At 64.1% G+C, this 57,671-nt stretch carries 39 protein-coding genes, 1 tRNA gene and 4 pseudogenes (1 of these 44 running past the window's edge); 22 read left to right on the forward strand and 22 right to left on the reverse strand.

Features of this window, described 5'->3' with window-relative positions; translation table 11 throughout:
* Nucleotides 1–597 (reverse strand): annotated as a pseudogene (locus tag FJQ54_RS08110) (transposase); the annotation flags it as partial.
* A 182-nt stretch (nucleotides 598–779) separates the two neighbouring features.
* Entirely contained in the window at nucleotides 780–2,321 is a 1,542-nt protein-coding gene (locus tag FJQ54_RS08115) for an MFS transporter (protein ID WP_140927920.1), read from the reverse strand.
* A gap of 317 nt (nucleotides 2,322–2,638) precedes the next feature.
* Between FJQ54_RS08115 and FJQ54_RS08120 the strand changes: the two genes are divergently transcribed.
* The 6 genes and pseudogenes from FJQ54_RS08120 (at nucleotide 2,639) to FJQ54_RS08145 (ending at nucleotide 9,062) form a co-directional block, all read left to right on the forward strand.
* A complete protein-coding gene (locus FJQ54_RS08120) occupies nucleotides 2,639–3,448 on the forward strand; it encodes a FadR/GntR family transcriptional regulator (RefSeq protein ID WP_140927921.1) in 810 nt (269 codons plus the stop codon).
* Between the two features lie 98 nt (nucleotides 3,449–3,546).
* Nucleotides 3,547–4,848 (forward strand): amidohydrolase family protein, encoded by a 1,302-nt coding sequence (locus FJQ54_RS08125; protein ID WP_140927922.1) that lies wholly within the window; start codon nucleotides 3,547–3,549, stop codon nucleotides 4,846–4,848.
* A gap of 250 nt (nucleotides 4,849–5,098) precedes the next feature.
* Nucleotides 5,099–5,420: pseudogene (locus FJQ54_RS08130) on the forward strand (IS3 family transposase); the annotation flags it as partial.
* Between the two features lie 386 nt (nucleotides 5,421–5,806).
* Nucleotides 5,807–6,649, forward strand: coding sequence for a phosphonoacetaldehyde hydrolase (gene phnX / locus FJQ54_RS08135; protein ID WP_140927923.1), 843 nt, complete (start codon nucleotides 5,807–5,809; stop codon nucleotides 6,647–6,649).
* Complete coding sequence (gene psrA, locus FJQ54_RS08140; protein WP_140927924.1) at nucleotides 6,646–7,770, forward strand: iron-containing alcohol dehydrogenase PsrA; 1,125 nt, start codon at nucleotides 6,646–6,648, stop codon at nucleotides 7,768–7,770. Before phnX ends, psrA begins: the two co-directional genes overlap by 4 nt.
* A 62-nt stretch (nucleotides 7,771–7,832) precedes the next feature.
* A complete protein-coding gene (locus tag FJQ54_RS08145) occupies nucleotides 7,833–9,062 on the forward strand; it encodes an MFS transporter (RefSeq protein ID WP_140927925.1) in 1,230 nt (409 codons plus the stop codon).
* Between the two features lie 17 nt (nucleotides 9,063–9,079).
* Here the strand turns inward: FJQ54_RS08145 and FJQ54_RS08150 are convergent, their stop codons facing one another.
* On the reverse strand, nucleotides 9,080–10,030 hold the full coding sequence (locus tag FJQ54_RS08150) for a LysR substrate-binding domain-containing protein (RefSeq protein WP_140927926.1): 951 nt from the start codon (nucleotides 10,028–10,030) through the stop codon (nucleotides 9,080–9,082).
* A gap of 184 nt (nucleotides 10,031–10,214) precedes the next feature.
* On the opposite strand from FJQ54_RS08150, the gene FJQ54_RS08155 reads away from it, so the two are divergent.
* The 5 genes from FJQ54_RS08155 to FJQ54_RS08175 all read left to right on the forward strand — a co-directional run bounded on the left by FJQ54_RS08155 (nucleotide 10,215) and on the right by FJQ54_RS08175 (nucleotide 17,510).
* Complete coding sequence (locus FJQ54_RS08155; RefSeq protein WP_235890369.1) at nucleotides 10,215–11,843, forward strand: alkaline phosphatase D family protein; 1,629 nt, start codon at nucleotides 10,215–10,217, stop codon at nucleotides 11,841–11,843.
* 90 nt (nucleotides 11,844–11,933) lie between these two features.
* Nucleotides 11,934–14,678, forward strand: a complete 2,745-nt coding sequence (locus FJQ54_RS08160) for a TonB-dependent receptor (protein ID WP_181160049.1) — start codon at nucleotides 11,934–11,936, stop codon at nucleotides 14,676–14,678.
* Nucleotides 14,679–14,779: 101 nt separating this feature from the next.
* Nucleotides 14,780–15,784 carry a glycerophosphodiester phosphodiesterase gene (locus tag FJQ54_RS08165; protein WP_140927928.1) on the forward strand — a complete coding sequence of 335 codons (1,005 nt, stop codon included), beginning with the start codon at nucleotides 14,780–14,782 and terminating at the stop codon, nucleotides 15,782–15,784.
* A gap of 155 nt (nucleotides 15,785–15,939) precedes the next feature.
* Nucleotides 15,940–16,974 (forward strand): CehA/McbA family metallohydrolase, encoded by a 1,035-nt coding sequence (locus tag FJQ54_RS08170; protein ID WP_140927929.1) that lies wholly within the window; start codon nucleotides 15,940–15,942, stop codon nucleotides 16,972–16,974.
* Nucleotides 16,975–17,189: 215 nt separating this feature from the next.
* Nucleotides 17,190–17,510: a site-specific integrase gene (locus FJQ54_RS08175; protein ID WP_140927930.1), complete on the forward strand. Its 321-nt coding sequence runs from the start codon at nucleotides 17,190–17,192 to the stop codon at nucleotides 17,508–17,510.
* Nucleotides 17,511–17,546: 36 nt separating this feature from the next.
* Here the strand turns inward: FJQ54_RS08175 and FJQ54_RS08180 are convergent.
* The 6 genes from FJQ54_RS08180 to FJQ54_RS08205 all read right to left on the reverse strand — a co-directional run bounded on the left by FJQ54_RS08180 (nucleotide 17,547) and on the right by FJQ54_RS08205 (nucleotide 23,915).
* Nucleotides 17,547–17,622 (reverse strand) — tRNA-Glu (locus FJQ54_RS08180).
* Nucleotides 17,623–17,738: 116 nt separating this feature from the next.
* On the reverse strand, nucleotides 17,739–19,517 hold the full coding sequence (gene recJ / locus FJQ54_RS08185) for a single-stranded-DNA-specific exonuclease RecJ (RefSeq protein ID WP_140927931.1): 1,779 nt from the start codon (nucleotides 19,515–19,517) through the stop codon (nucleotides 17,739–17,741).
* A gap of 71 nt (nucleotides 19,518–19,588) precedes the next feature.
* Nucleotides 19,589–20,266: an ABC transporter ATP-binding protein gene (locus FJQ54_RS08190; RefSeq protein ID WP_140927932.1), complete on the reverse strand. Its 678-nt coding sequence runs from the start codon at nucleotides 20,264–20,266 to the stop codon at nucleotides 19,589–19,591.
* Entirely contained in the window at nucleotides 20,253–20,921 is a 669-nt protein-coding gene (modB, locus tag FJQ54_RS08195; protein ID WP_140927933.1) for a molybdate ABC transporter permease subunit, read from the reverse strand. The genes FJQ54_RS08190 and modB overlap by 14 nt, the downstream gene beginning before the upstream one ends.
* 16 nt (nucleotides 20,922–20,937) lie before the next feature.
* Nucleotides 20,938–21,621: a molybdate ABC transporter substrate-binding protein gene (gene modA / locus FJQ54_RS08200; protein ID WP_181160055.1), complete on the reverse strand. Its 684-nt coding sequence runs from the start codon at nucleotides 21,619–21,621 to the stop codon at nucleotides 20,938–20,940.
* Nucleotides 21,622–21,677: 56 nt separating this feature from the next.
* Complete coding sequence (locus tag FJQ54_RS08205; RefSeq protein WP_140927935.1) at nucleotides 21,678–23,915, reverse strand: patatin-like phospholipase family protein; 2,238 nt, start codon at nucleotides 23,913–23,915, stop codon at nucleotides 21,678–21,680.
* Nucleotides 23,916–24,032: 117 nt separating this feature from the next.
* Here FJQ54_RS08205 and FJQ54_RS08210 point away from each other — a divergent pair, with 117 nt between their 5' ends.
* Nucleotides 24,033–24,320 carry a cytochrome C gene (locus tag FJQ54_RS08210; RefSeq protein WP_140927936.1) on the forward strand — a complete coding sequence of 96 codons (288 nt, stop codon included), beginning with the start codon at nucleotides 24,033–24,035 and terminating at the stop codon, nucleotides 24,318–24,320.
* 666 nt (nucleotides 24,321–24,986) lie between these two features.
* Here the strand turns inward: FJQ54_RS08210 and FJQ54_RS08215 are convergent.
* Nucleotides 24,987–28,130: a DUF748 domain-containing protein gene (locus FJQ54_RS08215; RefSeq protein WP_140927937.1), complete on the reverse strand. Its 3,144-nt coding sequence runs from the start codon at nucleotides 28,128–28,130 to the stop codon at nucleotides 24,987–24,989.
* 152 nt (nucleotides 28,131–28,282) lie between these two features.
* On the opposite strand from FJQ54_RS08215, the gene FJQ54_RS08220 reads away from it, so the two are divergent.
* Complete coding sequence (locus FJQ54_RS08220; RefSeq protein ID WP_140927938.1) at nucleotides 28,283–28,870, forward strand: DUF4136 domain-containing protein; 588 nt, start codon at nucleotides 28,283–28,285, stop codon at nucleotides 28,868–28,870.
* A gap of 486 nt (nucleotides 28,871–29,356) precedes the next feature.
* Here FJQ54_RS08220 and FJQ54_RS18090 read toward each other — a convergent pair.
* From FJQ54_RS18090 to FJQ54_RS08240, 5 genes and pseudogenes are all read right to left on the reverse strand, one after another.
* Nucleotides 29,357–29,461: pseudogene (locus tag FJQ54_RS18090) on the reverse strand (PEPxxWA-CTERM sorting domain-containing protein); the annotation flags it as partial.
* Nucleotides 29,462–29,926: 465 nt separating this feature from the next.
* Nucleotides 29,927–30,589: pseudogene (locus tag FJQ54_RS18095) on the reverse strand (NF038132 family protein); the annotation flags it as partial.
* A 144-nt stretch (nucleotides 30,590–30,733) separates the two neighbouring features.
* Nucleotides 30,734–31,129: a cupin domain-containing protein gene (locus tag FJQ54_RS08230; RefSeq protein WP_140927940.1), complete on the reverse strand. Its 396-nt coding sequence runs from the start codon at nucleotides 31,127–31,129 to the stop codon at nucleotides 30,734–30,736.
* Nucleotides 31,130–31,205: 76 nt separating this feature from the next.
* A complete protein-coding gene (locus FJQ54_RS08235) occupies nucleotides 31,206–34,058 on the reverse strand; it encodes a TIM-barrel domain-containing protein (protein WP_140927941.1) in 2,853 nt (950 codons plus the stop codon).
* A complete protein-coding gene (locus FJQ54_RS08240; RefSeq protein WP_181160050.1) occupies nucleotides 34,055–35,725 on the reverse strand; it encodes a DUF5597 domain-containing protein in 1,671 nt (556 codons plus the stop codon). Before FJQ54_RS08240 ends, FJQ54_RS08235 begins: the two co-directional genes overlap by 4 nt.
* Before the next feature lie 51 nt (nucleotides 35,726–35,776).
* On the opposite strand from FJQ54_RS08240, the gene FJQ54_RS08245 reads away from it, so the two are divergent.
* From FJQ54_RS08245 to FJQ54_RS08255, 3 genes are read left to right on the forward strand one after another with little or no spacing between them, the layout of a single operon-like run.
* The gene (locus tag FJQ54_RS08245) at nucleotides 35,777–36,667 is read left to right on the forward strand and encodes a 2-dehydro-3-deoxygalactonokinase (RefSeq protein WP_140927942.1); all 891 of its coding nucleotides are present in this window, start codon (nucleotides 35,777–35,779) and stop codon (nucleotides 36,665–36,667) included.
* On the forward strand, nucleotides 36,664–37,287 hold the full coding sequence (locus tag FJQ54_RS08250; protein WP_140927943.1) for a 2-dehydro-3-deoxy-6-phosphogalactonate aldolase: 624 nt from the start codon (nucleotides 36,664–36,666) through the stop codon (nucleotides 37,285–37,287). The genes FJQ54_RS08245 and FJQ54_RS08250 overlap by 4 nt, the downstream gene beginning before the upstream one ends.
* Nucleotides 37,284–38,207: a Gfo/Idh/MocA family protein gene (locus FJQ54_RS08255; protein WP_140927944.1), complete on the forward strand. Its 924-nt coding sequence runs from the start codon at nucleotides 37,284–37,286 to the stop codon at nucleotides 38,205–38,207. Before FJQ54_RS08250 ends, FJQ54_RS08255 begins: the two co-directional genes overlap by 4 nt.
* A gap of 430 nt (nucleotides 38,208–38,637) precedes the next feature.
* On the opposite strand, the gene FJQ54_RS08260 is transcribed toward FJQ54_RS08255, so the two are convergent.
* Nucleotides 38,638–39,927, reverse strand: a complete 1,290-nt coding sequence (locus FJQ54_RS08260) for a sugar MFS transporter (RefSeq protein ID WP_181160051.1) — start codon at nucleotides 39,925–39,927, stop codon at nucleotides 38,638–38,640.
* Between the two features lie 123 nt (nucleotides 39,928–40,050).
* On the opposite strand from FJQ54_RS08260, the gene FJQ54_RS08265 reads away from it, so the two are divergent.
* Nucleotides 40,051–41,844 (forward strand): IlvD/Edd family dehydratase, encoded by a 1,794-nt coding sequence (locus tag FJQ54_RS08265; protein ID WP_140927945.1) that lies wholly within the window; start codon nucleotides 40,051–40,053, stop codon nucleotides 41,842–41,844.
* A gap of 363 nt (nucleotides 41,845–42,207) precedes the next feature.
* Here FJQ54_RS08265 and FJQ54_RS08270 read toward each other — a convergent pair whose 3' ends face one another.
* Nucleotides 42,208–42,672 (reverse strand): hypothetical protein, encoded by a 465-nt coding sequence (locus tag FJQ54_RS08270; protein ID WP_140927946.1) that lies wholly within the window; start codon nucleotides 42,670–42,672, stop codon nucleotides 42,208–42,210.
* A gap of 346 nt (nucleotides 42,673–43,018) precedes the next feature.
* Between FJQ54_RS08270 and FJQ54_RS08275 the strand changes: the two genes are divergently transcribed.
* Nucleotides 43,019–43,657: a TetR/AcrR family transcriptional regulator gene (locus FJQ54_RS08275; RefSeq protein WP_140927947.1), complete on the forward strand. Its 639-nt coding sequence runs from the start codon at nucleotides 43,019–43,021 to the stop codon at nucleotides 43,655–43,657.
* 384 nt (nucleotides 43,658–44,041) lie between these two features.
* Here the strand turns inward: FJQ54_RS08275 and FJQ54_RS08280 are convergent, their stop codons facing one another.
* A complete protein-coding gene (locus tag FJQ54_RS08280; RefSeq protein ID WP_235890370.1) occupies nucleotides 44,042–45,355 on the reverse strand; it encodes a Xaa-Pro dipeptidase in 1,314 nt (437 codons plus the stop codon).
* Between the two features lie 96 nt (nucleotides 45,356–45,451).
* Here FJQ54_RS08280 and FJQ54_RS08285 point away from each other — a divergent pair, with 96 nt between their 5' ends.
* Nucleotides 45,452–46,633: an aromatic ring-hydroxylating oxygenase subunit alpha gene (locus tag FJQ54_RS08285; RefSeq protein WP_235890371.1), complete on the forward strand. Its 1,182-nt coding sequence runs from the start codon at nucleotides 45,452–45,454 to the stop codon at nucleotides 46,631–46,633.
* Nucleotides 46,634–46,652: 19 nt separating this feature from the next.
* Nucleotides 46,653–48,260 carry a phytoene desaturase family protein gene (locus FJQ54_RS08290; RefSeq protein ID WP_140927948.1) on the forward strand — a complete coding sequence of 536 codons (1,608 nt, stop codon included), beginning with the start codon at nucleotides 46,653–46,655 and terminating at the stop codon, nucleotides 48,258–48,260.
* Between the two features lie 21 nt (nucleotides 48,261–48,281).
* Here the strand turns inward: FJQ54_RS08290 and FJQ54_RS08295 are convergent, their stop codons facing one another.
* The 4 genes from FJQ54_RS08295 to FJQ54_RS17935 form a co-directional block, all read right to left on the reverse strand.
* On the reverse strand, nucleotides 48,282–49,487 hold the full coding sequence (locus FJQ54_RS08295; RefSeq protein WP_140927949.1) for an alpha/beta hydrolase family protein: 1,206 nt from the start codon (nucleotides 49,485–49,487) through the stop codon (nucleotides 48,282–48,284).
* Between the two features lie 17 nt (nucleotides 49,488–49,504).
* Nucleotides 49,505–53,758 (reverse strand): autotransporter outer membrane beta-barrel domain-containing protein, encoded by a 4,254-nt coding sequence (locus tag FJQ54_RS08300; RefSeq protein ID WP_140927950.1) that lies wholly within the window; start codon nucleotides 53,756–53,758, stop codon nucleotides 49,505–49,507.
* A 315-nt stretch (nucleotides 53,759–54,073) separates the two neighbouring features.
* Nucleotides 54,074–55,252, reverse strand: coding sequence for an MFS transporter (locus tag FJQ54_RS08305; RefSeq protein WP_140927951.1), 1,179 nt, complete (start codon nucleotides 55,250–55,252; stop codon nucleotides 54,074–54,076).
* Nucleotides 55,253–55,283: 31 nt separating this feature from the next.
* Nucleotides 55,284–55,949, reverse strand: a complete 666-nt coding sequence (locus tag FJQ54_RS17935) for a TetR/AcrR family transcriptional regulator (RefSeq protein ID WP_328592167.1) — start codon at nucleotides 55,947–55,949, stop codon at nucleotides 55,284–55,286.
* A 135-nt stretch (nucleotides 55,950–56,084) separates the two neighbouring features.
* On the opposite strand from FJQ54_RS17935, the gene FJQ54_RS08315 reads away from it, so the two are divergent.
* Both FJQ54_RS08315 and ampH read left to right on the forward strand, forming a co-directional pair.
* Nucleotides 56,085–56,546 (forward strand): MAPEG family protein, encoded by a 462-nt coding sequence (locus tag FJQ54_RS08315; RefSeq protein WP_140927952.1) that lies wholly within the window; start codon nucleotides 56,085–56,087, stop codon nucleotides 56,544–56,546.
* A 134-nt stretch (nucleotides 56,547–56,680) separates the two neighbouring features.
* A protein-coding gene (gene ampH / locus FJQ54_RS08320; protein ID WP_207790392.1) for a D-alanyl-D-alanine-carboxypeptidase/endopeptidase AmpH crosses the window boundary here: on the forward strand, nucleotides 56,681–57,671 show its 5' portion. Its footprint extends 134 nt past the window's final position; 991 of the gene's 1,125 nt are visible here — the first part of the coding sequence; its start codon is at nucleotides 56,681–56,683; its stop codon lies off the right edge, out of view.

Here is a 57,671-nt window from a genome sequence, read left to right on the forward strand (position 1 = left end):
GGTCTTGGATGTCGCCGCCGATGCGGTTCCACACCCTGCCTGGAGCCGATGGCCGATCTTCCAGCGCCTCCGGCCCACCTTCAAGGTAGCGGTCATACCAGCGATAGAACGTCCGGCGGGCGATACCGAGCTTGTCCAGCGTGCGTTTGGCGGGCAGGTGCGACTGCTCGACGATCCGGATGATCTCGAGTTTTTCGGATGCGGGATACCTCATTCGTCGTCGCCCCCATCCGCGATCATGCTTTTTTTCAGCAGACGGTTTTCGAGTGTCAGGTCGGCCACGCATTCCTTCAAGGCGCGGGCCTCGCGGCGCAGGTCCTGCACCTCGCCGGTGGTCGCGGCACGAGCGGTGTCGCCGGCCAGGCGGCGCTTGCCAGCTTCCATGAACTCCTTCGACCAGGTGTAGTACAGGCTCTGCGCGATGCCTTCCTTGCGGCACAGCTCGGCAATGCTGTCCTCGCCGCGTAGCCCATCGAGCACGATGCGGATCTTGTCCTCCGCCGAGAAATGGCGACGCGTCTGCCGCCGAATGTCCTTCACCACCCGCTCAGCAGGGGCCTTGGTCGGCGATTTTTTCAAGGAGGGTTGGGCCTTCATCTTCGTTCCTTCGTCACTACGACGAAGCCCCAACCCTCCTTAAATCACAACCTCAAATCTGTGCCATTGGTGCTGACGGCGGACAGCGCTGCGACTGGTGACGGAGCTGGTGCCGGGCTGAAGGCCATGTTTCCGGATCAGGCTGCTCAGGACAGTCGACTTTCCTCGCGCACAGTCCGGATTCAGAATCCCTGTCGGCGATCATTTCGTGGCAGCCATAGCGCGATCGTCATCGCCAGCAGATTCAGCAGCACCAGCACAGCGATCGTTACCTGGAAGGCGAACTCTGTCGGATAAGTCGCCTTGCTGCCGGTATCTGCAACGACATCCATTGCCAGCAGCGACGTCACCATCATCGCCCCGATCCCCTGAAACAGGCCGCGCACAACTGAAAGCATGCCTGACGCCTCACTCGTTCTGTCATCGGTTACCGCCTGCGCGACAATCGTTGGCCCAACCGCGAACAATATGGTGGTGCCGAAGGATATGACACATACGACAAGGATAACCGTCAGCACGCTGCCGTGGAGGAAATACAGCAGCAGCCATCCCACCGAGGCGAGCAATCCTCCGAAGATCATCGTGGTCCGGCCACCCCCACGCCCGGTCATCCAGCCGCTCAGCGGCCCGGCGAAGGTCGACAATATGCTCGATGGCAGCTTGGCCAGACCGGCAGCGAAAGCCGTCAACCCCAGGCCAAGGCCGGTCCAGAGCGGGGCCTGCAGTAACACGGAGAAGATGACCGGAAGCTGCAGCGAACTCATGGAAACTACGGCAGTGATGCCATTGGCGACCAGAACTTCCCGATTGCGGAACTGCCGCACGTCCAGCAGAGGATGCGCTGACGACAGACTTCGCCAGACCCAGATCAGGATCAGGGCAAGGCCGGTCACTCCCGCCAGAAGGGGAAGGGGTGCCAACAGGCCGACTGCGGCAATCGAGCCTGCATAATAGAGAAGCAGCATCACACCGGGCGCGAAAAGGATGCCGGAAAGCCAGTCGACTGGCTGGCCGGCCACTCCGCGACGGGAGGCTGGAACGGCAGCCATAATCGCGACGATCGTGGCGGCACAGAAGGCCGCACTTGCCAGAAACAGCCCGTGCCAGCTGAAATTGTCGGCGATCCAGCCGCCGACGACCAATCCGGCCGCTGTTCCTATCGACGCACCCGAGATCATCAGGCCTATGCCCATCGGGACCAGAGGTTCGGGCATGTTCTCACGCACCAGGCCAACGCAAAGCGCAAGCACCGCACCCGTCAGACCCTGCAGCACCCGCCCCGCAAGCAGCATCGGAAAGTTGATGGCATAGGCGCTGATGAGCGATCCGATCAGAGCGATGAACAGCGTCACCACCAGAATCCGCCGTCGTCCAAACAGATCCCCCAGCCTGCCGACGATGGCGGCAGAGGCGGCGCCCACGATCAGGTAGGATGTGATCAGCCAGCCAACCAGAACCGGGCTGCCGAAATCCTCGATAAGTGGCTTCATCGCCGCAAGAATCATCGCAGATTCGAACGCGCCGGTCATTTCCGCGACCCACAACGCCGCAAGAAACGGGACAAATGGTCGCAGCGACGGCTGCAAGCCTCCTGCGGCCTTCACTGTAGCGCCCGGCCGGTTCATACGGTCAAGGATATCCGGCGGAATCCGGGCCAGCAGACACCGCGCCCCGCGAGACAGGGGCGATATGGGCTCCGGAAAGACCCGCCCCGCGAACCGCATTTCGCAAAAGGCACAAGCCCGCAGGTCTTTTCATGCAGCGCAGACAGATATGTGACGGAACGCCTGGTCCGACCAGCGATTCCGGCCATCAAACATCCGCCCTATCTCGCATAAATTCTTCCATTCCCCCAATTTCTATATTAACTGTATATATTGGTTATGGAAATGACAATGCCCTCCACATCTCAAGATCGGCTCCCGCCCATGAGCATGGTCTTTTCCACCAGGCGTACGCCGGCCGTCGCGGTCGCAGCTGCACGTTTGACAGGCGCCGTTGTTCCCTTTCAGGGGCATGCAAAATACATTGAAGCTACATCATGGGAGATCGGCTTTTGGTTGGCCCGGAAACGCACATGAAGACTGTCTCGCGGCAAGCTTCCGGTCGTGGCGTAACCGTGCGCAAGGTTTCACAGATCGTGGCCGAAGAACTGCGCGGCGACATCGCCCGCGGCGACATCAAGGATGGAGATCTGCTGCCGCCCGAGCCGGAGCTGGCGCAGCGCTTCGGCGTATCGCGCCCGACCTTGCGTGAAGCCATCCGAATTCTCGAGACAGAGGGGCTGGTGACGACGACGCGCGGCGGGCGCAAGGGTGCAAAGGTTCATCACCCATCTTCCGCTCAGGCGGCGCGCGTTGCAGGCCTGGTTCTCCAGCTGCGGCGTGCGACGGTGACCGACGTTTTTGAACTGGCCGCGCTGCTGGTTCCGGCTGCGGCGCGCAAGGTGGCAGAGCTGGACCCTCCAGCCGACTTGTCGCGGCTTGAAGCCATCTATGCGGCGCTGGAGCGCGAAGCCGATCATCCCCGCGAACTCGCACGCCTCATCCGTGAGTTCGACCTCGCCCTTTGCGATCTGTCAGGCAACGAAGTGCTGAAGCTCGTCAGCCAGATGATGGCCGAAATTATCAACTTGCAGATCAATACGATCCCGGAATCCAGTTCGGATCTTCCGGTTGAAAATGCGCGTGACATCGCCCCTTCGCGCAAACGCCTCATGCATGTTCTGGACGCAATCCGGGATCGTGACGGGGTGCTTGCCGAAAGCTTGCTGCGATCGCGTATGGGCGAACTCCTGCATCATCACCAACGGGTTGTCGAACAAAGCAACGCCCTGTCATTCGTTAGCTGACGCCTCACATCTCTAAACTGTATATACTGGTTGAGTGATGATGACATTTTGTCTATCGTCGCTCCGACGACCGCAATGGCGGCGACTGGGAGGTTCCTATGCAGATGAACGACATGATTCTCGTGAGCGTGGATGACCATGTGATCGAGCCGCCCCACATGTTCGAAGGGCGCATGCCCGCCAAGTTTGCGAATCGCGCGCCACGGGTCATTCGGTCTTCCAAGGGGCGGGATATCTGGACGCTCGATGGAAAGCCGATCCCCATGATCGGCATGAATGCCGTCGCCGGTCGCGCCAAACATGAATATGGCATGGAAGCGGCAAGCTATGACGAGATGCGCTCTGCGGCATATGATGTCCATGCGCGGATCGACGATATGAACGCCAATGGCGTGCTCGGCGCGCTCTGCTTCCCAAGTTTTCCGTCTTTCGGCGGCAAGATGTTCTTCGACATGGAGGACAAGGATCTCGCGCTCGCCTGCATCCGGGCCTACAACGACTGGCACGTCGATGAATGGTGCGGAACCTATCCGGACAGGCTGATCCCGCTCGCCGTGCTCCCGCTTTGGAGCCCGGAACTGTCCGCCGCAGAAGTTCGCCGGGTTCACGCCAAAGGCACGAATACCGTCAGCCTTCCCGACAATACGACGCAGGCAGGCTTTCCCAGCATCCACGATGAAAGCTGGGAACCGCTGTGGAAGGCGATCGCCGATACCGACATGATGATCACGGCGCATATGGGCACGGGAAATGCCGCTACCCACGCGTCAGACCAGACGCCGATCGATGCATGGATCCTTACCATGCCGATTTCGATCGCAGTCGCCGCAGCCGACTGGATGCATATGAAGATCTGGGAAAAATATCCCAACATGCGCATAACTCTGGCTGAGGGGGGCGTTGGCTGGGTTCCCTATTTCCTCGAGCGCGCCGACATTACCCATGATCGGCATCATGAATGGACGCGAGCCGAATTCGGCGGGCGGCTACCCAGCGAAGTCTTCAAGAAGCACTTCATGACCTGCTTTATCGAGGAGCGGTTCGGTGTCGATATTCTCGACTATCTGAACGACGATATGGTGACCTGGGAGTGCGATTATCCTCATGCCGATACAACCTGGCCGAGGTCACCCGAAGTCCTCTGGGAAGCCGTGAAGGATCTGCCCGCCGAGCGGATCAACAAGATCACCCATGGAAATGCGATGCGTGAGTATAAGTTCGACGCTTTCTCGCGCCGCCCTCGCGAACGCTGCACCGTCGGTGCTTTACGCGCGCTCGCGCAGGGGGTCGACACCGAACCCAAAGACATGGGCGGCGTAACTCCCGGAGAGGATGGTCGGCGCGTGACGTCCGGCGACGTGGAGCGCATGCTGCGCGAATCCATGAGCGAGCTTGCGTAGGGGGTGTGTCGGCCATTTGCCGACACATTCTCCCCAAGACCTGGCAGAAGGTTGAAGGCGGCAAACGGCCGCAACGAAACCCTCCCCGATTGACGATCACGGTGTCGCTTCGAACTCGCCCCCCTGGGCGAATAGACCATCGAGGCCAAACCCGATCAAGTTTTGGCGCTACACTCGTCGGGATTCCGATCACCAAAGTCACAGATGAAAAGTCTGATAAGAGGGCCGCTGGTGAAGGGTTTCCACCACTATAATCGGGTGGCGGGTTTCAAAATCCGGGTCATTCTCACCTATCGTGCTCACGAACGCGGGCTGGCGTGTCGGCCCGCACCCAGGCGATCCATGATCGGCGCCCTGTCCATCGTGGTGGCCTGATCCACCACGGCGACCGCGGCAGCCAATATGTCTCGATCAAGTATACCGAGCGCCTTGCCGAGGCAGGCATCGAGCCGTCGGTCGGGAGCGTTGGCGACAGCTACGACAACGCCTTGGCTGAGACGATCAATGGCCTTTACAAGGCCGAGGTCATCTATCGACGAGGACCGTGGAGATCCTTTGAAGCCGTTGAATATCCGGCTCATGCGCGCCGACAACCCGGAAGGCTGGCAGGCGATCGTTGAGGCCGCCGATATGCGGCGGGGGGAACCGCGAGACTATCGCTGCATGTCAGAAGGCCGCCGCCAAGGCCAAGGAACCGGTCAGATGCATAGTCAGGATAGCGAACCCGGCATCCGGACCGTATTGCACGGCGCGAATGCTTGATCACGCCAAGCGTGCCTGACGTCTCCGCATAGCTCTTCCTTCAGGAAGGATGAACCAACACACCGAATGCCGCATTTTGTTGCACGAGATTATCGTTTAATATATCAAATAAACACGGTTTAATTAATAACGATACTGTCATGTCACGCCCATACGGTCAGTCTTTGAAGTTCAGAAATCCACACTATGGGCCCATATGTCAGATCAACAAAAATCCTCCTTCTTCGGGGCGTGGCCGGTCGCCGTTTCCGCCGTCATCTTCGATTGGGCGGGCACCATCCTCGATTTCGGGTGCATCGCGCCGGTAGCGGCCTTTCGGGAAGCCTTCACGAGAACCGGTGTCGCAATCAGCGAAGCCGAAGCGCGAGAGCCGATGGGCGCAGCGAAGCGCGAACATGTCGAGCTGATCCTCGCCCAGTCCGCCGTGCAGACGCGCTGGCTGAACCAGATGGGGCAGGCATCGACCCAGGCCGATGTGGATCGCATCTATGAAGCCTTTCTGCAGATCGATGCCGCCGGTTCCGCGCGGTACAGCACTCTGATCCCGGGCGCTCTGGAGACCGTGAGTGCGCTCCGGCGAAGGGGCGTCGCGATCGGCAGCACCACCGGCTATCCGCGCAGTATCATGGACATGCTCATGCCGCTGGCGCAGGCGCAGGGCTATTGCCCGGACCATTGCGTCACGGTGAGCGAAGTCGCGCATGGGCGCCCGTGGCCGGATATGCCGCTCGCCAATCTGCTTGCGTTGAATGCCCCGGATGTGCGCGGATGCGTGGTCGTCGATGACAGTCCGAGCGGTCTCCTGTCCGCGCGGGCGGCGGGCATGTGGGCGGTGGGGATCTCCGTGAGCGGCAACGAGGTCGGGCTGTCCCTCGATGACTGGAACGCCCTGGATGATCGTGCGCGCAGCGACAGGCGGGATGCGGCATGCCGGGCATTGCGTAACGCCGGCGCACACTATGTCATTGACAGCGTTGCCGATCTGATTCCTGTGATCGAAGACATTGAGCAAAGGCTCGCGGCCGGTGACCAGCCATGAACAAGTGGTCCTTCCACAATCCGGTTCATCTGCATTTCGGCGAAGGCGTGCTTGACGATATCGGCACGCTCCTTAGCGGCAGGTCATATCTTCTCGTGACACATCGGGACGATGTGATGTCGCCATGGCGCGACCGTATCGCCATGCATTGCGGTGCCCCCGATCTGGCGCTGGACGAGATCGAGCCGAACCCTTCGCTGGAAATGTTGCGCCGTCTGACGACTGTCATGAGCGCGGCCGATATCGAGCCCGAGGTGATCATTGCCCTGGGCGGCGGATCCGTGATCGACACTGCGAAGTTTCTTGCTGCGGGCAGAGGCTGCTATCGGGCCGCCGTGCAGTATATCGATGGCGGCACACCGCTTCCACGCCGTCCGCTGCCGATTATCGCCATTCCAACCACGGCCGGGACAGGCAGCGACCTCACCAAATGGGCGACGGTCTGGGATACGGTGCGCGGACGCAAGCTGTCACTGGAACATGACGGGCTCTACCCGGAAGCAACGGTCATCGATCCATTGCTGATGGCAAGCCTGCCGTGGTCGGTCACGTTGTCGAGCGGACTGGATGCTTTGTCGCATGCGCTGGAAAGCATCTGGAACGTCAACGCCAATCCACTGACCCGGCGCTTTGCGGTCAATGCAGCACGCGACATCATGGCAGCATTGCAGCGCCTCGGCAGGAACCCGGATGACCGGAATGGTCGCCTGCAGATGGCGCTGGGCGCGATGCGGGCTGGCCTTGCCTTCTCGAACACGCGCACGGCCGTAGCCCATAATATCTCCTATCCGCTGACCCTGAACCATGATGTGCCGCATGGCATTGCCTGTTCCTTCTGCCTGCCTGAGGTGATGGAGGCCGTGATCGGCATCGATGCCGCCAGCGACGAAGCGCTGGCGGAGATATTCGGCGTGCTGCCCGATGCACCGGCTCGCCTGAGAGCATTTCTGAACGATCTGGATGTGCCTGCCGCCGCAGCGGCGTTCGGCGTCGAGGACAGTGAGTGGCGCATGATCGTGGAGCGCGCCTTCGCCGGTCCACGCGGGCGGAACTTCATCGGCGCGCAGGCCCGCTTCCCCTGGCGCACCGGGGCGCCGGATGATGATCGAGGCCAGTCGTGAACGAAGGCAGACCCATCCAGCGAGTAAGCAATGTCCCGGCCTTCCGGCGCGCCCAGCATCGGATGCTGTTCGCCGCGATGTTCTGTTATCTGTTTTTCTACACGGGCCGCCAGACGTTCGGTTTCGCGATTCCCGGCATTCAGGCGGAGTTCGGCGTTTCGAAGGAAGCGCTAGGCTGGGTCAGTGCCGCCCTGCTATGGTGCTACGCCATCGGTCAGGCGATCAACGGCAACATGGCGGACAAATTCGGCGGACGCCGCGTCATGAGCGCGGGCGCGATCCTTTCCTGCCTGGCGAACTGGGCGGTCAGTTTTTCAACCTCCATCTTCAGTCTCGGCACGCTGTGGGGTGTGAACGGACTCTTCCAGTCGATGGGCTGGGCACCGGGCAGCCGGCTTCTGTCCAACTGGTTCGGGCGGCATGAACGCGGCATGGTGTTCGGCTGGTATGTGTTCGCGGCCGGCATGGCGTCGGTCCTCTCATTCGTGACCTCGATCATCGTCGTACATAGTCTGAGTCTGGACTGGCGATGGATCTTCCGCCTGCCGGTGATCCTCATGCTCGTCGGAGGCGTGATCTTCTATCTGGTGGCGCGGGAGACGCCCGAGGAGATGGGCTTCCAGTCACCGCATGACGATATCTCGCCGGAAGACGCCGATCCGGTCGCCGGCGCCGTCGGGGACGAGACAAGCCGGGTGCGTTACAGGGCTGTGCTGTCAAACTGGCGGCTCATCCTGGCTAGCCTGGCCATCGGTTTCCAGAACAGCGCACGCTACGGGCTACTCGTCTGGGTCCCGGTTCATTTTCTGGGTGACGGAAGCGGACCGGAATCCTCTACTTCAATCATCGCCCCTGAATGGATCAGTATCGCGCTCCCGCTCGGCATGGCGATCGGCGCGGCCACGAATGGGTGGGTGTCCGACAACATCTTTGGTTCGAAGCGCTATGTCGCCATCGTCCTCTACATGGTGCTGGCGGCCATGACCTCGCTCATCATGTTCACCATCCCGGCAAGCGATATCTATCTCGGGATCGCCACATTGTTTCTCTGCGGCTTTTTTGTCTACGGTCCGCAGTCGTCCTTCTGGGCCTTGTGCCCCGATCTTGTCGGGCACAGGCGGGCCGGTACAGCGATCGGCGTCATGAACTTCTTCGCCTATTTGTTCGCAGGTCTCGGTGAACCCCTGATCGGTCGCTTCATGGATGCCCATGACAATACATCACTGGTGTTCCTGATCGTTGCCGGCGCCAGCGCGGCCAGTGCATCATTGGCCTTGTTTATCCGCCGTTAGGCGGGCTGCAGAGTGAGTTAATCGGTGCCGGCTTCATCGGGAGGCTGACGGCGTTTCGCAGGCTTTGCCGTGCGCGCTTTAGGCGAGATGGCCATGCCCTTTCGCGGGCCGGTTCGTTGCAAGGCCTCGAAGAAGGCGGCGATCATCCGGCTGCGTCGCCGCTCACGCAGGCAGCAGACATAGATATGTGTCAGGACTGGCGCGTCGATAATGGGGAGCGGATGCAACAGTTCATCCGGCACATATTCCGATTCCGAGACAGTACCGACGCCAAGACCGCGAATGACGGCTTCGCGAATGGCCTCCCTGCTGCCGATCTCCATCGCCACACGCGGCTTTAGGCCTATCGCGACCAGCCCCTCTTCCAGCGCGCGGCGCGTGGTCGAACCGCGCTCACGCATGAGCAGCTTTTCCCTGCCGAGCGCTTCAAGTCCGATACTCCTGAGACCCGCCAGCCGGTGATCGCGGTGAACGAAAGCCATGACCGGATAGCTCGCATAATGCTGGACGTGAAACCGGTCATCATCGGTATCCCGCGCCAGGATGCCGACGTCGCAGCCATAGCTGCCGAGGTCGTGCAGAACAGCTTCGGAATTGCCGAAGGTCATCGCGAGATAGACGTCAGGATAGCGGGTGTTGAACGCCTCGACGATTTCGATGACATGATAGGGGCTGACGGCGCCGATCTTCAGTTCACCGCTGCGCAGGCCGGCGCTGTCCTTCAGCATCATCGTCGCGTCGTCTTCCAGATCGACCATCCGGCGCGCGAACTGCAGCAATTCGCTCCCCACCTGCGTCAATTCGATCCTTCGCCCGCGCCGTTCGAAAAGGCGGACGCCATGCTCCTCCTCCAGCACCTGGATTTGTGAGGTGATCGTCGTCTGGCTCATCCGAAGTGCACGCGCCGCCGCCGTGAACCCATTGTGGCGGGCGACCGCAATGAAGCTGCGGAGCTGGTTCAGTGTCACTTCGTAAACCCATCGAAAATATCGTTACATATATATATAAAACACGTTTGAATCGCACACAATAGAGTCACGCGTGCGGCCTATTGCATCCACGATGAAGGGGCAATGGCAGGGTGAGCGCATCGCGGTCACTGCATTTCGCCCGGACTCAGGGTTCGCAACCAGACCGAGGGAAAATTTCGCAATGCGCCCGATCAGCCGTCGATCGCTCATCGAAGCCACATTGCTGGGTGCAGGCCTGTCCGCCGTCATGCCCGCCGCCGCCTGGGCATGGCCGACACGCGGCTTTACGCATGGCGTCGCCAGTGGCGAGCCGTCCGCAGACGCCGTCACACTCTGGACGCGCTATGTAGGTGCCGATGCGCAGAGCGTTCGGCTCAGGATCGAAATCGCCGAGGATGAGCGCTTCCAGTCAATCGTAGCGACCAGTGAAGCCGTCGCCGGCCCGGAAACCGACTATTGCGCGCATATCCGGGCCGCCGGACTTCGCCCGGGACGCCGCTATCATTATCGCTTCACGACGCCCGGCGGTGAGATGTCGCCGGTCGGTCGGACCAAGACGCTGCCCGCCGGCCGACTAGCGCGATATCGCATCGCCGTGATGTCCTGTTCGAACATCACCTCCGGTTGGTTCACGGCCTACAGCCATGCCGCCGCGCGCGACGATATCGACCTGATCGTGCATCTGGGCGACTATATCTACGAATCCCCGACGACGCGCTCGGACGCGCTGGCCGAACTCGCGAAGCAGCGAGATGTCCGGCCGTTTGGCGAGCTCGAAACACTTGCCGACTATCGGCTGCGCTACGCCAGCTACCGCAACGATCCAGCCCTTCAGGAACTGCATCGTCGCCATCCATGGGTGGTCATGTGGGACGATCACGAGACGGCCAACAACAGCTGGACCGGCGGCGCCAGCAATCACAGCGACACGGAGGGACTGTGGGCGCTGCGCGCCGCCGCCGGTGTCCGTGCCTTCCGCGAATGGCTTCCGGTCAGTGGTGACTATGCCGCCTATCAGCTTGGCGACCTGGCGACCATGTACAGGCTGGAGACCCGCCTGCTGGCCCGCACCAGGCAACTCGATCCCGAACCGATGCTCCGGCGCGCAGCAAATCCGGAGCAGGCCGTCGCTGATTTCTTGCGAGGGCCGCTGGCCGATCCAGACCGGCAGCTGCTCGGCCCAACGCAGCTTGCGTGGCTGGCCGACGGCATGAAGGCTTCGGTCGCGACGGGTACGAAATGGCAGTTGCTGGCGCAGCAGGTCATCATGGCACCGCTCGTGCTGCCTTCGATTACGTCAGGCTGGCATGCCCCCGGTCTGACACTCGATGCCAAGACAAGCGCCGAGATTGACCTCGCCAATCGAGTCAGCCGTGCCGGCATGCCCATCAGCATGGATCGCTGGAGTGGTTATCCCGCCGAACGGACGCGCGTGCTGGAGGCCGCGGCGGCTGCCGGCGCCAATCTCGTCACGCTGAGTGGTGACAGTCACAATGCCTGGGCCAGCGATCTGCGGCTCGGCAGCCAGCCTGCTGGCGTTGAGCTTTGCGTGCAGTCCGTTTCGTCACAGGGCATGGAGAAAAACTTCGGCGGCGATCCGGCCAGCATTGCGCGCGATTTCCTGGCGACAAATCCCGACCTGCGTTGGTGCGACACCAGTCGCAGGGGGTACATGGTCGTCGATCTCACACCCACGAGCCTGTCCTGCGAGTGGCTGTTTTTCCCGTCTCGCCATGAAAATTCACATCGGCTGATCGGCACACACAGGCTGACATCTGATCTGCGCAGTCATCGGCTGACCGCCGCCTGACCCCGCTTCACATCCATTCACACCTTCAAGCTCTTTTCTGGAGACCAGTTCATGCATTCTGCGAACGCTGACAGGCCGGGATACCGGCTGTTGCGCACCACGGCCGTCATTCTTGCGACGACTGTTTCATTGCCAAGTCTCGCGCTTGCAGGCGAATTGCGGGGAACCGTGACCAATCCTGCACTTTCACGGCCATTGAGCGGTGCTCGTGTCACGGTCGATGGCATCGCGCAGCCGGTGTGGACCGATGCAGATGGCCGTTATCGTCTGACGGATATCCCGGCCGGCGAGCATGAACTGCGCATCGAATTGCCCGGCTACACGCCCTTCAGCGCCAGCATCGTCATCCCCGAAACCGGCGACGTGACGCGCGACGTGGAAATCGCGCTCGCCGGCGGTTCGGAAAGTGAAATCGTCGTTCTCGGGTCGCGGGCCTCGCGGCTGGCCGCCCTTGAGCGCAAGCGCTCGCTCCCCGTGATCGCCGACGTGGTTGCCGCCGATACGATCGGGCAGCTTCCCGACTATAACACGGCGCAGGCTCTCCAGCGCCTTCCGGGCATATCCGTCCAGACCGATCAGGGCGAGCCGCGCTATGTGGTGGTGCGCGGCGTCGATCCCAATCTCAATCAGGTGACGGTGGACGGCAATCTCGTCGGCATTCCCGAGGCGGAAGGGCGTCGGGTCGCGCTCGACACCATCCCGTCCGATCTTGTCGCCGCTATCGAAGTGGTGAAGGCCGTGACGCCGGACTATGATGCCAACGCGGTTGGCGGCAGCATCAACATCGTCACGCCCACGGCTTTTGACCGTACCGACGATTTCCTTTTCGCTTCAGCCAAGATCTCTTATTCCGACGCGGCCGACAAGTTCGGTTATGGCGGCAGTGTGACTTATGGCGCCAAATTCGGTGCTGACGATCAGTTCGGCATCGTCGCGGCGGGCAGCTATTTCAAGCGGTTCATTCACAGCCAGCTTGCCGGACCGCGCGGCTGGACGGCCTTCGGCCAGGAGATGGCGCCGACCTCGTTCGTGCTTTACGATTATCGCATCATGCGTGAGCGGATCGGCGGGATCGTCAATCTTGACTGGCGTCCCGACGACGACACCCGTTTCTATCTGCGTACCATTTACAACGAATATACGGATGAGGAGGAGCGCGACCAGTTCAACTGGGATCTGGCGCGCGGGACGCAGACCTTCCCCGCCGCCGACCAGATCGCCTGGTCTCGTGGACGCGCGACGCGCGAATTCCGCCAGAACAACCAGACCCAGAAGCTCTACAATATCTCACCGGGCACGGAACTCACGCTGGGCAATGTGCAACTGGACCTCAACTACACCTATGCCCGTGCGCAAGAGCACACCCCCGTCCGTACCGATATCGAGTTCCGGTCTACCGATACCCTGTCCAGTACGCTTGACCTCACCCAACCGAGCCCGACGTTCGTCACCTATAATCCCGCGGCGCTCGATCCCGCAGCATATCCGCTGCGCCGCATCCGCATGCGGAGTGAAGAGATTGACGAAGACCTCCACGCCTTCCGCGCGGACCTTCGCTATGATATTCCAAATATGGAGGGTAGCTTCCTAAAGTTCGGCGGTAAGTTCACCGATCGCAAGAAGCATCGCGATAATCGCCAGTCACTCGAGACGCCGACCACCGCCGTGACCTTCGCCCAGACGGGTGCCTTCACAGCGGACATCCCCTTCTTCGACGGCGTGTATGATTTCGGTCCGGGCATGAACTATCAGGGGGTCCTCGATTATTTCGCATCCCGCCCCGGCTCGCTGGCACTCGATACGGCTGCGACCGCTATCAACGACCTCAGGCTGGACTATGACATCCATGAGAAGATTTATGCCGGCTATGGCATGGCAAGCCTGCAGCTTGGCGAACTGACCGTGATCGGCGGCGTGCGCGTGGAAAAGACCGATGGAAGCTATAGCGCCTTCGCGATCCGTGACAGCGATGGCGACGGCACGTTGGAGCCATCGGACATCCTGCCGGTCCAGTTCAGCACCAACTACACGGACGTGCTGCCGAGCCTTCATCTCAACTATCGGCTCCAGCAGGATTTGCTGGTGCGCGCGGCATGGACGAACACGATCGGCCGCCCCAACTATGATGCACAGGTGCCGACTTTTGAGGAAGAGGATGGCTCCGGTACGGCCGGAAATCCGAATCTGCAGCCTTATCGCGCCATGGGCCTCGATCTGTCGCTGGAATATTATCCGGATGCGGACACACTTTTCTCTCTGGCGGGTTTCTACAAGAAGATCGAAAATCCGATTTTCACGCGGACGATCCAGAATACCAGCTTCGCCGGTGTGCCGCTGCTTACGCTCTCCCAGCCGCAAAATGCCGACTCCGGCGAGTTGCTTGGTATTGAGGCGGCAATGCAGAAGCGCTTCACTTTCCTGCCCAGGCCGCTCGATGGCCTGGGTCTGTCGGCGAACGTGACCTATGTGGACTCCAGCGTCGATGTGCCGGGCCGGGAGACAGAGGATCTGCCCTTTTTCCGTCAGTCCAAATGGCTCTTCAACGCTGCTCTTTTCTACGAGAAGGGCCCCTTCGAGGCCCGCGTCGCCGTCACCTATCGCGATGACTATCTGGAAGGCGTCGGGGCAAGCAAGGCAGGGGACACCTATGTGAAAGGCCGGACTGTCGTCGATGCCCGCGTCTCCTATCGCGTGACGGATCGCATCGAAGTCTTCGCTTCGGGCGCCGATCTGAACAACGCGTCGGTCATCATCTACCAGGCCACGCCAAGCCAGCTTGTTACCGATGAAGTCTACTCCTTCACGGCGGATTTCGGGGTCAACATCCGGTTCTGACCCTCGCCATGTGAACTGCCGCCCGGCACGCACTGGTTCCATGCAGTACGGCATGTGACCAGCGCGCGTCGGCCAGCCACTTGCTTCTCTGGAGGTTTGCGATGATCCGGACCGGCCATGTCACGCGGATCGCTGCCATGTTCTCGCTTGGCATGTGCACCACCCCTTTGCCGGCCGCGCCATCCGGTCATGCCGCCGACTATCCGGACTGGCATGTCGAACTTGTTGCCCACCGCGGACGCTCACCGGATCGACCGGAAAACACGCTTGCGGCGTTTCGACAAGCAATCGCTCTGGGCGTGGACATCATAGAGATCGACCTGCGCATGACGGCAGACGGAGAGATCGTCATCCTGCACGATCCAACGGTCGATCGCACGACCGATGGCACAGGCGATGTCTCGACTCTCACTCTCGACCAGGTGAAGGCTCTGGATGCGGGCGGCAGGTTTGATGCCCGCTTCGCAGGAGAGCGCATTCCGACCTATGAAGAGGTTCTGGACCTTGTGACGGGAACCAGAGTGAAGCTGCTGCTCGATATCAAGTTCCAGAATGCTGGAAATATCGAACAGGTGGTCCGTTTGACCGAAGCTCACGGGCGGCAACTGGATGTCGTCGTCGGCGTTCGCAGCTTTGAACATCTGAGAGAATTTCAAGCTCTCAATCCGAATATTCGGACACTTGGCTTCATAACATCGCCGGATCAGATCGAGGCTTTTGCCTCAGCTGGCGTGGACATCATCCGGCTGTGGTCCATAACGGAAGCAGATGGTTCGACGACCGCCGCCGCCACGACGACCCGTCCGACCGAGAACTGGATCTATGATGATCGGGATTCCCCGGCGTGCAAAGCAGCGGTTGCGCGGCGCCAACATGATTACGAAACCGGTCGCAGGGATGATCCAGGTTCGCGATCATGTCTGGTGCAGAAGGTTCATGACCTTGGCTTGCCTGTATGGGTGTCCGCGATCGACGCCCCTTATGCGGATCTCGATGAACTCATCCAGTTAAAAGTGAATGGAATTCTCACCGATTGGCCGGAAGTAATGAAAATTCTCAGTATTGAAATAGAAAGTTTGAAGCGCACACACACCAGAAGGAGATAGTATCTCCCACTATCGAATTTTGCCAATCCTCTGGAAGTCCTACCCGAGGATCGACGAATTTCGGTTCGTCCTTCGGCATTTTCTTACCGCGGCTTCAGCCTCAGGTCGAGTGACGTGCTTCCCTGAAATGTGACCGATTTTGAGGAGAATTGACGATGAGGAAGCTGCTGTCGATCGCAACATTGGCGGTTGTGCTGTGCGCTGGTGTGGAATCTCAATCCCATGCCCAGGCTCCCGGATTGTACTGGTGCAAAGGGAACACCCATACCCACACGAACAATTCAAGCGATGGCGACAGCAACCCCGATGTTGCCGCCCGCTGGTATAGAGAGAATGGGTATCAATTTGTATTCATTACCGATCATGACGAATATCTGACCGATGTCGCGCCGTTGAACGCATTGATCGGGAGGCGTGACTGGTTCCTGATCCTGCCCGGTCAGGAGATCGGAGAAATACTCATTCGCAAGGGTCGGCTTCCGGGCGATCTTCATCTCAACGCGCTGTTTACGAACGAAGTGATCCGGCCGGCAGCAGGCGGCACGACATTGGGAGATGCCGTCGCTCCAATCCTGGAGCAAGGCGCCCTGGTTCAGATCAATCATCCCGTTTACAAATGGTCGCTGAATCCGCCCGATCTTGAGGATGTGCCCGATGGCGCATTGATCGAAGTCTGGAACGGTCTGGACCCAAGCAACAATCTGGGCGGCGATGACGGCAACGGCGATGTGAAACCTTCAGCCGAAGGCTATTGGGATTATCTCCTTGGTCGCGGCAAGATTGTATGGGCCGTGGGTGCCGACGATGTGCATATCTTTCAGGGCAATCATCCCACACCCGGCAGGGCGTGGATCATGGTGCGCGCGCCCGAGCTTACGCCCACTGCTATCAAGACTGCGATGATGAAGGGGGACTTCTATGCATCGAACGGCGTCGCGCTGAGCGACATCGCCATCGACGCAAACAGCCTGACTGTTACAATCCCGGCGGCCAAAAACGGTCCGCGTTATCTCACGCGCTTCACCGGACAAGACGGCAAGGTGCTTGCCGAAATCGCTGGTCTCAGACCGAGCTATCGCTTCACCGGCAATGAGGTCTATGTCCGCGCCACCGTCACCGACAGCAATGGCAAAAAGGCATGGACCCAGCCCGTTTTTCGCGATGGTCGTGCGCGCAAGGTCCAGCCTTGACGATGGCCACCACCCGGAGCTGTTGTTGCGGGCTTATGATGCCATAATAATTCAAATAGTTGGCCAGATATACATCCAAGCTATAGCCCTAATAGATGTCCGACGAGGATGGGTCCCTATTCGTGCCGAATCTGACACTGCTGCATAGGGATGACTGGTCAGACCATACTCGCCAAAGGCAGCTCCGGCACCAAGTGACAAGGACAGCGATCCGAATGAAAGCCGCCGCCTCGCCCACCAACGAAGTGAAGGCGGCAATCGTAGAGGCTGCGAGCAGGGGGGAATGCGAACCGGAAGACACCTTTGTCTTCCATGGCCTGCGGAAGAACGCCTGCTGCTATCTGATAGAGATTGGCCTCAGTGACAGTCAGGTTGGAGGCATGCTGGGTATGAGCCCGGAAATGGTCCGCTATTACAGCCGTAGGAAGCGCATTCTGATGCTGGTGAAAAGCGGCGCTGCTACCGTGCTGGCGGGTAACATCGTCGGCCTATGGAACGAGCCGGGGGGAACTGAAGTCGCAGCCGGGGGGAACTAACTGCCAGCCGCTGAAAATTCCCCAACCTTTTCAAGCTGGTGACCCCTACGGGACTCGAACCCGTGTTTTCGCCGTGAAAGGGCGACGTCCTAGACCGCTAGACGAAGGGGCCGTGCTTGCGGAGAGGCGGCGGATTAGCCGGGGGGCGGCTGCTCGTCAAGCGATTCACGTCGGGAAATGGCTGCGATGGCGGAAATGCTTGGATATCAGCGCAAATGCAAAGATGGTTCAGGCTCGGGCGGCGTCTTCCAGTTGCAGTTGTGCGCGGGTGCGGCCCTGCCATTCGTCAGCGGTGATGCGGCCGGCCAGATGCACCGGCTCTGATCCGGCGCCCATCAGCATCTGGCCCAGTTCGCCTTCCAGCGCGCGAAAGGCAATGCCTTCTACCCGTCCGCCGTCCGGGCCGCTGGCCACGAAGCGCAGGTGCGTTTTCGGTTCCGTGCGCCCCACCGGATCGCATTTCAGCAGCCGCACCGGGCCGACCGCCACGCGCGGCGAGGGCCAGCCCTGCCCATAGGGGCCGCACGCCTCCAGCGCCTGCGCCAGCTCCGGCGTGACGGCGCGCGGCGCGACGGCCAGATCGATGGACAGCACCCGTTCCGATTCCGCCGCTGCCACCGGCCCGGCCAGATGCTCGGCCAGCCAGGCCGTGAAGGGTTCCAGCTGGCCCGGATCGAGCGTGACGCCGCAGGCCATGGCGTGGCCGCCGCCTTCGCGGATCAGCCCATGCGCCTTCGCCGCCAGAACCGCCGCGCCAAGATCGACCCCCGGAATGGAGCGGCCAGACCCTTTGGCGACACCGTCTTCGCCCAGCGCCAGCACCAGTGCCGGACGGTTCAGCCGCTCTTTCACCCGCGCCGCGACGATGCCCACCACGCCCGGATGCCAGCCCTGCCCGGCGACCACCGCCACCGGGCTGTTGCCCTGCGTTTCCAGCGCCTGTGCCAGCGCCTCCGCCGTGACGGCAGCCTCGATCGCGCGGCGTTCGTGGTTCAGCCTGTCGAGTTCCTGCGCGATGGCCGCGGCTTCGTCGCCGTCTTCGCTCGCCAGCAGGCGCACGCCCAGATCGGCCTGCCCCACCCGCCCCCCGGCGTTGATGCGCGGCCCCAGATGGAAGCCCAGATCATCCGAGCGCGGCGCGCGATCCAGTTTGGCGATATCGGCCAGCGCCGTCAGCCCGACGGAACGGCGGTTCGCCATCCGTCGCAGCCCCAGCGACACCAGCGCCCGGTTCAGCCCCAGCAGTGGCACCACATCGGCCACCGTGCCCAGCGCCACGATGTCCAGCCATTCGGACAGGTTCGGTTCCGCTGTCACCGCGAAGTGACCGCGCTGGCGAAGCTCCCGGTTCAGTGCAACGCCAACAAGAAAGGCCAGCCCGGCCGTGCACAGCGTGCCGAAGCTGGCCGCTTCCGGCGTTTCGTCCAGCCGGTTGGGGTTCAGGATGCCCAGCGCCGGGGGCAGCGCGGTGGAGGCTTTGTGATGATCCACCACCAGCAGATCCAGCCCGGCATCCCGCGCGGCCTCCAGCGGGCCGAACGCCTGCGTGCCGCAATCCAGCAGCAACAGCAACTGCGCGCCCTGCCGTTGCAGTTCCAGCAGCGCGGCGGCGGACGGGCCATAGCCCTCCAGAATCCGGTCCGGGATATAGGGCGTCACATCGGCGCCCAGCGCGCGCAGATGCCGCCACAGGAAGGCAGCGGAGGTCGCGCCGTCCACGTCATAATCGGCGAACAGCACGATCTTCTCGCCCCGCTGCACGGCGTCTGCCAACCGGTTCGCGACGACGTCCATATCCTGAAAGATGGAAGGATCGGGCAGCCAGTCCCTGAGGTTGGGTTTCAGCGTACGCTGGATATCGGCAGGCGCGCAGCCGCGGCTGATCAGCAGTTGCGCGGCCAGTTCGTCCACTCCCATCCGCTCGGCCGCGCCCAGCGGCAGCGGCCGTGCCCGCCACACCCAGCTGCGGGACGTGGCGGAGCGGGTGACGTTGAGAACAGGTTCCATCTGCCGCCCGAAGTCGCGGCTGGGCGGGCCGCTGTCAAGGCGGGCTTCAGGCCGCGAGGCCTAACGGCGAGCTATCTCCCCACCAGCTCGGCGATACTGGCCGAAGCGGGCCGCGCGATCACGTCTGCGGTCGCGCCCAGTTGGGCGATGCGGCCGCCTTCCAACACCGCGATGCGAGTGGCGAGAGCGGCGACGTCCTCGATGTCGTGGCTGACGAGGATGGTGGGCATGGCGAGGTCCGCGCGCAGATCTTGCAGGGTGGCGGCCAGCGCGCGGCGGGTGGGGCGATCGACTGCGGAGAAGGGCTCGTCCAGCAGCAGCAGCCGGGGGTTGCGGGCCAGCGCACGGGCTAGGGCGACTCGTTGCTGCTGGCCGCCGGAGAGCTGGTGCGGGCGGCGATCTTCAAGGCCGGGGAGGTGGACAGCGGCCAGCAGCGCGCGGGCGCGGGGCTGGTCCGGCGCGGGCATGGCGAGCAGCAGGTTCTGCAACGCGGAAAGGTGCGGGAACAGCGCGTAGGACTGGAACAGATAGCCCACCTGCCGCTGGTGGGCGGGAAGGCCGGTCCACTCCTCAGCGCCGACGCGGACATGTCCCTGCATGGGGACAAGCCCGGCCAGCGCCTTCAGCAAGGTGGATTTGCCCGCGCCGGAGCGGCCGACGAGGGCGAGGATCTCGCCGGGCGCGACTTGCAGTTGCACGTTGAGCGGCAGCGGCCGTTCCAGCCGGATATCCGCCTCAAGCCCCGACATCGGGCTTCCGGCGGGTGAGCAGGTAGGCGAGGCCGACGGCGATAACGGCGATGGCGAGCAGCACGGCGGCCATGGTGGCGGCCGCGCCATTGTCCAGCGACTGCACCCGATCATAGATGCTGAGCGACAGCGTCTTGGTTTCGCCGGGGATCGCCCCGCCCACCATCAGCACCACGCCGAATTCGCCCAGCGTGTGCGCGAAGGCGAGGATCGCCCCGGTGAGCAGGCCGGGGACGGCCAGCGGCAGTTCCACCCGGCGCAGCGTGGCGAGCGGGGAGAGGCCGCAGGTGGCCGCCGCCGCGCGCAGTTCCGCGCCGACCGCTTCGAAGCCGCGCTGCGCGGGCTGCACGGCAAAAGGGATGTTCACCAACACAGAGGCGGCGACGAGGCCCTGGAAGCTGAACACGAGGCTGCCGCCGGTCAGCGCTTCCCACGCCTGCCCCAACGGAGAGCGGGGGCCGAGCGCGGAGAGGAGATAGAAGCCGAGCACGGTGGGCGGCAGCACCAGCGGCAACACCACCAGCGTTTCCACCAGCGGCTTCCAACGGCTGGGCGTGGTGGCGAGCCAGCGCGCGAGCAGGATCGCGGGCGGCATCAGCACCAGAAGGGTGGCCGCGCCCAGACGCAGCGAAAGGGCAAGGGCCTGCCAGTCCATCTAAGCGCGGGCCATCTCAGGCGGGCGGCAGATAGCCGTGCCGCGCGAGCAGCGCCTGCCCGGCCGGGGAGAGCAGCCAGTCGTGAAAGCGGCGCGCGGCCGGTGTTGCGGATTTCAGCAGCACCATGCGCTGCGTCAGCGGCTGGTGCAGGTTCGCCGGAACCAGCGCATAACGACCCTTGAAGCCGGGGCTTTTCACAAGGCTGAGCGAGGTGAAGCCCGCATCCGCCGCGCCGCTGGCGACGAACTGGAAGGCCTGGGCGATATTTTCCCCCGTCACCAGCCGGGGCTGCGCCTGCGCCCACAGGCCCACGGCCTTCAGCGCCTCCACGCTGCGCGCGCCATAGGGGGCGGTTTCCGGGTTGGCGATGGCCAGCCGCTTCACCTGCCCGGAGGCCAGCCCCGCCTTCAACGCGGCGAGCGAGGGATTGATCGGGCTGCCGGGCGGCACGATCAGCACCAGCCGCCCCACCGCATAGATGCGACCGCGATCGGGCGCGAGGCCATTGTCCGCCAGCCGAAACACATGATCCTCGTCTGCCGAAAGGAACAGCTGATAGGGCGCGCCCGCCTCGATCTGCTGCACCAGATTGCCCGACGCCGCATAGCTGATGCGCAGCTGTTCGCCCGTGGCCTTGCTGTAGGCGGCGGCGGCATCGTCCAGCGCATAGCGCAGGCTGGCAGCCGCCGCGACGGGCACCTGTGCCAGCAGCGGCGCGGCAGCAAGCAGCCACAGCAGCGCGAGCAGGCGGCCGATCAGAACACGCGGCCCAGAATCAGGTAGAGCGCCCCGTTGCCGCGCGTCACCCCGGCAGCGATGATGAACGGACCCAGCGGCGTATCCGCGCCGACGAAGGCGCTTCCAGCCGGGCGCAGGCTGTCCAAACCGATCCGGTCCAGCCCTTCCCATGTGTTGCCCAGTTCGAAGCTGCCGCCCACATAGACCGGGAAATCGACGATAGGGGCCTGCGCCGACAGCCGGTGATAGAAGACGGTGCGGCCGATCAGCTTGTGGCGGCCGATCAGCTGGTTTTCGTCCAGTCCTGAAAGGTTCAGGAAGCCGCCCAGCCGGAAATCGCCCAGCGAACGGCCATCCCCGCTGGTGGTGAAACCAGCCTCGCCCGAAAGCAGCAGCGTGTTGCGCCCCCAGCTGATCGGCTTCAGCAGCTTCATGCTGCCCACGCCATAGGAAAGGTCCCCGCCCAGCCAGCGGACATGATCGGTGAAGACGAACCGCGTATAGAAGCCGTTGGTGGGGAAGCGGATATTGTCCAGCCTGTCCACGGTGAAGGCGGCGTGCCAGTCGGTGTCGATGAAATTGTCGTCGGTGAAGCCGGGGAATCCCACCGTCGTGCTGAGGCTGACATCTGCGACGGACAGGCCAAGGCGAAGTTCGCCCCAGTTGCCGAACAGCATCCCGCCATCCATCCGCGCGCCCACACGGGAATCGCGCACTTCCGAAATGGCCTGTTTATCGATGTACAGAGAGGTATCCACGCGCGACCAGAAGGGGGTAAATTCCGCGAAATAGCGCCCCGTGAGGCCCGCCTGCGCGCTGTTGCGGCCGAATTCCGTGTAAAAGCCGGATTCGATCAGCAGGTTCGAACCGACCCGCACGTCCGACCGCCACTCGATCCCGGTGCCGAAGAAGTTGCGATCCGTATAGGCGAAGCCCAGCCGCACATTGTTGTTACGGTTGAAATCGGTGCTGATGCCCAGCCCCAGTTGCAGCCAGTTGGCCGAAGTCGGGTCGCCGTCCGCCGTAATCGTCACGCCTTCGCCGGGGTGCACGCCGTCCGGCCCCACCGTGTAGCGCACCGAACGGAAGCCGCCCAGCGCATAGACATCCTGAAGATCGGCCGTCATCTGCGGCGCATCCAGCGGCTTGCCCGGTTCCGCCGACACCAGATCCTTGATCGTGCGATCCGGCAGATCGGAGTGATTGTCGACCTTCACGAATTGCAACTTCGGCGCATAGCTTGGTGCACGCGCCTTGCGGGCAGCCAGATACGCCTGCCACTCCGCCTCTGGCAGGGCGTAGGGGCGCAGCTTGTCCACCACGGCGAGCGCCGCCGCGCGGCCCGCCGCGATACCCTCCACGCTGCGCCCGAAAGCGGTGGCACCGATGTCGGGCTGATCGGGCCGGATCAGCACATCAGCCGGGGACAGGCTGGCGATCTGCTGCGCCACGGCCTTATGGCCCAGCAGCAGCTGCATCTGGCTCAGCACGGAGACGAAGCTGTTGATCTGGTCGCGGCGCTGCAGGGGCGTGCCCACGTCCACCACGATCAGCCGATCCACCCCCATGGAACGCGCGACATCGATCGGCACATTGTCCGACACCATGCCGTCCACCAGCAGCTTGCCGTTGCGCTCCACCGGCGGCAGCCCGCCGGGCACCGCCATGGAGGCGAACACCGCGGTCGCGATGTCGCCATCCCCCATCACCTCGGTCTCGCCCGTTTCGATATCGGTGGCGACGGCGCGGAAGGGAATGGCGAACTTGTTGAAATCCTGCGTGCCGCGCACCGGGGCCAGATACTCAGCCAGCGTGAGGAACAGATCCTGCCCGCGCAGCACGCCCTTGGGCAGCACCAGCCCCTTGTCGTCGAAGCTGATGCGGAAATCGATCAGCACATCCCGCTCGTCGCGCTTGCGGCGGAAGCTCAGACGATCGCGCGGGATATTGTCGTTGAACACGTTCGTCCACGGAATCTCGTCCGTAATCGCCTTCAGTTCCGTCGCGGACTTGCCGGATGCATAAAGGCTGCCCACCACCGCGCCCATGCTGGTGCCGGCAATGGCGTCCACCGGAATCCGGTTCTCCTCCAGCACCTGCAACACGCCCACATGGGCAAAACCGCGCGCCCCGCCGCCACCGAGCACCAGGCCGATGCGAGGGCCGGGGCGGGCATGATCCGCAACCGCTTCCGATTGCGCCACGGCCGGGATGGAGAAAAAGACGAAACAGAGAATCGCAAGGCAATGGCGCATGGACTATTCCTATGCCTTCACCCGGCCCCAAGCGCCAGCGGCAACAAATGCCCCCAATAGCCGCGCGCAACGCGCCACGCTAAACAGGGCCGCGCAAGTTAAAAGGATGCAAACTGCATGAACTGGTCGCCGGGACTGCCGCTGCTGCTGATCGCCACCGCACTGGCAACAGCGGCCGCACACGCCCAAACCCCTGTCACCCTGCCACCCGGGCCGGGGCTGAAACTGGTGGAAACCCACTGCACCAGCTGCCACGGACTGGACTTCATCACCAAACAACCCCGCGGCAAAGGCACCGCCTTCTGGGCCGGCAGCGTCGCCAAAATGATCGACACCCACGGCGCGGAGATTCCACCCGACGACGCGAAGGCCATCGTCGCCTATCTGGGGCGGACGTTCGGGTGACGGGGAGGGGCGGTCACCACTGACGCGGGGTTTTGTGCTGCGCGCGGTTGTGGGGAGCCCGGCCTCAGCGGTTTTTTTGCCTCCGGCGGGCAGGGAAATGATTTCCCTGCACCCTCAATATTGGCGTTGCACCTGAACTCCAGCTTCGTGCGTGTGATCAGATTCGATTGCCTGCGGCGCTACGGAGACTCTCTCTCCCCGCTGGGGAGAGAGGTGGAGAGAGGGGAGCAACGCCGGAACTGATCCACCATCCTCCCCACCCTCTCCCAACCTCCCCACCCGCTCAGCCTGAGCTTGTCGAAGGCCCGTGAGAAACCCACTACCCTCCCCACACCCACACCCGTCACCCCGGACTTGATCCGGGGTCCAGTTGTTCTTCGGCAAGGTTGGAGATGAAAGCTGGACCCCGGATCAAGTCCGGGGTGACGGGTGGAGAGGTGGGTGGGATACGCTCCAAAGCGCCGCAGGCTATAAATCCCAACCTCGCGCGCAGCGGATGGCCCCCACCCCAACCCCTCCCCTCGAAGCGAAGCTGACGCGAAGCGTCAACGGGAGGGGCTCAGAAAAAGTCCGGGGGTGCAGGGGCGTCACGCCCCTGCCGGGGTGAAGGGGCAGAGCCCCTTCGTTTCAAACGCTCATGCCCTCAACACACAACCCATCCGCCCCTCAACTCCCCTCAAGCTTCAGCTCCATCCGCACCTTGCCGTCTTTTTCGGTGGCGGCATCGCGGGTGGAGATGAACAGCCGCGCCGGATCGACCTGCGCGCCGCCTTCCAGCAGGGCGACGCGGACGGCTTCGGCGCGGGCTTTGCCCAGTGCGGCCAGTTCGTCGGGGGTGGGGGCATAGCTGTTGCGCAGTTCGGCGGTCAGCCATTCGATCTCGCGGGTGCGGCGGTCGTCCTTCGGCTCGTCTTTCGGGCCTTCGGGATATTTCGGCCCGGTTTTGAAGCGGGCCTTGTACAGGTCTTGCAGCCGGTCCAGCCGGGTGGCGAGTTCGAGGCTGCCGAGATCGGCCGGTTGCCCCTTCTTTACTTCCTTCGCCATGGCGGCGGTGGCGATCTTCTGGTCGGCAAGGCCCAGCGCATCCAGCTTCAGGCCCGGCGCGGCCGGGATATCCAGCCTGAGTTCGGGCTTGTCCGCCAGCCCCTTGGCAATGCCGGAGAGGTTGGTTTTCGCCTCGTCCGGCACGGCGGCGGAGCCGGGGGCGAAATCGACGAACTGCACATCCTCTTTGCCGCCGAACAGATCGCCCAGCGCGCGGAACGGCGCGGTCAGCACCTTTTCGAACAGGTTTCCGATCACTTTCCAGATGATCGGCCCCAGCTTGAAGCTGGGATCGTCCAGCGAGCCGGTAACGGGCACGTCGAGGTCGATCACGCCATTCTTGTCTTTCAGCAGCGAGGTCGCGAACTTGATCGGCATCGAGACCTTTTCCTTGCTGTCGGTGGCGTCGCCCCATTCCAGCTGGTCGATGATGATATGGTGTTTCGCGTCCAGCGCGCGGTTGTCGATCGCGTAGCTGAGTTCGGTGGTGAGCTTGCCCTTGGCGATGGAATAGCCCGCCCAGCGCCCGGAATAGGGGTTGAACACCGGCAGTTCGATGTTGCGGAAGGCCATGTCCACATGGGTCCGCCGATCATATTGCAGCGGCGTGAGTTCGCCCGCGATGGTCACGGGGGAGAATTTGTCGATCACATAGCCGTTCAGCTTCATCTTCGCGACACCGCGCGGGCTGTTGCTGACATTCAGGATCGCGCCGTTGATGCCCTGCACCTTCGCCGCGAAATTGGGGCGCAGCGAATGGTCCGCGAAGTTCATCGTGCCGCCTTCCACGTCGATGCGGCGCACCAGCACTGGAATGTCCGGCTCGCGGATGGGGGCGACGAGCGCGGCGCGGGCTTTCGCCGAGGTTGCGGCCTTTTCGGCTGCAGCCTGTTTTTCCTGCTCACGGCGCTGGGCGCGGGTCAGCTTGGGCGGCGGCCCGGCGTCTGCCGCCGGGGTGACGACCGGCTGCGGATTCATGGTGACGAGCCGCTGGAAGTTCACAGTGCCGTCCTGCAGGATGATCACCGCGCCATAGGGCTGGCTGACCCGCACCCGATCCACCGTGGCACGCGCGGGCGTCGCCTCGATGCCGGAGAGCGCGAGCCGCTTCCAGCTGACGAGATCGCTGCCCTGATAGGTTTCCACCAGTTTCAGATTGTCCACCGAGGCCGCGCCGGAATAGCTGGCAAGCTTCGGGCCATAGCGCAGGCGGCCGTCTGCCGAGGCAGTGCCGGAGACGATCTCCAGCCGGGGGAAATCCACTGTGTAGGGCACCACGGCCTTCACCGGGAAATTGGCGAGGCGCACTTTCAGGTCGGCGCTGGGGGTCGCGGGGTTCACGTCCCCGGCAAGGGCGAAGGGGGTGCTGCCGTTCAGTCGGCCATCCACCGTGAGTTTCAGCGGCCCGCCCGCCGTTTCGCCGCGCGCGGTGACGGTGAGTGGTGTGACCGTCCAGCTGGCGGCGGGGCGCACGGCCTGATCGACGAAGTGGATGCGCGCATCCGACAAAGAGAATTCGCCCACCAGCGGCATGGGAGCGGCAGGCTTGTCACTGGCCGGTGATGTGCTGGCGGGAACCAGTTTCATCAGCGAAATGCCGCCCTTCGCATCGCGGGTGACGCTGGTGTCGAGACCGGACAGGCGCAGCGCGCCGATTGAGATGGCGGACGTGGCCGGGTCCATGGAGACACGCTCGATATCGGCCGATTTCAGCGCCAGCTTCTGCCCGGCGGCCGCGCCCGTGCCTGTCAGCGCGATGTCCTTCAGGGCGATTCCACCAACGCTGGCGCTGCTCGCCAGTTCGCCCCCCGCCGGCATCCGCGCATCCGCCCGGATGTTGGCGAGGCGGACGGAACCAAGGCTGAGATCGGCGTTCAGCAGCTTCGGATTGCCCGCAACATCCAGCCCGCGCACGCCCAGCGTCGGCAGTTCGGCCGCCGCCGTCAGCCCGTCATCGCCATATTTCACCGCATAGGCGAGGTCGAGATCGACCAGCCCCTTGCTCAGCCCCAGCGGCAGCTGCTGGCCGAAGAAATCCTGAATGCTTTCCGCCTTCAGGCTGCGGATCACCAGCCCGCCGTGCGAATGAATGGGGGCCATGGAGGCCGTGCCCTTCAGCAGGAAAACCTCGCCCTTGTCCGAGGTGGCGGCAAGGCGGAAGCCGCCGCCTTCATCGCGGGTGGTGTGCAGGTTCTGGATGCTGAAGGCGACGGGGGCCAGATGCGCCTCCGGCTTGTTCGGCTTGGACAGATCCGCGAAATCGGCGCGGCCGCCCGCCACCTTCAGCTCGCTGATCAGCACCGCCGGCATCGGATCTGGGCTGGGCGGCGGCACCAGCTTCAGCAGGTTCAGCTTGCCATCCGCGCCGATCACCGCGTTCAGGCGCGGGGCATCCACCTCCACAAGGTCGAACCGGTAACTGTCCGCGAAAACAGACCGAATATCGAAATCCAGATGCAGCCGCTCAACGGAAACCATCGGCTGGGCCGCCGGAATCGCAATGCCCGACAGCGTGACCTTGAAGCCGAACGGATCGACCTTCACCTCGCCCAGCGCGAGATCGAGACCCAGCTTCTCCTTCGTCCAGGCCTTGGCCTGATCCTCGATCAGCCGGGGCGCAAGGAAGCGCCCGGCCGCCCAATAGGCCAGCAGAAGCAGCAACGCGCCGCCCACCAACGCAAGCAACAGGTTGCGGCCGCGATGGCTGGAAGCCGCCCCCGGACCATGCGCGTCTGACACCAGCTGCCCTTCCGGCTGATCGGCCATGGCTTCCCTTACACGCCTTTGATAAGCTGTCTGAACAGTAGCGCCCTCAATAGCTTGGCAGTCAAGAGAGATTGGCGCAAATTGCACAATCGGTCTGGCGGATTTGTCGCTATTCAGGGAACCGCTCAAACCTTGGGAACCGGGAGACTTAGATGACGAAACGGATGATCGGGATGGCGTTGCTCGCCGCGCCGCTCCTGGCGCTGGCGGCCTGTTCCAGCGGGCCGGACGTAAAGGCGCTGTCAGACCCGTCCGCGAACTTCAGCCAATATCAGACATTCGGCTTCGTCAGCCCGCTGGGCACGGATCGGTCAGGCTATCAATCCGTCGTCTCGCAACAGCTGATCGCCTCCACCCGGCGCGAAATGGAAGCGCGCGGCCTGCGCTATGATCCGGCCAGCCCGCAACTGCTGGTGAATTTCAACGCCCAGCTGAACGACAAGATGCGGGTGACGACGGTGCCCGAGCCGCTGCCGCCCGGCTATGGCTATTACGGATATCGGCGCGGCTTCTACAACCCGTGGCCGCTCTACGCAGACCGCACCGAAGTGAGCCAGTATCGCGAGGGCACGCTGACCATCGACGTGGTGGACGCCGCGCGGAAACAGATGATCTGGGAAGGCACCGTCACCAAAAGCGTAACAGACAAGGATCAGCAGAATGTGACCGCGGCGCTGGACGCCGCCGTGACGGCTGCATTCGGGAAATTCCCGATCGCGGGGCCGGTGGCGGCGAAGTGAGGTTGAAGAGGTTGGAGAGGTTGTAACACCAGCGGGTCTGCCCTTGGAACCCGCCTCCCCTCCCCGGCTTTTTTTGCCTCCGGCGGGCAGGGAAATGATTTCCCTGCACCCTCTAAGTTGGTGTTGCGGCCTAACTCCAACGCTGTGTGGGTGATCAGATTCCATTGCCTGCGGCGCAATACGGCTCTCTCCCCCTGTAAGGGGGAGAGATGGAGAGGGGGTGTCAGCGGTTGGCTTGATCCACTACCATTCTCACAACCACACCCGTCACCCCGGACTTGATCCGGAGTGACGTGGGGAGGGGTGGGTGGAGCACGCTCCTGAAGCGCCGCAGGCAATCAAACCCCCAACCTCGCGCCAAGCGGATGGCCCCCACCCCAACCCCTCCCCCTGAAGAGGAGGGGCTAAAAAGTCAGGGGGTGCAGGGGCGTCACGCCCCTGCCGGGGTGAAGGGGCAGAGCCCCTTCATTTAAACCTCCGGACCAATCAGGCCGTGACGCTGTGGCTGCGACGACGGCGGGCGGCGAGGCCCACTGCGCCGAAGCCCAGGATCATCATCGCCCAGGTTGCGGGTTCGGGCACTACCCCGCCGCCGCCGCCTTCGACCCATTCGGTGATCGGCTTCATGCTGACGTCCACCTTGCCGGTGCCGTTGTAGATGAAGCCGCTGACGAAGGCGTTCGGATCTTCCGGATCAAGGCCGAGATCGGAATCGATCCCCAGCAGCTTGAACTTCGTCACCGGCGACGCGAATGCATACCAGGTTTCGGCGGTGATATCGGTGAGGAAGTAGTAGTCTGCGCCGTCCCAGCCCCAGATCTGGTAACCGTCCGGGTCACCGACATCGCCGAACCAGGCCTGGCTGAAGGCGAGGCTTCCATCGATCACTTCATACTCATAGCCGACGGCGACATAGGGATCGATGAACACTGGCTGTTCCGGTTGCGTCACTTCGAACGAGAAGACGAAGCTGCCGTCCGGCTGCAGGTCGGTTGGTGCCAGCGGGTTGGTGGGGCTACTGCCGTCACCGATGACGATCCCGCCAATGAGCAGGCCGTCGAAGGCCAAAGCGCTGTCAAAGGCCGTGTCGTCCCAGTTGGAGACGCCAAACACCAGTTCATAGGTGCCCGAGGTCTGGATAGTATATTCGGAATAGATCCAGCCGGTGTTGCCACAGCCTGCGCTCCAGCACGCGCCAGACGAGTCGCCGAGCGGCGCGAAGGTGGTGCCGGGCTTGATCAGCACGGTTGCCGGGGACAGCGTTGCTTCCACATCCGGCAGGTCGAGGCCCGGCACGATGGTGCCGCTGGGCTTGGTGCGCGCGGTGAACAGGTTCGTGACGTTGCTGCTGTCGTTCACATCGCGCAGCTGAGACCAGCTATAGTCGGCATAGCCCGCGCCATCGCTGGTGATATAATTGAAATAATAGGAAACTTTCTGACCGGCGGCGGCATAGAAGGAGTCCGACACAAGGCGCGAGCCGTTGGTGGAGCCGCTTTCCTGCCCCGGAAGCGTGCCGCCGCCGGTGGAGCCGCCATTGGTGGATACCCAATAGTAGACGTTGTCGCCCTGCAGTGGTGGCACGCCGACCGAGCCGGTCTGGCCGCCGTTGATGTTGGTTTCGCCGCAATTGCCAAAGCATGTGGCGGCGCTGGCTGGTGTTGATGAAAGCGCGACAAAGCTCGCGCAGCCCAGCAAAAGGCCGGTTAGAATTCGCATGATGATCTGCTCCCGTTTGCCCCGACAGGCAGGCAGACCCGTGCAGACGGTTCCGACTCCGCTGTCTGGTTATAACTAACGCAGATTCACCATGCGGCCTTGTATAAATCCGACACTTTTGTCTGATTCCGCGCTGCCCGGCGGTTACTCGGTCGTCTTGCCGTCCCAATGTTCATGCGCGGCATGGGCTTCGGCGGCGGTCTTGTGGATGGTGCCGTCCACATGTTCCGGCGGGCCATAAATGGTGTAGAATTTCAGCGGCGTGCTGCCGGTGTTGCGCACATTGTGCGCCGCGCCGCCGGGCACCACCACGCCGAAATGCGGGCCGACCTTGCTCCATGTGCCGTCGATCAGCACTTCGCCGGTGCCGGTTTCGAAGCGGAAGAACTGGTCGCCGTCGTCATGCACTTCCTCGCCGATTTCCTCGCCCGGAAGCAGCGACATGGCGACAAGTTGCAGGCGGCTGCCGGTGTAGAGCACGCGGCGGAAGTCGCCATTCTCCTCGGTCACCTGCTCGATATTGTCGACATAGCCCTTCATGCGATGCTCCTGATGGTATTGCACTTCCCACAATGCGGGCGGATGTGGCCGCCCGCATTGCGCGAAGTCAATTGCCTCAGCGGCGTTTCACCGTGATGGCGCGACCGGTGTAGCTGATGCTGCTGTCGGCAGCGCCGTCCAGATCGAGCGCGCGGCCCGGCGTTTCCCAGCGGATGTTGATGGTCTGGCTGGCGGGCATGCCCTTCCAGCCCTTGCCTTCGCGCGGGGCCAGCGTGAGCGTGCCGCTGCGATCATCATAGCGGATGGCGATGCGGCTGTAGGCCCCCTTGCGGAAGGCCTCGCTGCTGCCGTCGTCGTCATATAAGGCGAACTGGCCGTCCGCGCCGGTATAGACATGCAGGGTGATCGGCGCGCCGGGCTTGTCGTTCACATGCTGGCGCACCGGACCCATGGGGATGATCGCGCCTTCGCGCACGAATAGCGGCATGCGTTCGAACGGGGCGGCGGCGTTGACGGACTGCCCGCCTGCCACGCGCTGGCCGGTGTAGAAATCCGCCCAGCGCACCGTGCCCGGCAGCCAGACGTCGCGGGTGCGCGCTTTGTAGCTGGTGACGGGGGCGACGAGGAAATCGCGGCCCAGCAGATACTGGTCCGTCACCTCGCGCGCCTTCAGGTCGTTCGGGAAATCCATGGCGATGGCGCGCATCATGCTGCCATCCTGCCAATAGGTCGCGCCTGCGAGGCTGTAGACCCACGGCAGCAGCCGATAGCGCAATTCCGTGAACCAGACCATGGAGGCGCGCATCGGCGAGCCTTCGGGGGAGATTTCGAAGATTTCCCGGTGCGGCGGCTCGCCATGGCTGCGGAACAGCGGGGTGAAGGCCCCGAACTGGAACCAGCGAAGGTTCAGTTCCTGCCATTCGGCCAGATCTTCCGATCCGGGTTTGGCGTTCAGGAAGCGGTCTTCCAGCGCGAAGCCGCCGATGTCATGCGTCCAGTTCGGCACGCCCGACAGCGAGAGGTTCACCCCCGCCGAAATCTGCGCGCCCAGATCGAACCAGCGGCTGGCGACATCGCCTGACCACAGCGCGGAATTGGTGCGCTGGATGCCGCCAAAGCCGGAGCGGGTGAGGATGAAGGGCCGCACATCGGGCTTCAGCTCGCGCCAGCCCTTCTGCACGCCCTCGGCGTGGACCAGCGGGAAGCTGTTGAAGAATTCCGCGCCGGGGCCGCGCGCCGTCGGCCCCATCGTCAGAATCCGTTCCTCGATGGAGAGGTTGGAGTGCATGTCCGGCTCGGTGGCATCCAGCCACCAAGCGTCGAAGCCATAGGTCGCCAGCCGCTCCTTGATCTGCCGCCAGTAGATGGCGCGGGCCTCGGCGGAATAGGGATCATAATCGGTGTTCAGATAACCGGGGCCGACCCAGTCCTTGTTGCCCATCTCAAGATTGCCCTTGTAGACGTGGCCCTTCGCCGCCAGCTCCTTGTAAGTGTCTGTCGTCGGGTAGAATTTCGGCCAGACGGAGATCATGATGCGGGCGTTCGCCGCATGCACTTCATCCACCATCGCCTGCGGATCGGGGAAGCGCTTGGGATCGAAGCGGTGGCTGCCCCAATCATCCTCGCGCCAATAGAACCAGTCCTGCACGATGGCATCCAGCGGGATGTTCAGCCGCCGATATTCGCGCACCACGCCCAGCAGTTCGTCCTGCGTGTTGTAACGCTGGCGCGATTGCCAGAAGCCATAGCTCCATTTGGGCATCATTTCCGACTTGCCGGTCAGGTGGCGAAGCCCGGCGATCACATCGTCCATGTCGCGGCCGGGCACATACCAATAATCCACCGCACGCCCCACGTCAGAGGTGAAGCGGATGGAGTTGCGGTCGGCCTCTGCCTCAGGATCGGCGTGGAACAGCGCCATGTAACCGGCGTTGGGTTCCCATTCGAGGCGGATTTTCACGGGCTTGCCGGCCGGCAGTTCCACGTCGGCGTTGGCGAACCACGGGTTCCAGTTCTGCCGCCAGCGGTCCAGCACCAGCTGATCGTTCACATAGAGCTTGTAATAGCTGGAGCCATAGAGCTGGAAGCGGTGCAGCCCGGCGGCCGTGGGGGTGAACTCGCCGGACCAGACCACCCGCTGCGTTTCCACCGCATTGCCCGCCGTGTTCTGCCCGCTGGTGGCGGCGGTGGTTTGCGCCTTGGCGGCTTCCGGCCAGTTCTTCTGATCGCGGATAAACTGGTAGTTGATGGTGGCTTCCTGCCGCTCCACCGCCAGCCGGTCGCCCAGATAATAGCGCGCGGTGAAGCCCGGCTTGCCGTTCGACGTCACCTGTGTGCCCGAACCCAGCAGCGGATAGGCGGCCGGGCGGCCGAAGCGGCTGATCCCGTCATTGTCCCACAACAGGCCGTAATTCTTCGTGGAAACGATGAAGGGGATGGCGATTTCCATATTGTGCTGGGCGAGTTCCACATCCTCGCCCAGCTGGTTCATCACGCCCTGCTGGTGCTGGCCCAACCCGTAAACCGCTTCGTCCGTGCCCCGGTTGAACTGCGCGGAGACGGAGACATAGGGTTTGCCGTCCACGCTGACGGGCGCAAACGCCGGGTCGACGGATTGCCCCAGCCGCACGCTGCCATCTGCCGCAAGGAAGCGGATATGCCCCGTCTTCAGGTCGATCTCGGCGGTGTCGCGCGTGGTTTCCAGCCGCAGCTTGCCGCCGGTTTCGCGCGCGCTCCACTTCGTGGCGGCGGGCGGCGCGGGCACCATCAAACTGCCCTCGCGCGCCACCGTCGCCTGAGCGGGCGTCGCCACCACATGCAGGATTCCATCGCCATAGACGCTGACGGTCACCGTTTTCGCGGCACCGGAATCGGGCGTGACGGTGACGCCGTTCGACGTGCGGGTCCAGCTTGCGGCCTGTGCGGTGCCTGCCAGCAACAGCGCGATCAGCGCGACGGTCTTCTTCATTTGTAACTCCCCATCGTCACCCGCAACAGGGCGGGTTTTTCATTGAACGTCAGCCCGTAATCGACCTGATCGCCATTCCACACGCGGCTTGTGACCCATTGGCCATCCTGAAACCGGCCTTCCTCCACCTTCAGCATCAGGCCGTTTTTCACATTCGGCCCCGGAGAGAAGGTGACGCGGACATGATCACCCGCGACAAGGAACTGGTTGGGCGCGATCTGCGCCACGGCCGCGCCGCCCACCGGCTTTCCGGCCCATGGCACGGGGTCGCGCTTCATCCATGTCCAGTCCTTGTGGCCGAACTGCCATTGTTCGAAGCTGGCCTCGATCTTCCAGTCGCCCATCTGCGTGGTGCGGCTGCTGCCATCATCCGGGCGGGCGACGCCCCATGTGGGGTGGGCATAAGCGATCCGCGCCCAGTCCTGACCGATGCGGCTGAACAGGGCGAACTTGTCGGCAAACGCGTCCAGCGTTTCCTCGTCCAGCCGCTTCGCGCCCAGCGGATAATTGTAGAAGTCGGTGGCATCCATGCCGAACGGGGCGAAGCCGATGCCGCCGCGCCCCAGCACCGCCCAGAAGAAGCGGGCATAATCCGCCGCATTGCCGATTTCCGGCACGAACAGCGCATTATCGGCCCGGGCATAACCATCCAGCCAGGCCGACACCGTCTTTTCCTCCCGGCTGTAGATATCGGGCGCGGCGAAATCGATGTGGGGGGCGGCCGCCTTCCAGATGTCCAGGACGTCCCATTGCGGCCCGCCGGAGGAGACGCTGGAGGGGTCAGGTTCCCCGAAGGGGCTGTGCAGCGCCGCGTTCACGAACATCGGAATGGGCTTCACCGCTTTCCCGGCAGCGGCCATCTCGTCGATGAAGCGGGCCATATACCAGCTGTTGAAGGCACGGTCCGCCTGTTTGCCAAAGGCCTGAGCCCATGTCCCGGATTTGCCCGTCGCCTTCGCCAGCGCGGGCGGGATGGGCTGGCGGAACAGCGCCTCGGCCTGCGGCGAGTAATCGCGCGGGTTGCCATAGCTGCCCACTTCATTCTGCGGCTGCACGAGGATCACTGTGTTTTCGGCATCCACCTTTTTCAGATGCTGCATCAGCGCCACGAAGGCCTTTTTGTCCGCCTCCAGCGTGGTCCGCGCGTGCGGGCTGTGCAGATAATGATCGCTGCCGTCCGGCTTTTTCGCGCGCGGAAAGCGGGCGTTATCCAGCTTCACCCAATCCGGCACATAGCTGGGCGCGGTGTTCTTCCAAGTGCCAAACCACAGCAGCACCAGCTTCTTGTCGTTGGCGCGGGCCTGCTTCAGCAGCTCGTCCACGAAGCTGAAATCGAACTGGCCTTCCTTCGGCTCCACCTGCTGCCAGGCCACCGGCATTTCCAGCGTGTTGGCGTGGATGCGGTCCAGCATCGGCCAGACTTTCGGCAGCATATCCGGGTAGTTGCTGCTGTTGTTGGCCTGCGCACCAAGGATCAGGAAGGGCTGGCCATCCACCAGCAACGCGTGGCGGCCGTCCTTCGCAACCAGCCTCGGCAACTCGGCCGACAGCACTGGCTGAGAGGCAGCCAGCAACAGGCCAGACAGCAGCAGATGCAGCGGTTTCAGAACGATTCTCCCCAACTCCCGGCAAAATGTTAGCGCTAAACTAAGGCGTATTTCAACCATGTATCATGCGCCTCTTGCCTCTCCCCCGCAATTTTGTAGGACAAATGCGCCATGGGAGACACGGGCAACGGCAAGGCCAACAAGGGCGGCGAATGGCTGGCGATCGACTGGGGAACCAGCCGGCGGCGGGCGTGGCGCATGTCCGCCACGGGCGACGTTCAAGACACACTGGAGGATGATCGCGGCGTGCTCGCCATCCCCCCCGGCGGCTTCCTGGCGGAGCTGGCATCGCTGCGCAACCGACTGGGTCAGCTGCCCGCGCTGGCGGCCGGAATGGTCGGCTCCAATCGGGGCTGGGTGGAGGCGCCCTACCAGCCGCTGCCCGCCGGATTGCCCGATCTCGCCGCCCGGCTGACCCACGTGCCGGGCGAAAGCTTCACCATCGTCCCCGGCCTCGCCGACACCGCAGACGTGATGCGCGGCGAGGAGGTGCAACTGCTGGGCGCGGTGGAAGCCGGGCTGGTGCCGCCAGACGCGCTGGTCTGCCAGCCGGGCACGCACAACAAATGGGCGAAACTGCAAGCCGGCCGCATCACCGGCTTCACCACGGTGATGACGGGCGAGCTATTCGCGCTGCTGAAATCCGGCGGCGTGCTGGCGGGCATGCTGGACGCTGACGCCACAGACAGCCCGGCCTTCCGCGCGGGCGTGGCTGAAGCCGCCGAAGCCCGCGACCTCTCCGCCTCCCTGTTCAAGGTGCGCGCCGCCGTGCTGCTGAAGCGGCTGCCGCTGGCCGATGCCGCTTCCTTCGCCTCCGGCCTGCTGATCGGGGCCGATGTCGCGCCCCGATTGCAGCCCGGCCCCATCCATATCCTTGCGGCAGAACCGCTGGCGGGCTTGTATGCCGCCGCCATCGGCACGCTGGGCGGGCACAGTATCGCCCATGAATCCGGCGCGGCCTTTCTGGCGGGCATGCGCCGCATCCGGGAGCTTTCGGCATGAAAAACGCCTTCAGGGATCTGCCGCTCGTCGCCATCCTGCGCGGCCTCACGCCCGAGGAAGCGCTGCCGGTGGGCGAAGCGCTGGTGGGCGCAGGCTTCCGGCTGGTGGAAGTGCCGCTGAACTCGCCGCGCCCGCTCGACAGCATCGCCCTGCTGGCCAAAGCGTTGCACGGCCGCGCCAGCGTCGGCGCGGGCACCGTCCTCACCCCCGCCGAAGTCGCCGCCGTCGCCGAGGCGGGCGGGCAGCTGATCGTCTCCCCCAACTGCAACCCCGCCGTCATCGCCGAAACCAAGCGGCGCGGCCTGTGGTCCGTGCCCGGCTTCTTCACCGCGAACGAAGCCTTCGCCGCGCTGGAGGCAGGCGCCGACGCGCTCAAGCTCTTCCCCGCCGAAGCCGCCTCGCCCGCCGTCGCCAAAGCGCTGCGCGCGGTGCTCCCGCGCGACGTGCCGCTGCTCGCGGTGGGCGGCGTTTCCCCCGAAACCATGTCCCCATGGCTCGCCGCCGGGGTGAACGGCTTCGGCATCGGCTCCAGCCTCTATCGCCCCGGCCGCAGCCCAGCGCAGGTGGGGGCCGAAGCCGCCCGCTTCGTCGCCGCCTTCCGCACGGAACACCGGCTGTGAGCATCGCCATCGCCATCATCGGCTATGGCAAGATCGCCGAGGATCAGCATGTCCCGGCGATCCGCGCCAACCCGGATTTCCACCTCGCCGCCAGCGTCAGCCGCCGCCTCGCCGGGCCGCCGGGCGTCCCCGCCTTCGCCTCCATCGCCGATCTCAGCGCCAGCGGCCTGCCCATCGACGCCGTCGCGCTCTGCAACACCCCCACCGAACGCCCCGCAACCGCCTTCGAGGCGCTGGCCGCTGGCTGGCATGTGCTGATGGAAAAGCCGCCCGCCGCCACGCTGGCCGTCGCCGAACAGATCGCCGCCGCCGCCCGCGCCGCCGGGGTCAGTCTGTTCGCCAGCTGGCACTGCCGCTTCGGCCCCGCCGTTGCCGCCGCCAAAGCCCTGCTCAGCGGGCGGCGCATCGACAGCCTGCTGATCGACTGGCGCGAAGACGTCCGCAAATGGCACCCCGGCCAGCAATGGATCTGGCAACCCGGCGGCTTCGGCGTGTTCGATCCCGGTATCAACGGCCTCTCCCTGCTGTCCGAGATTCTCCCCGTGGAACTCGCCATCTCCGCCGCCCGGCTGGAGACGCCTGCCAACCACCAGACCCCCATCGCCGCCCGGCTGGACTTCAGCGGCCCCGGAATCCCCGCCAACGCCCACGGCCTGTTCGACTGGCTGGAACCAGACGACCGCTGGAACATCCACATCGGCTTCGAGGGCCACACCCTCCTCCTCTCCCACGGCGGCTCCCGCCTGACGCTGGACGAGGTGCCGCAGGAAGTCGGCAACGAAGGCGAATACCCCCCACTCTACCGCCGCTTCGCCGAACTGGTGAACCACCGCGAAAGCGAGGTGGACCTGCGCCCGCTACAGCTGGTGGCCGACGCGTTCCTGCTGGGGGAACGGGTGACGGTGCCAGCGTTTGAGTGAAGTTGGGGGGTGTTTGCGCCTCCGGCGGGCAGGGAAATGATTTCCCTGCACCCTCAAAATTGGCGTCGTGTCAAAACTCAAACACCGTGTGAGTGATCAGATTCGATTGCCTGCGGCGCAACGAAGCACTCTCCCCCTGCAAGGGGGAGAGATGGAGAGGGGGTGTCACCGGTTGGCCTGATTCACAACATCCCCACCAACCACGACCGTCACCCCGGACTTGATCCGGGGTCCAGCTGTTCTTCGGCGACGTGTGGGCAAGAAAGCTGGACCCCGGATCAAGTCCGGGGTGACGTGTGGAGAGGTGAGTGGGAAGCGCTGCAGAAGCGCCGCAGGCAATCAAAACCAACCGTCAGCACAGCCTTATCCGTGTGGCATGGTAATGTGGGTGCAGGGAGCACGGCTCCCTGCCCGCCGGAGGCACCCCCCCTTACGCCTTACGCTCCGACTTCAACCGGCTCCCCCACAGCGCATACCAGAACACATACACTTCGCAGGCCGCTGTCAGCAGGAACGAGGGTTGCAGGCCATAGCGGTCTGCCAGCCAGCCGTGCACGACCACCAGCGCGCCGCCGGCGATGGCCATCACCAGCAGGCCGGAGGCTTCTTCGGTGAGCGGGCCGAGGCCGCGGATGCCCAGCGTGAAGATGGTGGGGAACATGATGGAGTGAAACAGGCCCACAGAGATCAGCGCCCACATCGCGGTTTTGCCGGTGCTGAACACGGTGACGAGCATGACGGCGCAGGCGAGTGCGGCGGCTGCCGCGAGGACATGGCCGGGTTCGATCGCGCGCATCAGGAAAGAGCCGATGAAGCGGCCCACCATCATCCCGCCCCACAGCAGGAACAGATAGTTGGAGGCTTCGGCGTGGGTGAGGTTGCCGATCTCGGGTTGCGAGACGAAGTTGATGAACAGGTTGGCGACGCCGATTTCCGCGATCAGGTATATGAAGATGGCGGGGATGCCCCAGATGAGATTGGGGTGGTTCCACAAGGAGAGTTGCTTGCGCTCGGCGGCTTCCAGCGCGAGGTCGGAGCGGCTGAGGTCCGGCAGGCGGGAGCGGTAGATCACGAAGGCCAGCAGGATCAGCACGACGGCGACGATCAGGTAAGGCAACTCCACGGAACGGGCGTCTGCGAGGCGTTCGGCGTCTGTCAGCACCCGGTCTGCGCCGGAGGTGCCGCCGGTGCTGCGGGAGAGGATCAGCCAGCCGCCGAACAGCGGCGCGAAAGTGGTGCCCATGGAGTTGAAGGCCTGCACCAGATTCAGCCGCGAGGACGAGGTTTCCGGCGGGCCGATCACCGCGACATAGGGGTTGGCGGCCACCTGCAGCAGGGTGATGCCGGACGCGATGATGAACAGCGCGACCAGCGTGAACGGATAGGATGGGATGCGCGCGGCCGGGATCATCAGCAGCGCGCCCACCGCCATGATCCCCAGTCCGATCACCAGCGCCGGGCGATAGCCGACCCGCTCGATCAGCTTTGCCGAGGGGATGGAGGCGAAGAAATAGGCGATAAACCACGCCGATTCGATCAGCGTCGCCTGCGTGTAGCTCAGGTCGAACACGCTGCGCAGATGTGGCAGCAGCGTGTTGTTGATGACGGTGATGAAGCCCCACATGAAGAACAGGGTGGCCAGCAGCGCCAGCGCCTGCCGGTAGGGCATCGCCGTATCGTTCAGCTTGAATCCGCTGCCTTCGCCGCCTGCCGCCGCCATCCCACTCTCCTCCCGGCTTCCCTTTTGATTTATATGACTATATAGCTTCCGCCGCGCGGTCAATGCGGGGCGGCCCTGCCCGAAAACCGGCAACATGCTGATAAAGCGGAGGTTTGAGAAACGGTGTCTGACAGCAAGCCATTCAAGCTGCGCTCCCAGGCCTGGTTCGACAACCCCGACAATATCGACATGACGGCGCTCTATATCGAGCGTTACCTGAATTTCGGGCTTTCGCAGGAAGAACTGCAATCGGGCCGCCCGATCATCGGCATCGCCCAGACCGGCTCCGATCTCAGCCCCTGCAACCGCCACCATCTGGTGCTCGCCGAGCGCATCCGCGAAGGCATCCGCGACGCGGGCGGCATCGCCTTCGAATTCCCGGTTCACCCCATTCAGGAAACCGGCAAGCGCCCCACGGCGGGGCTGGACCGCAACCTGACCTACCTCTCTCTGGTGGAGGTGCTGCACGGTTATCCGCTGGATGGCGTGGTGCTGACCATCGGCTGCGACAAGACCACACCTGCCCTGCTGATGGCGGCGGCGACGGTGGATATCCCGGCCATCGCGCTGTCCGTGGGGCCAATGCTGAACGGGCGGCACGACGGGCAGCGCACCGGGTCCGGCACCATCGTCTGGAAAGCGCGCGAATTGCTGGCCGCAGGCGAGATCGACAAGGCCGGGTTCGTGAAGCTGGTCGCCTCGTCCGCGCCCTCCACCGGCTATTGCAACACCATGGGCACAGCGACGACGATGAATTCGCTGGCCGAAGCGCTGGGCATGCAGCTGCCCGGCTCGGCCGCGATTCCAGCCCCCTATCGCGCCCGGCAGGAAATGGCATGGGCCACCGGCAAGCGCATCGTTGATATGGTGCGGGAGGATTTGAAACCCTCCGACATCCTCACGCGCGAGGCCTTTCTGAACGCGATCATGGTCAATTCCGCCATCGGCGGCTCCACCAACGCGCCGATCCATCTGGCCGCCATCGCCCGCCATGCCGGGGTGGAACTGGAACTGGCGGATTGGCAGCGAACCGGCCATCACATCCCGCTGCTGGTGAACCTGCAACCGGCGGGCGAGTATCTGGGCGAGGATTATTATCACGCGGGCGGTGTCCCCGCCGTGGTGGCGGAACTGATGCGGCAAGGGCTGATCCACGAAGGCGCGCGCACCGTCACCGGCCGCAGCATCGGCGAGACTTGCGCGGGCGTGGCCATCGCCGACGAAGCGGTGATCCGCCCGTTCGACCGCCCGCTGAAGCCGGATGCCGGGTTCGTCATCCTGTCCGGCAATCTGTTCCATTCGGCGATCATGAAAACCAGCGTGATTTCGGACGAATTCCGCGCCCGCTACCTCTCCAACCCGGACGATCCGGACGCCTTCGAAGGCCCCGCCGTGGTTTTCGACGGGCCGGAGGATTATCACGCCCGCATCGACGATCCGGCGCTGGAGATCACGGCGCAAACCCTGCTGTTCATGCGCGGGGCCGGCCCCATCGGCTTCCCGGGTGCCGCCGAAGTGGTGAACATGCGAGCGCCCGCCTACCTGATCCGCGCCGGACTCCACGCGCTGCCCTGCATCGGAGACGGCCGCCAATCCGGCACCTCCGGCTCCCCCTCCATCCTGAACGCCTCCCCGGAGGCAGCCGCGGGCGGCAACCTCGCCCTGCTGCAAACCGGCGACCGGGTGCGCATCGACCTGCGCCGAGGCACCGCCGACATGCTGATCAGCGACGAGGAACTGGCCCGCCGCCGCGCCGCCCTCGATGCAAGCGGAGGCTATGCCCACCCCGCCTCGCAGACGCCATGGCAGGAAATCCAGCGCCGCCTTGTGGGGCAGCTGGAATCCGGGGCGATTCTGGAAGGGGCGGAGCGGTATCAGCGGATCGCCGCCAAGGGGCTGCCGCGCGACAATCATTGAAGGGGCTCTGCCCCTTCACCCCGGCAGGGGCGTGACGCCCCTGCACCCCCGACGTTTTTTAGCCCCTCCACTGCAGGGGAGGGGTTGGGGTGGGGGTTCTCCGCTTGGCGCGAGGTTCGGGGTTATAGCCTGCGGCGCTTTCCGTTGTGGCTGTTGAGGTGTTGGTGGATCAGGCCCGGCGGTGACACCCCCTCTCCAACTCTCCCCCTTGCAGGGGGAGAGAGCTGCGGTGCGCCGCAGGCAATGGAATCTGATCACACGCACGACGTGGACGTTGGGTCACAACGCAAATGTTGAGGGTGCAGGGAAATCATTTCCCTGCCCGCCGGAGGCAAAAAAGAACCGGAGGGCCGGGTTCCCCCCCTACGCCGCCGCCAGCCGCTCCAGCAGCCAGTTCCACAGTAAGTCTGCATCGGGGGTTTCGGCGATCAGCAGCAGCCCGTCCGATGTGCCGCTGATGGTCACGCGGATGTCGGCGAGCCGGGTGGTGAGGCTGTCGCCGGGCGCGAGCGGTTCGAGGCCAGCGAGGCCGATGGCTTCGAGGGGGGCGGGGCCGTTGAGGTCGATGCAGGTGAAGGCGGCGCTCATCTCGTGCAGGCTGGCGGCGGCGGGCAATTCGGCTTCACCCGAGAGCAGCAGCAATTCGCCGGGGCCGCGATAGAGGGCACCGGCGATTGCGAGCGGATCGTGGCTGTGGGCGAGCCAGACGGATTGGCCGGGGCGGGGGGCGATCTGCCACGCGCCGATCTCGCGCGGGGCTTCGCTGTCCAGCGGGCGGCTGCGCGACAGCCCGGCGGCTGGCGCTGTTTCAGCCGGGACGTCACACATGCAACTGCACTCCATTGCGGTCGAACGAGCAGCGCGGGGCGACTTGCGCCTTCCACGTCTGCCCTTCGGACCAGATTTCGATGGTCTCGCCTGTGCAGCGGCGCCCGCATTCAAGCGGGGCAAGCGACAGGCCGCGGTTCAGCGTGGGGCTGAATCCGCTGGATGTGACGCCCCTTTGGCGCGGGCGAGATGAACCTCCGATGATTTGCGCGTCGAAGGGACGGACGAGCGCATCAGCTTGACAGGTTGCCCCGCCGCAAGGCCCTGAGGTAGACAATTGTCCAATCTTGCGCATGTGCAGAGACGCGGGGGCGTCCCCCGGCACCAGAGCGAGCAGAGGACAGCCATGACCAAGACCGCATCCGTGAAGATCGAGCCGCCGCCCCGGTCCCGCGCGCGCCGGCAGGCTCCCACCGTGCGCCGGCAGGATTTGCTCGCCGTCACCGTCTCCTGCCTCGCCCGGCTCGGCCCGCGCGGCACCACCGGCCGAGAAATCTGCCGTCAGGCGGGCGTCTCTCATGGGCTGTTGCGGCACTATTTCCACAACCCGGAAAACCTGCTGTACGAAACCTACGAAGAGCTGTGCGACCATTTCATCGCCCGCTTCGAAGCCGTGCTGGCAGACGACAGCCTGCAACCATGGGACGCGCTCGACCGCTTTTTCGCCGTGCTCTACTCGGAGGAATGGGCCAACACAGACCTGCTGGGCGCATGGATGGCCTTCTGGACCATGGTGCGCACCAATGCCGACTTCGCCGCCAAAAGCGAGGAGCATAACGTCCGCCTGCGCGAACTGCTGGCCCTCGCCATCAGCCGCCTGCCCACGGGCGGCCAGACGGTGAAAACCGAAGATGCCGTGGTGATCATCTCCGCCGTGATGGACGGGCTGTGGCTGGATTACTGCCTCTCCCCCACACGCACCACCCGCGATCGCGCGCTGGAGCTGTGCTGCCTGACGGCCCGGCGGCTGATCCCGCCGGGTTGAGGGCGTCGAGCTGGCGGCTGCGGATGGAGGCCTCCGGCGGGCCGGGCTCTGCCCGGCACCCGGCAGGGGCGTGACGCCCCTGCACCCCCGGACTTGATCCGGGGCCTCGCTTTTTTCTACTCCGACGTTGCCGAAGAACAGCTGGACCCCGGATTAAGTCCGGGGTGACGGTTGTATTTGTCGGGATGTCAGCGGATCAGGCCCGGCGTTGACACCCCCTCTCCAACTCTCCCCCTTGGCACGGGGGAGAGAGCTGCGGTGCGCCGCAGGCAATCGAATCTGATCACACACACGGCGCGGCGGGTGGGCCGCAACGCAAAGTTAGAGGGTGCAGGGAAATCATTTCCCTGCCCGCGCGGCGCGCAAAAGCCCCAACCCACCAACCTACCGCACCAGCACCCCGCCCTTCATCACATGCGCCACCGTCTCCAGCGCGCCGATGTCGGCCAGCGGGTCGGCTGAAACGGCGATCATGTCGGCGTAGCGGCCCGGCGCGATGGCACCGATGTCGGCGGATTTGCCCATCAGCTCGGCGGGGCTTGTGGTGGCGGACTGGATGGCCTGCATCGGCGTCATGCCATTGCGGACCATGTAGCGGAACTGGCGGGCGTTGGCACCATGGGGGTAGACGCCCGGATCGGTGCCGTAGGCGATTTTTGCGCCTGCTTTCACGGCTTTGCGGAAGCCGATGCGCTGGGCTTCGGTGGTTTCGTCATTCTTGCGCAGGATGTCGGCGGGCCAGTTCTCTTTGCGGCCGATTTCGCTGATGTAGTCGCCATTGTAGATGTCCATCACCAGCCATGCGCCCTTGGCTTTGGCGAGGGCGATGCCCTCGTCGTCGATCAGGGAGGCATGTTCGATGGAGCGCGCGCCGCCATTCAGGGCGATCTTGATTCCTTCTGCGCCATGGGCGTGGGCGGTGGCGTAACTGCCGTAGCGCCGGGCTTCGTCGGTGATGGCGCGCACCTCTTCTACCGTGACTTCGGGCGCGCCGGGTTCCGTACCTTGCGCCAGCACCGCGCCGGTGGCGATGATCTTCAGGAAGTCCGCGCCGTGCTGGAAGAGGTAACGTGCCTTGTCCCGCGCCTGTTGCGGGCCGGAAAACACGCCTGCGCGCATCAGCGCGGGGATTTCCACGTCCGGGGCGAAGCCAGTCACTTCGCCGCCGCCGCCGGGCACCGTCAGATAGGCCCCGGCCACGGCCATGCGCGGGCCTTGCACCAGCCCGGCGTCTATGGCGTTCCGCAGGGAGACGTCGCCGAAGGCGCGGAAGGTGCCGACGTCGCGCACGCTGGTGAAGCCCGCGTTCAGCGTGTCGCGGGCGTTGCGGGCGGCCATGAAGGCGACATCCTCGGCGGAATGCAGCAGCGGTTCGGCCGGGTTGTTGCTTTGCAGCGCGTCAGACAAATGGGTGTGGCTGTCGATCAGGCCGGGCAGCACGGTGAAGGCGGACCAGTCTGTGACGGCCGCACCGGGTGGCGGCGGGGCATAGGGGGTGACGGCGGTGACGCGGCCATTTTCGATGCGGATCAACTGATCCTGAAGCACCACGCCCTTCAGCGTGTCGATCAGCCGCCCGGCGCGGACGTAGCTGACCTCCGGATCGGCGTGTGCGGGAGAGGCGAGTGCAACCATGGCGGCGGCGAGCGCGGCGAACAGGGCGGTGGCGGATCGGAACATCTGGTCTCCCCTTGTCATGGGGCATCCTGCCGGGGCGTTATACACTTGTCAAACAACGGCGCTTGCGGCTTTTTCTCCACTGCTATACACTCGTCCAATAAACTGGAGACAGCCGTGGCGACTCAACCCGCATCGATCCCGAATCTGGACCCGGATGACGGCTGGAGCCTGCCTGCATGGACCTATTCCGATCCGGAATTCCATGCGCTGGAGATGCGCCGGGTGTTCCGCCCATCTTGGCAGATCGTCTGCCATGTCAGCGATGTGCCGAACGCGGGCGATTATCACACGCTGGAATATGCGGGCGAAAGCATCATCGTCATTCGCGGCAAGGATGATGTGATCCGCGCCTTCACCAACGTCTGCCGCCATCGCGGCGCGCGTATCGTGGACGGGCCTTCGGGCTGCGCCAAGAAACTGGTCTGCCCCTATCACGCATGGGCTTATGAACTGGACGGCCAACTCTCCGCCGTGCCGATCAGGGGCACCTACCCGCAACTGGACATGTCGAAGCACGGCCTCGCGCCGGTCGATCTCGAAATCTATCGCGGCTTCATCTTCGTGCGGCTGGAGGATGACGGCGGGCCGTCCGTGGCCCAGATGATCGCGCCCTATGATCATGAAGTGGCGCATTACCGCTTCGAGGATTTGCGCGCGATCGGCCGGGTGACGATGCGGCCGCGCGGCGTGAACTGGAAGAATGTGGGCGACAATTATTCCGACGGCCTGCACATCCCCGTCGCCCACCCCGGCCTCACCCGGCTGATGGGCACGGGCTATGGCGTGGAAGCGCAGCCCAATGTGGACAAGATGTGGGGCCCGCTGCTGATGCGGATGAACCGCAACCCGTCCGAGCGCGCCTATCTGAAGTATCTGCCGCGCGTCGATCATCTGCCGGAGGATCGGCAGACGCTGTGGACCTATTTCAAGCTGTGGCCGAACGTGGCCTTCGATATCTACCCGGATCAGGTGGATTTCATGCAGTGGCTGCCGACATCCCCCACGGAATGCCTGATCCGCGAGATCAGCTATGCCATCCCCGATGACCGGCGCGAGATGAAGGCCGCGCGTTACCTGAATTGGCGCATCAACCGGCAGGTGAACGCGGAAGACACATGGCTGATCACCCGCGTGCAGGACGGCATGGCCTCCGAAAGCTTCACCGTGGGGCCGCTGAGCGAAGCCGAAGTGGCGCTGCGCAACTTCGCGCGCAAAATCCGCCGCCTGATCCCGGAAGCCCGCCAGCACCGCGCCCCCGCGCCGGGCTGGAGCCGCACCTCCGCCCCCGCCGCCTGACAAGCCGAAAGACCGCCCCATGACGAAGACTTATGACGCCCTCATCATCGGCGGCGGGCACAACGGCCTTGTCTGCGCCTTCTACCTCGCCCGTGCGGGGCTGAAGGTGCGCATCCTCGAACGGCGCGAAGTGATCGGCGGCGCGGCCGTTACCGAGGAATTCGCGCCCGGATTTCGCAATTCCGTCGCCAGCTACACCGTCAGCCTGCTGAACCCCAAGGTGATCGCGGACATGAAGCTGGCCGATCATGGCTATCGCGTGATCGAGCGGCCCGTCTCCAACTTCCTGCCCTTGAGCGACAGCGACTACATCCTGATGGGCGGTGGGCTGGAGCGAACGCAGGCGGAATTCCGCCGTTTTTCCGCGAAGGACGCAGAGGCGCTGCCCGCTTATTATGACGCGCTGGAGAATGTGGCGGACGTGCTCCGCTCGCTCTCACTGCAGGCCCCGCCGAACGTGGGGGACGGGCTGAAATCGCTGGTGGATGCCGTGAAGCAGGGCTGGGGCCTTGCGGGGATGCCGCTGAACCAGCAGCGCGATGTGCTGGACCTGTTCGTGAAAAGCGCCACCAGCTTCCTCGACGGCTGGTTCGAAAGCGCCCCCGTGAAGGCCGGCTTCGGCTTCGATGCGGTGGTGGGCAATTACGCCAGCCCGGATACGCCGGGCAGCGCCTATGTGCTGCTGCACCATGTGTTCGGCGAAGTGAACGGCAAGAAGGGCGCATGGGGCCACAGCGTCGGCGGCATGGGCAACATCACCCGCATCATGGCCGATGTGTGCCGCAGCCTCGGCGTGGAGATCACGCTGGAAGCGCCGGTGGCGAAGCTGCTGGTGAACGGCGGCAAGGTCAGCGGCGTGAAGCTGGAAAGCGGTGAGGAAATCGCTGCCCCGCTGGTGGCCGCCAACGTCGGCCCGAAGCTGCTGTATGACCGGCTGGTGGACCCAGCCGACCTCCCCGCCGATTTCCGCCGCCGCATCAAGGCGTTCAAGGTCGGCTCCGGCACCTTCCGCATGAATGTCGCGCTGTCTGAACTGCCCAGCTTCTCCGCGCTGCCGGGCCATGGCGAGCATCTGCAATCCGGCATCATCATCGCCCCCTCGCTGGATTATATGGACAAGGCATTCCTCGACGCGAAGCGCACGGGTATGTCGGCGAACCCCATCGTCGAAATGCTGATCCCCTCCATCGTCGACGACAGCCTCGCCCCCCCCGGCCAGCATGTCGCCAGCCTGTTCTGCCAGCAATTCGCGCCGGTGCTGCCGGATGGCCGCAGCTGGGACGATGAGCGCGAAACCGCTGCCGACCTCATCATCGACACGGTGGAGAGATATGCGCCGGGCTTCAAATCCAGCGTCATCGCCCGGCAGATCCACTCGCCCCTCGATCTCGAACGCAAGTTCGGGCTGATGGGCGGAGACATCATGCACGGCCATATGTCGCTCGATCAGCTCTGGTCCGCCCGCCCCATGCTGGGCAACGGCGCATACCGGGGGCCGATCAGCGGCCTTTACATGTGCGGCGCAGGCACCCACCCCGGCGGCGGCGTCACCGGCGCGCCGGGGCATAACGCGGCGCACGAGATTCTGGCGGAGCGGTCGCTGTTCGGGCGGTTGCTGCGGCGGTAGGTGAAAACCGTTCTGGCTGATTCAGTCTGCGAACAGCTGATCCAGCCAATCCAGCACCCGGCGGTTCAGCAGGGAGCGGTTCATCATCTCGCAATGGCCGCCAGCGCCTTCCGCTGCGGTGAACTGCAGAAACGTCTTTGGGCAGCGCAGTTCCTCGAAGAAGCTGGCCGCGCTTTGCGCCAGAGGGTCGCCTTCCGCAGCCGTCAGCAGCGTTGGGCAGCGGATTTCGGCTGCACGGCCTTTCATCGTGAACAGTTCGGCCGAGCGCAGATAGTCGCGCAGATTGTCTACCCCATGCACCCAGAAGCCGCGCTGGACGATCGACCAGCGCAGCCTGCGGTTGGTCAGCAGCAACTGCTCGAGTTTGCCCACCAGTGCATCGTTCAGTTCACCCAGATTTTCGGCCTGCGTAAGCGTTGCGCCCATCGCCACCGCCACCGCCCGAAAGCTGCCGCCCATATCCCACAGGCCGGGATCGGCGATGCAGGCGGCAAGACGATGTTCGCCGGATGCCGCGCGGGGGGCGAGATAGCCGCCAAGGCTCCAGCCGCTGAGCACGATGCGCGCCGGATCGACGCCGGGCAGGGTGATCGCCACATCGACCACCGCCTTCACCACCACCTCCCAATCGGGCCGGAGGCGCAGGCCCTGCAGGATCAGCGCTTCGCCCTGCCCGGGGCCATCGAACAACAGGCAGTGATAGCCCCGCCGGGACGCGGCGACGGCAGAGGCGAAATATTGGTCGGTGATGGTGCCGTCATAACCGTTGGTGAGGATCAGCAGCGGCCGCACCTCCGCCGCCCGACCTTCGGCGGGGATGAAGTAGCCGGGCAGCGTTTGCCCTTCGAACGGGATGCTGAGCGGCCGGAACCCGTTGCTGCGAAGGCGGAGCGCCGCTTCCAGCGCGGCCTTCTGCTTGCCGAATGCACGGACGATGCGCGGGTCCACCGGTTCGCCGAATATCGGATGGTAAGATGTCGCATAGAAGGCCGCCGCCTTCAGATACTGGGCCTCTGCCCCCGCGCGCGATCCTGCCGACAGGCAGACCTGCGCTTCCTGTTCCAGCCGCTCTCCGGCGGCCATCCACGCGTCGTAATAGGCACCATCGTCGCCGTCGCCCACCGCTTCGGCGACGGCCTGAATCTCCCCATAATCGGCCCCGCCGGTGGAGATATAGGCCAGCGGCCATGTGCCGAAGCCGTCGTGGAACGCGTCGCGGAACAACATGTTGGCCCCCGTCGATCTCACCATGACAGCCTGATGCCGCCCCGGAACTGGTTGTTGCTGCTGCCGCCGCCCGGCTCGCCCTCATAGCTGACGAACAGCGAACCGGTCCGGCTGACTTTGGCCGCGACCGACACGCCGATCAGTGCGCTGTCGCGCGGCAGGCTGGCCCCCTGAACGGTGAACGCGCTGCCGGGGGCCGATGCGAAGGCCGCTGTCATGGAGCGCCCGGTATCGGCGAATTCATGCGCCCAGCCCAGCCGCAGGCCGACTTCGACCGGCGTCGATTTGCCGAGATCGAACCCCGCCGCGAAATCCCCACCAAGCACGCTTCGCACCGACGTCGTGGATTGGGACTCCACGGCAAGCGCATATTCGCCGCCACCGCTTTCGGTGAAGCTGTTCTGGCTGTTCGTCAGGATCTGCAACCGGCCGAACGGGGTGATCGCGCTTTTCTCGGACGCGCCAAGGGCAATCCTGTAGCCAGCTTCCAACTGGCCGAGGAACTGGTCGGCCCGGCCTTCGCCCTTGGCCCGTCCCGCCGCCAGTCCGGCGCTGGCGACATCTCGCTTCAGACTGTTGCGGGCGTTGGCATAGCCAGCCAGCGCCTCGACATGCAGCGCGCCCTGCCCGAATGACCCATAAGCAGCGATGCTGAGGGTTTCGGCATCCGTGTCTCCGCTGAAACCGTCGACCGACTGCGAGCCACTGACGTATCCGCCCGCCACGCCGACGAGGAGGCCGGGGTTCAGCCGATAATCGAAGCCGACGGTCACGCCGCCCAGCGAGGTGTCGTGGCCTGCCGCATTGCCGTCGCCATCGACGCTGCCCCTGCTGCCGACGCCGCTGATCCACATCGAAACGCCCGCCAGCGTGTCCGAGCCGGGTTCGGCCAGCGCGGCGCGGTTGCCGCCTGAACTGCCGCTGCGCGCAATCGACATCTGCTGCCCCACCGTGCTCGTGAACAGCTGGCTGGCGCGCAGGTTCACGGTGGCCCAGTCGGCATAGGGTTGCCCGCTCAACGTTTGCAGCGCGGCGGCGCCTTGCGCGGTCTGCAGGTTCGCCATCGTCGTCACGATCCCGCCGACATTGCCGCTGGCCGCAGCCGCGTCGAGCGCCGCGCCGACCGCCTGCTGGTTGCGGGTCTGGCCCGCCGCGCTGAACGCGTCCGGCGCTAGCGCCAGCGTGACATAAATGTTGTTCGCATCCAGCGACACTTTGGGCGTCAGGAAGCCCACGCCGCCGACCACCTGATCAAAATGCACGCGCCCGCCGCCTTCGGTGCTGATAATCGTATAGCGGGTGTTGGGGATGTAACGGCCGGGATCTGCGGTGATTTCCAGCATGCCTGCGTCAATGTTCACGCGGTGCCCGGCCCCGATTACGCTGATCCGGTCGCTGTTGCCGCCAGCGTTGATTTCGATTCCCAGCGTTCCGCTGTTCAGGGCGAAGTTGCCGTCGAAGACAAGATGGCCGATCGAGTTCCCCGGCCGGATGCTGCCGCCATTGTTGGTGATGTCGCCCTTGATATTGCCCACGCCGCTGAGCGTGCCGCCTGCGTTGAGCACGATGTCGCTGATGAGCGGACCGTTCACCGCGAGGGTACCGGCATTGATGGTGGTGCCGCCGCCGACGCGGCTGTTGCCGGTGAGGTTCAGCTTTCCCGTGCCGTTCTTGGTGAGTGTGCCGGTGCCGCTCATATGGCCGGCATAGCTGCCGTCGAAATCCTGATCGAAAATCAGCGCGGCATTGTTCAGGATGGCGCCTTGTAGGTTGTTGGTCGTGCCTTGCAGAGTGCCTTGCAAAATCGTCACCTCTGCGGACACCTCGGCGTCCTGCGATTTGTAGTTGCTCGTGCCCGACAGGGTGAGTTTTCCGGCCCCCAACTTGATGATGTTGCCCAGCCCCTGCACCTCACCGATGCCGCCGATGTTGCCGGCGAAAACCCCGTCCTCGGTCTGATCGAACAGGATGGTGCGGGCGTTGCTGTTCTGGGGGTTGGTGTCGAAGGCGATGTTCCCGTTCAGAAATTTGCTGTCTGCCTGAATGGTGCCGCCATAGTTATAGACGCCGGTATAATTGGCTGACGTCAGATTCAGGACGAGCGTGCCCGTGCCGACAAGGCTGAGCGTTCCTTCTCCGGCTACCGTTCCGGTGAGGGTCAGCGTCGTGCCCGTATCCAGCAGAAAGCCACCGCCGCCGCCTTCAAGCCGGATGGGACGCGCGGTGGTGAAGCTCTCGCTGGCCCGAAGCAGCCCGTTGTTGCCCATGGCGATCCCCGCCCCGGCCGCGCCTAGCTTGTCGTCTGAGGCGACTTGCAAAACACCCCCCCAGATTTCGGTGCCGCCGCTATGGCTGTTGTTGCCGGTCAACTGCAGCACGCCGGCGCCGCTCTTTATCAGCCTGCCGCCGCCGTTGATGTCGCCGCTCCAGATCAGCGGGCGCAGCCCGACCTCGATGGTGCCATCGCCTTCCAGATAGAGGGCGCGATGGATGGAAAGCCCGTCTGCGGCGTCGTTCGTGGTGGCGATGATGCCGTTGTTGAGCAGCACGCCGCCGCCGGCTGCGCCAAGGTTGGAGTCGGTGGTGAAGCGCAGCGTGGTCGAGTGGTAGTAGCTGTCTCCGGTTATGCGCGTGCCGCCGGTGTAGCTGTTGTCCGCCGTCAGCTCGAGAATGCCGCCGCCGTTCACCGTCAGCCTGCCGTTCCCGCTGATCGTCCCGTTCCAGCTGAGCTGCTCCAGACCGGTGGTTTGACCCTCCCCGACATGGATGCGGCCGCCCCCTTCCAGTCGCAAAGCGCGGCTGATGGCCTGCCCGTTCGCCGCCACGACCCCGACGCCGCCGTCCCCGCCGCCGCCGATGAGCCGGATAGGACTGGTGGACGTGCCAAGATTGGCATCGGAATCGAAGAGCAAATTGCCCTGCAGAACATTGATGTTCCCGGTCAGCCGGTTTTCGCCCGTGAGGATCAGATTGCCCGCACCTTCCTTCTCAAAAAGTCCGGCGCCCGCGAGCAGGCCCGTATAGGTTCCGTCCACCTTCTGATCGAAGATCACATGGGCGTTGACGAAGACATTATATTTCAGGCTGTCGGTGTTTCCGATCAGCACGCCAGCGTTGACGGTGGTGCCGCCGGTATAGTTGTTCACGCCTGTCAGCCGCAGTTCGCTCGACGAATCCAGCACCAGCCCCCAGCTGCCGGCTTCGGCACCTTCTCCGCCAAGACCGGTCTGATCGGCGATGGAGTCCGGGATCACGAACGTCTGGAATGTGTTCGACTTGAAGACCAGTGTCCCGTTGCCCGCCAGAAATATGCCGTCGCCGGCGGCGCTGCCGGAATCTGCCTTGTACGTCCCGTTCCAGCCGCCCATTCCGCCCGCGCCGGCCACAGCCGCATTGCCCGAGGCTTCGAAGCCGCCGACCACCGTGAGCGTGCCGCCGTTCTCGATGAAAAGCCCGCCGCCAAGGCCGGCACCGCCGCCGCCGCCGCCGCCGAATTTCCCGATGCCGCCTACATAATCCGCGCCCGGCGCGCCGTTACCGCCCAGAAAACCCCCTTCTGCGTTGGTGTTAAAGGCGCTGCCGCCGCCCCCGCCGCCGAAGCCGCCCTTGCCGCCGTCCCACTGGCCGGAGCCGCCGCCGCCGCCGCCGAATGCGCCATCATCGCCATAATCATTGTCATAACCGTCGCCGCCACCGCCCGTGCCACCGCCGCCGCTGGTGAAGCCGTTGGCATTGCCGCCATCCGCACCGGTCGGGTAATAGCCGCCCCCGCCGCCGCTGGTCCATGTGTAGCCGCCCTCGCTGCTGCCGCCAGCGCCGCCGCGCGCGCTGTTCTTTATCAGGTTGACACTGTCGAGCGTCACATGTGCGCCATTCCCGACATACAGTGCACCGCCAAGCCCGGCCCCGCCGCCACCGCCGCCACCGCCCCAGCCATTGCCGCCCGCGCCGCCCTGCGCCACACTGTTGGTGATGTTGAGATCCTGCAAGTTAACGGTGCCAGACTGCACGAACAGGCCGCGATACTTGCCGTCGCCCGAAATGGTAGTGCCATAGAATTTGTCGCCGTGGATCGTCAGATTCTTGGTGATGACCGGCAGATTTTCGGTGAGCGTGATGTTAAGGACGATGTAGATACTGTCGCCATCCTGCGCGTTGGTGATGGCGTATCTGAGATCGCCCTCATTCTCTACGATATGTTGGGTCGCCTGCGCGGGGCTTGCCAACAGGCCGAGGCCGAGAAGGCCGGTCAGCGCGGTTGTGGCGGACAATCTGGCAACGAACCGGGCCCCATTCATCCGGGCCATCTGCGTCCGGGGCTTTGCAACGGCTGTCATCCTCAAAAATCCTTCAAATGTGCAGGAGATCGAGCGGCTTAAGCCGGTGCTCGCCCTCTCCCTCGAGTCGCTGTTACATGCGTTTATCGAAATATGATGCCGTTTTCCGACCAATGGTCGAATTTGTCAATATGCGGACTGTTTTGACTCTGCGGCACATGATGTCGGGCTGTCGCAGGTGAACGCGCACGCCTGCGTGCCGCGCGGCGGCGCGGGTACGGGGGGGGCGGTTGAGCGAGGGGCGCCCGACTAGCGGGGGCTGAATCGGTGCCGAAGCTGCAAGGCGGCGGCAGCGGTGATCAGGGCGCTGCCAAGGATCACCACGCCCGTCCATCCAAAGCGCGTATAGGCGTGCATGGACAAGGCTGAACCCGCAGCCCCGCCCAGAAACATGATGCCAAGGAAGATGGTGTTCAGCCGCGCCCGCGCCTCCGGCCGCAGCGAAAAGACGATATACTGGTTGGAAATCAGCGTGACCTGCACGGCGAAATCCAGCAGCACCACGCCCGCCACCAGCCCGGGGATGGAGGTCCAGACGCCGAACAAGGCCCATGCGAACAGGGCGAGCGCCACGCCGAACAGGATGGTGTTGCCGGGGCCTTGCCGGTCAGCCACACGGCCCGCGATCGGCGCGCCCAGCACGCCGACAGCGCCCGCGATGCCGAACAGACCGGCGATCTCCGCGCCCAATCCGAAGCGTGCATGCAACCGAAAGGCAAGGATCGTCCAGAACACGGAAAAGGCCGCGAACATCAGCGCCTGCGTGAAAGCCGCCAGCCGCAACTCGGAAAACTCGCGCCACAAGGATCTGAGCGACCCGAGCAGCGCCCCATAGCTGAGGCCAGCCTCAGGCTGGCTGCGCGGCAGCACGGCGGCCATCCACAGCCCGGCGGCCATCGCAACCGGCACGCCCAGCCAATACATCTCCCGCCAGCCGAAATGATCTCCGACAAAGCCCGATATCGTGCGGCTGAGCAGGATTCCGCAAAGCAGCCCGCCCATCACCTTGCCGACGACGGCCCCGCGCTGCTCCGGCGAGGCGAGATGCGCGGCCAAAGGCACCACCTGCTGCGCAACCGTCGCCATCAGCCCGACCAGCAGCGACGCCGAGATCAGCAGGAGCGGACCCGGCGAGAGGGCAACGGCGGCAAGGGCGATGGCGAGCAGGGCGAACTGCACGACGATCAATCGCCGGCGCTCCAGAAGATCGCCCAGCGGCACCAGCAGGAACAGCCCGGCAGCATAGCCCAGTTGCGTTGCCGTCGGCACCATGCCGACAAGCGCCCCGGGCATGTCCTGCTCCATCAGCCCCAGCATCGGCTGGCTGTAATAGATGTTGGCAACGGCGACCCCCGCCGCCACCGCCATGGCAAAGCCCAGCGCCGGGGTCATGGCACCGGCAGTGGAAGTCGGAACGGTGTTCGGCATCCTGCCCCCCCTTTGTCGCCTGCGTGCGCGTTCAGCCCGCAGCGGCGGCGAACACCTTGCTCAACCCGTCGATCAGTTGCTCGTCGGAATAGAGCAGCGGATCACCCTGAGATTCCGCCAGCCCCTTCATGGTGAGCAGCCCGAGCGCGGAGACGAACGCAAGGAAGGCCAGCAGGCGCGGCTCCACCACCGAAGCCTGGCCAGTCTCCGACAATTTCTCCACCGTGCCGCTGAGCAGCGCGTTGTTCAGCGGGCGGATGCGCGTGAACTGCTCCGGCGATAACTGCAGCCCGGACTGCCCCGAAACCTGACTCAGCAGATAGGCGAGGCGGAAATCATCCATTTGCGGGGCAAAGCCGCCGATGGTGTTGCGGATCACTGCCGCCAGCGCCTCCGGGCCGGTTTCCACATCGTCCACCGCGTTCCGTACCCGCTCGCTCTGGCTTTCCCAGACGGCGAACATCAGTTCGAACACCAGCGCCTCTTTCGAGGCAAAGTAATAATAAAGCCCGGTTTTCGACATCCCGGCCTCGCGCGCCACGGCCTCCAGAGTGACGGAGGCAATGCCGTCGCGCAGCAGCACGGCGCGGGCTGCCGTCAGAATATCCTCGCGCGAGCGGTCCCGCTTGCGTTGCTGACGGGCACGGCGCGCTTCTGCCATGTCTGGGGCCGGATCGGGGCGGGAGATGGGCTTCATTCCTTCTTGCGACAATTTGCCGAGAGCATAGCGGGCGAAAGAAAAAAGTCCACTGATTGACTTTTTCGAACGTCGGTCTAAAAATGTCTCTGCGATTCGAGGGACGAATCGTGCAGAGCATTCGGAGGATGCGATTTGGACCAGCTGACTTTGGCAAATCCGGTGTTCGCTGCCTATGCGATCGCCGCTGCCATCATGGTGCTGAAGGGCGTCGCCATGTCGTGGCTGACGGTGGCGCGGATGATCTCCACCGATTCCGGGCTGCTGAACCCGGAGGATCTGCGCAACACACCGTTCAACCGCAATCCGTCCGACGTCCAGCTGGAGCCGGATGAACGGGTGGAGCGCATCCGGCGCATTCAGCGCAACGATCTGGAAAACCTGCCCTATTTCTTCATGGCTGGGCTGCTTTACGTCACCACCGCGCCGCCGCTCTGGCTGGCGCAACTGTTGTTCTATGGCTTTGTTGTCACCCGGCTGGCGCATTTCGTGGCCTATTTCACGGCGCAAAACCATGAAGTGCGCGCCGCTTTGTGGACGCCGGGTTCGTTGATCATCCTGTTCCTTGGCGGAGCCTCTCTGGTGGCCGCCTTCTAGGAGTCTGCCCCGGACAATCCGGGCCTGAAACCGGGCGCTCGGCCGCTGGCCTGAGCGTGATGGCGGAGCTGTGCCCGTTGCGTTCGACCTTAATTCTTTGGGCTATTGCGGCCCGTTTCACTCGTGCGGAGACTATGATGCAGGTTCGCAATCTCTTGTGTGGCGCGGCATTTCTGGGCCTTACGCTCGCCGCCGCGCCCGCAGTGGCACAGGCAGCAGACCCTGTGGTGGAAGCCGCCGAGTTCGCAGGCGAAGTGCTGTTCATGGAATCCGGCGCGCCGGGCATGGTGATGGTGATCGTGCGCAACGGCCAGAGCAAAGTCTTTGGCTTTGGCGAGACCGCCAAGGGCAATGGCAGGCAGCCAGACGGCCAGTCGATGTTCCGGTTGAACTCCATCAGCAAGGTGTTTGTCGGCGAAGTCGCCGCCTCTCTGGCGGCGGACGGCAAGTTGCGCCTGACCGATCCGCTGCAAAATTATGCGGGCGGCACGAAGGTTCCGGCTTCGGGGCAACGCCAGATCACCCTGCTCGATCTCGCCACCCATTCCGCCGCCATGCCGCGCGAAATGCCGGGCGCGCCGGAGGGTGTGAACCCGCGCGCATGGCCCGCCCGCGCAGACCGCTGGAAGTGGCTGCCCGCGCAAAAGCTGCCATGGGCACCGGGCAGCGTCGCCTCTTATTCCAATGTCGGCTTCGATTTTCTGGCCGATGCAGCCGAAACCGCAGGCGGCATGCCCTATTCCGAATTGCTGAAGGCGCGGATCACCCAGCCGCTGGGGATGCCGGATACAGGGCTGACGCCCAGCCCTGCGCAATGCGCGCGGCTGATGCAAGGTTCCGGCCTTGGCGGCGTCTTCCCCTGCGGCGACACGCGCGCCACCGGCGGCAGCGGCGGGCTTTACAGCACCGGCGATGACATGGCGCGCTGGATGATCCACAGCCTTGCCGATCCGGACGGAAGGCTGGGCATCAGCCACGCCGTCTATCGCTCGCGGCAGGGGCTGGATGCGGCCATCGGCTTCGATGAAGGGGCCTCCATGGCGGGTCTGGGGCTGGGCTGGGTCTCCGTCGCGGCCGACGGCATCAAGCCGATGTTGCTGACGAAGAGCGGCGCCGGCCTTGGCT

The organism is Sandaracinobacter neustonicus (assembly GCF_006385875.1).
Classification (GTDB): Bacteria; Pseudomonadota; Alphaproteobacteria; order Sphingomonadales; family Sphingomonadaceae; genus Sandaracinobacteroides; species Sandaracinobacteroides neustonicus.

Coding starts and splice junctions, on each gene's coding strand:
- FJQ54_RS08115 (WP_140927920.1), bottom strand. CDS start 2,321: ATGCGGTTCGCGGGGCGGGTCTTTCCGGAGCCCATATCGCCCCTGTCT.
- FJQ54_RS08120 (WP_140927921.1), top strand. CDS start 2,639: ATGGGAGATCGGCTTTTGGTTGGCCCGGAAACGCACATGAAGACTGTC.
- FJQ54_RS08125 (WP_140927922.1), top strand. CDS start 3,547: ATGCAGATGAACGACATGATTCTCGTGAGCGTGGATGACCATGTGATC.
- phnX (WP_140927923.1), top strand. CDS start 5,807: ATGTCAGATCAACAAAAATCCTCCTTCTTCGGGGCGTGGCCGGTCGCC.
- psrA (WP_140927924.1), top strand. CDS start 6,646: ATGAACAAGTGGTCCTTCCACAATCCGGTTCATCTGCATTTCGGCGAA.
- FJQ54_RS08145 (WP_140927925.1), top strand. CDS start 7,833: ATGCTGTTCGCCGCGATGTTCTGTTATCTGTTTTTCTACACGGGCCGC.
- FJQ54_RS08155 (WP_235890369.1), top strand. CDS start 10,215: ATGCGCCCGATCAGCCGTCGATCGCTCATCGAAGCCACATTGCTGGGT.
- FJQ54_RS08165 (WP_140927928.1), top strand. CDS start 14,780: ATGATCCGGACCGGCCATGTCACGCGGATCGCTGCCATGTTCTCGCTT.
- FJQ54_RS08170 (WP_140927929.1), top strand. CDS start 15,940: ATGAGGAAGCTGCTGTCGATCGCAACATTGGCGGTTGTGCTGTGCGCT.
- FJQ54_RS08175 (WP_140927930.1), top strand. CDS start 17,190: ATGAAAGCCGCCGCCTCGCCCACCAACGAAGTGAAGGCGGCAATCGTA.
- recJ (WP_140927931.1), bottom strand. CDS start 19,517: ATGGAACCTGTTCTCAACGTCACCCGCTCCGCCACGTCCCGCAGCTGG.
- FJQ54_RS08190 (WP_140927932.1), bottom strand. CDS start 20,266: ATGTCGGGGCTTGAGGCGGATATCCGGCTGGAACGGCCGCTGCCGCTC.
- modB (WP_140927933.1), bottom strand. CDS start 20,921: ATGGACTGGCAGGCCCTTGCCCTTTCGCTGCGTCTGGGCGCGGCCACC.
- FJQ54_RS08205 (WP_140927935.1), bottom strand. CDS start 23,915: ATGCGCCATTGCCTTGCGATTCTCTGTTTCGTCTTTTTCTCCATCCCG.
- FJQ54_RS08210 (WP_140927936.1), top strand. CDS start 24,033: ATGAACTGGTCGCCGGGACTGCCGCTGCTGCTGATCGCCACCGCACTG.
- FJQ54_RS08215 (WP_140927937.1), bottom strand. CDS start 28,130: ATGGCCGATCAGCCGGAAGGGCAGCTGGTGTCAGACGCGCATGGTCCG.
- FJQ54_RS08220 (WP_140927938.1), top strand. CDS start 28,283: ATGACGAAACGGATGATCGGGATGGCGTTGCTCGCCGCGCCGCTCCTG.
- FJQ54_RS08230 (WP_140927940.1), bottom strand. CDS start 31,129: ATGAAGGGCTATGTCGACAATATCGAGCAGGTGACCGAGGAGAATGGC.
- FJQ54_RS08235 (WP_140927941.1), bottom strand. CDS start 34,058: ATGAAGAAGACCGTCGCGCTGATCGCGCTGTTGCTGGCAGGCACCGCA.
- FJQ54_RS08240 (WP_181160050.1), bottom strand. CDS start 35,725: ATGGTTGAAATACGCCTTAGTTTAGCGCTAACATTTTGCCGGGAGTTG.
- FJQ54_RS08245 (WP_140927942.1), top strand. CDS start 35,777: ATGGGAGACACGGGCAACGGCAAGGCCAACAAGGGCGGCGAATGGCTG.
- FJQ54_RS08250 (WP_140927943.1), top strand. CDS start 36,664: ATGAAAAACGCCTTCAGGGATCTGCCGCTCGTCGCCATCCTGCGCGGC.
- FJQ54_RS08260 (WP_181160051.1), bottom strand. CDS start 39,927: ATGGCGGCGGCAGGCGGCGAAGGCAGCGGATTCAAGCTGAACGATACG.
- FJQ54_RS08270 (WP_140927946.1), bottom strand. CDS start 42,672: ATGTGTGACGTCCCGGCTGAAACAGCGCCAGCCGCCGGGCTGTCGCGC.
- FJQ54_RS08275 (WP_140927947.1), top strand. CDS start 43,019: ATGACCAAGACCGCATCCGTGAAGATCGAGCCGCCGCCCCGGTCCCGC.
- FJQ54_RS08280 (WP_235890370.1), bottom strand. CDS start 45,355: ATGACAAGGGGAGACCAGATGTTCCGATCCGCCACCGCCCTGTTCGCC.
- FJQ54_RS08290 (WP_140927948.1), top strand. CDS start 46,653: ATGACGAAGACTTATGACGCCCTCATCATCGGCGGCGGGCACAACGGC.
- FJQ54_RS08295 (WP_140927949.1), bottom strand. CDS start 49,487: ATGTTGTTCCGCGACGCGTTCCACGACGGCTTCGGCACATGGCCGCTG.
- FJQ54_RS08305 (WP_140927951.1), bottom strand. CDS start 55,252: ATGCCGAACACCGTTCCGACTTCCACTGCCGGTGCCATGACCCCGGCG.
- FJQ54_RS17935 (WP_328592167.1), bottom strand. CDS start 55,949: ATGAAGCCCATCTCCCGCCCCGATCCGGCCCCAGACATGGCAGAAGCG.